41 protein-coding genes and 4 pseudogenes are annotated in these 46,497 nt (G+C 69.9%); 18 read left to right on the forward strand and 27 right to left on the reverse strand.

What is annotated here, in order from left to right:
• Window positions 1–425: 425 nt before the first annotated feature.
• Window positions 426–1,114, reverse strand: a pseudogene (locus GBN72_RS33095) (replication-relaxation family protein).
• A gap of 82 nt (window positions 1,115–1,196) precedes the next feature.
• Window positions 1,197–1,385, reverse strand: a complete 189-nt coding sequence (locus tag GBN72_RS34915) for a protein kinase family protein (protein WP_151775691.1) — start codon at window positions 1,383–1,385, stop codon at window positions 1,197–1,199.
• A gap of 213 nt (window positions 1,386–1,598) precedes the next feature.
• On the opposite strand from GBN72_RS34915, the gene GBN72_RS36140 reads away from it, so the two are divergent.
• From GBN72_RS36140 to cas7c, 5 genes are all read left to right on the forward strand, one after another.
• A complete protein-coding gene (locus tag GBN72_RS36140; protein ID WP_151775692.1) occupies window positions 1,599–1,763 on the forward strand; it encodes a DUF3376 domain-containing protein in 165 nt (54 codons plus the stop codon).
• A 583-nt stretch (window positions 1,764–2,346) separates the two neighbouring features.
• Window positions 2,347–4,659, forward strand: coding sequence for a CRISPR-associated endonuclease Cas3'' (locus tag GBN72_RS33110; protein ID WP_151775693.1), 2,313 nt, complete (start codon window positions 2,347–2,349; stop codon window positions 4,657–4,659).
• Window positions 4,660–4,878: 219 nt separating this feature from the next.
• Entirely contained in the window at window positions 4,879–5,577 is a 699-nt protein-coding gene (gene cas5c / locus GBN72_RS33115) for a type I-C CRISPR-associated protein Cas5c (protein WP_174887248.1), read from the forward strand.
• Between the two features lie 7 nt (window positions 5,578–5,584).
• The gene (cas8c, locus tag GBN72_RS33120) at window positions 5,585–7,417 is read left to right on the forward strand and encodes a type I-C CRISPR-associated protein Cas8c/Csd1 (RefSeq protein WP_151775694.1); all 1,833 of its coding nucleotides are present in this window, start codon (window positions 5,585–5,587) and stop codon (window positions 7,415–7,417) included.
• 140 nt (window positions 7,418–7,557) lie between these two features.
• Window positions 7,558–8,427 (forward strand): type I-C CRISPR-associated protein Cas7/Csd2, encoded by an 870-nt coding sequence (gene cas7c, locus GBN72_RS33125; RefSeq protein WP_174887249.1) that lies wholly within the window; start codon window positions 7,558–7,560, stop codon window positions 8,425–8,427.
• Between the two features lie 2,416 nt (window positions 8,428–10,843).
• Here cas7c and GBN72_RS33130 read toward each other — a convergent pair.
• Entirely contained in the window at window positions 10,844–11,104 is a 261-nt protein-coding gene (locus GBN72_RS33130) for a hypothetical protein (RefSeq protein WP_151775696.1), read from the reverse strand.
• Window positions 11,101–11,406, reverse strand: coding sequence for a DUF6247 family protein (locus tag GBN72_RS33135; protein ID WP_151775721.1), 306 nt, complete (start codon window positions 11,404–11,406; stop codon window positions 11,101–11,103). Before GBN72_RS33135 ends, GBN72_RS33130 begins: the two co-directional genes overlap by 4 nt.
• 470 nt (window positions 11,407–11,876) lie before the next feature.
• Between GBN72_RS33135 and GBN72_RS33140 the strand changes: the two genes are divergently transcribed.
• Window positions 11,877–13,037, forward strand: a complete 1,161-nt coding sequence (locus tag GBN72_RS33140; protein WP_151775697.1) for a UDP-N-acetylglucosamine--N-acetylmuramyl-(pentapeptide) pyrophosphoryl-undecaprenol N-acetylglucosamine transferase — start codon at window positions 11,877–11,879, stop codon at window positions 13,035–13,037.
• A gap of 47 nt (window positions 13,038–13,084) precedes the next feature.
• Here the strand turns inward: GBN72_RS33140 and GBN72_RS33145 are convergent, their stop codons facing one another.
• Genes GBN72_RS33145 through rfbB form a run of 4 tightly spaced genes read right to left on the reverse strand, consistent with a single transcriptional unit; the run spans window position 13,085 to window position 16,627 of the window.
• Entirely contained in the window at window positions 13,085–13,477 is a 393-nt protein-coding gene (locus tag GBN72_RS33145; RefSeq protein ID WP_151775698.1) for an arsenate reductase/protein-tyrosine-phosphatase family protein, read from the reverse strand.
• The gene (locus GBN72_RS33150; protein WP_151775699.1) at window positions 13,478–14,611 is read right to left on the reverse strand and encodes a DegT/DnrJ/EryC1/StrS family aminotransferase; all 1,134 of its coding nucleotides are present in this window, start codon (window positions 14,609–14,611) and stop codon (window positions 13,478–13,480) included. It abuts the gene before it with no gap.
• Window positions 14,608–15,618 (reverse strand): ATP-grasp domain-containing protein, encoded by a 1,011-nt coding sequence (locus tag GBN72_RS33155; RefSeq protein ID WP_151775700.1) that lies wholly within the window; start codon window positions 15,616–15,618, stop codon window positions 14,608–14,610. The genes GBN72_RS33150 and GBN72_RS33155 overlap by 4 nt, the downstream gene beginning before the upstream one ends.
• Window positions 15,608–16,627 (reverse strand): dTDP-glucose 4,6-dehydratase, encoded by a 1,020-nt coding sequence (rfbB, locus tag GBN72_RS33160; RefSeq protein ID WP_151775701.1) that lies wholly within the window; start codon window positions 16,625–16,627, stop codon window positions 15,608–15,610. Before rfbB ends, GBN72_RS33155 begins: the two co-directional genes overlap by 11 nt.
• A gap of 218 nt (window positions 16,628–16,845) precedes the next feature.
• On the opposite strand from rfbB, the gene GBN72_RS35755 reads away from it, so the two are divergent.
• Together GBN72_RS35755 and GBN72_RS33165 are read left to right on the forward strand one after the other, a co-directional pair.
• On the forward strand, window positions 16,846–16,989 hold the full coding sequence (locus tag GBN72_RS35755; protein WP_246213051.1) for a hypothetical protein: 144 nt from the start codon (window positions 16,846–16,848) through the stop codon (window positions 16,987–16,989).
• A 12-nt stretch (window positions 16,990–17,001) separates the two neighbouring features.
• Window positions 17,002–18,174, forward strand: a complete 1,173-nt coding sequence (locus tag GBN72_RS33165; RefSeq protein ID WP_246213052.1) for an NsdA family TPR-like regulatory protein — start codon at window positions 17,002–17,004, stop codon at window positions 18,172–18,174.
• 321 nt (window positions 18,175–18,495) lie between these two features.
• Here the strand turns inward: GBN72_RS33165 and GBN72_RS33175 are convergent, their stop codons facing one another.
• Window positions 18,496–18,804 carry a hypothetical protein gene (locus GBN72_RS33175; protein ID WP_369695913.1) on the reverse strand — a complete coding sequence of 103 codons (309 nt, stop codon included), beginning with the start codon at window positions 18,802–18,804 and terminating at the stop codon, window positions 18,496–18,498.
• A 99-nt stretch (window positions 18,805–18,903) separates the two neighbouring features.
• On the opposite strand from GBN72_RS33175, the gene GBN72_RS33180 reads away from it, so the two are divergent.
• Window positions 18,904–21,828 carry a transcriptional regulator gene (locus GBN72_RS33180; protein WP_218042111.1) on the forward strand — a complete coding sequence of 975 codons (2,925 nt, stop codon included), beginning with the start codon at window positions 18,904–18,906 and terminating at the stop codon, window positions 21,826–21,828.
• A gap of 252 nt (window positions 21,829–22,080) precedes the next feature.
• On the opposite strand, the gene GBN72_RS33185 is transcribed toward GBN72_RS33180, so the two are convergent.
• The 3 genes from GBN72_RS33185 to GBN72_RS33195 form a co-directional block, all read right to left on the reverse strand.
• Window positions 22,081–22,554, reverse strand: a complete 474-nt coding sequence (locus GBN72_RS33185) for a GNAT family N-acetyltransferase (protein ID WP_164541019.1) — start codon at window positions 22,552–22,554, stop codon at window positions 22,081–22,083.
• 319 nt (window positions 22,555–22,873) lie between these two features.
• Window positions 22,874–23,146, reverse strand: a complete 273-nt coding sequence (locus tag GBN72_RS33190) for a hypothetical protein (protein WP_151775704.1) — start codon at window positions 23,144–23,146, stop codon at window positions 22,874–22,876.
• Complete coding sequence (locus GBN72_RS33195) at window positions 23,143–23,430, reverse strand: hypothetical protein (RefSeq protein WP_246213053.1); 288 nt, start codon at window positions 23,428–23,430, stop codon at window positions 23,143–23,145. The genes GBN72_RS33190 and GBN72_RS33195 overlap by 4 nt, the downstream gene beginning before the upstream one ends.
• 280 nt (window positions 23,431–23,710) lie before the next feature.
• Here GBN72_RS33195 and GBN72_RS33200 point away from each other — a divergent pair, with 280 nt between their 5' ends.
• A complete protein-coding gene (locus tag GBN72_RS33200; protein ID WP_151775705.1) occupies window positions 23,711–23,908 on the forward strand; it encodes a hypothetical protein in 198 nt (65 codons plus the stop codon).
• A gap of 52 nt (window positions 23,909–23,960) precedes the next feature.
• Here the strand turns inward: GBN72_RS33200 and mobF are convergent.
• Window positions 23,961–25,367, reverse strand: a pseudogene (gene mobF / locus GBN72_RS33205) (MobF family relaxase); the annotation flags it as partial.
• 219 nt (window positions 25,368–25,586) lie between these two features.
• Between mobF and GBN72_RS33210 the strand changes: the two are divergent.
• Complete coding sequence (locus GBN72_RS33210) at window positions 25,587–25,784, forward strand: hypothetical protein (RefSeq protein ID WP_151775706.1); 198 nt, start codon at window positions 25,587–25,589, stop codon at window positions 25,782–25,784.
• Window positions 25,785–26,066: 282 nt separating this feature from the next.
• On the opposite strand, the gene GBN72_RS33215 is transcribed toward GBN72_RS33210, so the two are convergent.
• Window positions 26,067–26,774: a ParB/RepB/Spo0J family partition protein gene (locus tag GBN72_RS33215; RefSeq protein WP_151775707.1), complete on the reverse strand. Its 708-nt coding sequence runs from the start codon at window positions 26,772–26,774 to the stop codon at window positions 26,067–26,069.
• 159 nt (window positions 26,775–26,933) lie between these two features.
• Here GBN72_RS33215 and GBN72_RS33220 point away from each other — a divergent pair, with 159 nt between their 5' ends.
• Window positions 26,934–27,563, forward strand: coding sequence for an SMI1/KNR4 family protein (locus tag GBN72_RS33220; protein WP_176604111.1), 630 nt, complete (start codon window positions 26,934–26,936; stop codon window positions 27,561–27,563).
• A 568-nt stretch (window positions 27,564–28,131) separates the two neighbouring features.
• Here the strand turns inward: GBN72_RS33220 and GBN72_RS33225 are convergent.
• The 3 genes from GBN72_RS33225 to GBN72_RS34415 all read right to left on the reverse strand — a co-directional run bounded on the left by GBN72_RS33225 (window position 28,132) and on the right by GBN72_RS34415 (window position 30,301).
• Window positions 28,132–28,344: a cold-shock protein gene (locus tag GBN72_RS33225; RefSeq protein ID WP_151775725.1), complete on the reverse strand. Its 213-nt coding sequence runs from the start codon at window positions 28,342–28,344 to the stop codon at window positions 28,132–28,134.
• A gap of 312 nt (window positions 28,345–28,656) precedes the next feature.
• A complete protein-coding gene (locus GBN72_RS33230; RefSeq protein ID WP_151775708.1) occupies window positions 28,657–28,866 on the reverse strand; it encodes a hypothetical protein in 210 nt (69 codons plus the stop codon).
• Window positions 28,867–29,086: 220 nt separating this feature from the next.
• Window positions 29,087–30,301, reverse strand: a complete 1,215-nt coding sequence (locus GBN72_RS34415; protein ID WP_246213054.1) for a hypothetical protein — start codon at window positions 30,299–30,301, stop codon at window positions 29,087–29,089.
• Window positions 30,302–31,090: 789 nt separating this feature from the next.
• Here GBN72_RS34415 and GBN72_RS35765 point away from each other — a divergent pair.
• Window positions 31,091–31,243: a helicase associated domain-containing protein gene (locus GBN72_RS35765; protein ID WP_246213055.1), complete on the forward strand. Its 153-nt coding sequence runs from the start codon at window positions 31,091–31,093 to the stop codon at window positions 31,241–31,243.
• 318 nt (window positions 31,244–31,561) lie between these two features.
• Window positions 31,562–32,017 (forward strand): hypothetical protein, encoded by a 456-nt coding sequence (locus tag GBN72_RS33245; RefSeq protein ID WP_151775709.1) that lies wholly within the window; start codon window positions 31,562–31,564, stop codon window positions 32,015–32,017.
• On the opposite strand, the pseudogene GBN72_RS33250 reads toward GBN72_RS33245, so the two are convergent.
• A pseudogene (locus GBN72_RS33250) lies at window positions 31,986–32,818 on the reverse strand (IS5 family transposase). The gene GBN72_RS33245 and the pseudogene GBN72_RS33250 overlap by 32 nt on opposite strands.
• 174 nt (window positions 32,819–32,992) lie before the next feature.
• Between GBN72_RS33250 and GBN72_RS33255 the strand changes: the two are divergent.
• Window positions 32,993–33,598, forward strand: coding sequence for a hypothetical protein (locus GBN72_RS33255; RefSeq protein WP_151775710.1), 606 nt, complete (start codon window positions 32,993–32,995; stop codon window positions 33,596–33,598).
• A gap of 419 nt (window positions 33,599–34,017) precedes the next feature.
• Window positions 34,018–34,500 carry a hypothetical protein gene (locus GBN72_RS33260; protein WP_151775711.1) on the forward strand — a complete coding sequence of 161 codons (483 nt, stop codon included), beginning with the start codon at window positions 34,018–34,020 and terminating at the stop codon, window positions 34,498–34,500.
• Window positions 34,501–35,062: 562 nt separating this feature from the next.
• Here the strand turns inward: GBN72_RS33260 and GBN72_RS33265 are convergent.
• From GBN72_RS33265 to GBN72_RS33295, 6 genes are all read right to left on the reverse strand, one after another.
• Window positions 35,063–36,298, reverse strand: a complete 1,236-nt coding sequence (locus GBN72_RS33265) for a hypothetical protein (RefSeq protein ID WP_246213056.1) — start codon at window positions 36,296–36,298, stop codon at window positions 35,063–35,065.
• 455 nt (window positions 36,299–36,753) lie between these two features.
• Window positions 36,754–37,281, reverse strand: a complete 528-nt coding sequence (locus tag GBN72_RS33275; protein ID WP_151775713.1) for a hypothetical protein — start codon at window positions 37,279–37,281, stop codon at window positions 36,754–36,756.
• Between the two features lie 179 nt (window positions 37,282–37,460).
• Entirely contained in the window at window positions 37,461–37,637 is a 177-nt protein-coding gene (locus GBN72_RS34420; protein WP_164541022.1) for a hypothetical protein, read from the reverse strand.
• Window positions 37,638–37,758: 121 nt separating this feature from the next.
• Complete coding sequence (locus GBN72_RS33280) at window positions 37,759–38,187, reverse strand: DUF6228 family protein (RefSeq protein WP_151775714.1); 429 nt, start codon at window positions 38,185–38,187, stop codon at window positions 37,759–37,761.
• A gap of 403 nt (window positions 38,188–38,590) precedes the next feature.
• Window positions 38,591–38,992, reverse strand: a complete 402-nt coding sequence (locus GBN72_RS33290) for a type VI immunity family protein (RefSeq protein WP_151775716.1) — start codon at window positions 38,990–38,992, stop codon at window positions 38,591–38,593.
• A complete protein-coding gene (locus tag GBN72_RS33295; RefSeq protein WP_151775717.1) occupies window positions 38,989–39,423 on the reverse strand; it encodes a hypothetical protein in 435 nt (144 codons plus the stop codon). Before GBN72_RS33295 ends, GBN72_RS33290 begins: the two co-directional genes overlap by 4 nt.
• 1,495 nt (window positions 39,424–40,918) lie before the next feature.
• On the opposite strand from GBN72_RS33295, the gene GBN72_RS33300 reads away from it, so the two are divergent.
• Window positions 40,919–41,638, forward strand: a complete 720-nt coding sequence (locus GBN72_RS33300; RefSeq protein WP_218042112.1) for a DUF4328 domain-containing protein — start codon at window positions 40,919–40,921, stop codon at window positions 41,636–41,638.
• A 449-nt stretch (window positions 41,639–42,087) separates the two neighbouring features.
• Here the strand turns inward: GBN72_RS33300 and GBN72_RS34425 are convergent, their stop codons facing one another.
• The 3 genes from GBN72_RS34425 to GBN72_RS33315 form a co-directional block, all read right to left on the reverse strand.
• On the reverse strand, window positions 42,088–42,264 hold the full coding sequence (locus tag GBN72_RS34425) for a hypothetical protein (protein ID WP_164541026.1): 177 nt from the start codon (window positions 42,262–42,264) through the stop codon (window positions 42,088–42,090).
• 499 nt (window positions 42,265–42,763) lie between these two features.
• Window positions 42,764–43,240, reverse strand: a complete 477-nt coding sequence (locus GBN72_RS33310) for an NUDIX hydrolase (RefSeq protein ID WP_246213057.1) — start codon at window positions 43,238–43,240, stop codon at window positions 42,764–42,766.
• A 411-nt stretch (window positions 43,241–43,651) separates the two neighbouring features.
• On the reverse strand, window positions 43,652–43,951 hold the full coding sequence (locus tag GBN72_RS33315; RefSeq protein ID WP_246213058.1) for an ankyrin repeat domain-containing protein: 300 nt from the start codon (window positions 43,949–43,951) through the stop codon (window positions 43,652–43,654).
• Between the two features lie 1,568 nt (window positions 43,952–45,519).
• On the opposite strand from GBN72_RS33315, the pseudogene GBN72_RS33320 reads away from it, so the two are divergent.
• Window positions 45,520–46,497: pseudogene (locus tag GBN72_RS33320) on the forward strand (IS481 family transposase); the annotation flags it as partial.

Here is a 46,497-nt window from a genome sequence, read left to right on the forward strand (position 1 = left end):
TGACTACTTGGATATTTGGTTCCTCCCTCGGCACTTCGGATGCCGCCTGTGCGGGCTCACACTCACGCAGGGGGAACTGGACCTTGCTGGAATCAAAGCCCAAGTGCTCAACGCCGACGAAGAACCCGACCCCGACTGGGAACCCGACTTCGAGACGTACTGAGCGCTGAAGCGCGAGATCCACTGCTAACCGTGATGCTCCTGCAAGCCGTTAGCTCGCCGCACTGGCGAAGCAAGCCACCCTGGCCTGGCCACTCAGGGTGGTCCCCGAGGGCGCCATCTGGCGCATGGGGAAGCGTTGCCGTCTCTGGCAGATCTACCTCAGCGGCCAGGCGGTTCGGGGTAGCGCCGGCGGCGCCGGACCGGGTCGTCGACACCGATCTCGTACCAGGGCTCGCCGCGCTGGAGCCGGGCCGGGTGTTCACTCACACCGCGACGGTGATCCCTTGGACATCGTCGGCGAGCGCCTGGAGGCGGTTGTCGAGCAGGTGTTCCGCCTTGCCCGCCAGGACGGCGTGGAGCCGCGGGAAGGTCTTCGAGCGGGTGTAGCGGTGGCGCTGCCAGAACGGGAGCGTGGTGCCGATCGTGCCGCGAGAGCCTTCCCAGACGCGATGTCCGGCGTAACGCTCGTAGTCCCAGACCTCACGTGCGAGGCGGGCCTGGGACATGGTGCCGTTGTCGAGTTCGAAGAGGCGCACCTCGCTGGTCTTCGTCGGGAGGGCGAGGACGGCGTCGGTGTTGAAGCTGAGGCCGGTCTCCTTGATGGCGTGGTGGACTCCCACCTGCCAGTCGGTCAGGTGAGTGCGGCCGCCGTAGGCGAGGATCATGTGTCGGTGACCGCGATGCTGTGCGGGCCGAACCATGCCTGCACGGCTTTGACGCCGGTGCCGGCCTTCGGGCGGAGCGGCAGTTCGTTGCCGTCGGCCAAGGCCTTTTGGCCGGCCGGGGTCAGGTTCCAGATCGGGTGCCTGCCGCCCTTGCCGTTCGTCTCTACCAGCCCGAGCTCCGCCAGCTTGTTCATCGCTCTGCGCACGTAGGACCGGCCGTCGGCGTCCTCTCCCGTGATCACCTGGGCCATCTGCCGTACCGTCGCCATCCGCACGCAGCCCAGCATCCGCAGCGCATCGGCGCGCACCTTGGCCGCTGGATCGGACTTCTTCCCCTTCGTCGAGGTCTGAGGGGAAGGGAGAGAGGGCTCACCATGCGACGGTCAGCTCCTTCGGGGTGGGGCGGTCGGCGGGGTCTGGGGCCAGGCACGCGGTGATGGCGTCCTCGGAGGCGGGGAAGGGCCACGGCCGGACGCCGCGCAGCGCGGTGGTGGTGCCCCGGGCGATGACGGTCAGCTTTCCGGCCGGTCGAGGTCGTCGTCCTCTCAGTGCCCTCAAAGGTCGGCCGCGTGGTAGGTGCCGCCGCGCACTGCTTCATGTCAGCGGCCCGCGGGAGCAAACTCACACCTCTGGGGCACTGGGAGACGGCGGAAGACGTCGTTGCCGCCATGCTGGTGGTGGAAGTCCTCACGCAGAGCTTCGCCCCACCCGCGCGTGCCATGGAAAAGCTCACCCCCGAGGTCCGGTTCTTGCGGCTCGGGTCCGGATCACATGGGGCCGCTTTTCAATGAGGACTGGTCGGTGGATCTGGGCGCCAGGAAGTTGTACGGGCTGCGCTGTTACCACTTCGCGGCGTTCCTGAGTAAGGAATGGCGTCGTCATGACTTTGCGTGGGGGCGCCTCGACCGGTCCCGTTATGCAGATCACGAACGGTGATCTACGAGAGGACCCTGGCAGCCGCGGGCGCCGTCGTTGACGTTGAGCCGCAGCACCGGCAGGGTTGCGGCCCTCGGTCGCCCCGAAGGGCGACCGCCATGGTTCGGGCAGTGATGACGGATCCCTCGCGTCTAAGGTTGCGACCCTCAGCCGCCCCGGAGGGCGACCGCCACCATGGGCTACTCGACGACCGTCCGCGTGGGACCGGCGTTGCGACCCTCGGCCGCCCCGAAGGGCGACCGCCACAGGACGTAGGTGCTGTCCGGGGTGCCTGTGCCGATCTGGTTGCGACCCTCGGTCGCCCCGGAGGGCGACCGCCACGCTGCCTGAGCAGCGCGAAAGGCGTATCCCGCAGCCTAACGACAAGGCGTCACGGGTGACACATCGAGTGATTCCGAACATTCGACTTCGGTGCGACCCGCGTGTCGCGTGTGTGCTTGAGGTTCCGAAGTAACCCGGTGGCTCCGTGAGCCGAGGTGAGCTTAGCTGTCACACCTTGTCCAGGCAGGTGTCGGCCCCTCCCTCTACGGTCCGTACTGAGCGCGCGGTCCCGACCTGTGCCGTGCATTGGTGAGGGGGAACGATGGCAGACGATGCGCTGCTGTACGCACACAGTCTGAGCGATGTCACGAAGGTGCGGCACACCCTGGAGGACCATCTGCGTGGTTCAGCGGCGCTGGCGGGGCGCTTCGGGGAGGTGTTCGGGGCCGGGGAGCTGGCGGAGTACCTGGCCCTGGTGCACGACGTCGGCAAGGGACCGTGCGCCTGGCAGGAAAAGCTCAGGGCCGTCGAGGCCTCGGGCGGGAGGGTGGGGATTCCGCACAAGCACGCCGGCACGGTGCTGGCGGAACAACACACGTTTCTGGCCTGCGCGGCGGTGGTGTTCGGGCACCACGGCGGGCTTCCCGACATGGAGCGGCTGCGCAGGGAGCTGTTGAGGGCCCGGCCAGGCGGTCCCGAGGCCGCGCGGGTTGAGGAAGCGATCGGGGCCGTCGAGCGGGTCGTGCCGGAGATCCGCCGCTCGGCGCGCATTGCTCCGCCGGGCTGGCTCCGTGATCTGCCTAAGCGCGAGGGGCAGCTCGGGCTTGAGCTTCTGGTGCGCATGCTCTTCTCGTGCGTGGTGGACGCGGACTTCCTGGACACGTCCGCCCACTTCGCCGGTACGAAGGCACTGGTGCAGGAGCCGGTGGACATGGCCGGGCTGGTGGAGCGGTACGAGTCGCGCCGGCAGCTGCATCTTGCAGGGCGGGAGCCCTCGCCGCGGGTGGATTCCCTGCGTCAGTCGGTGTACGAGCAGGCGTGCGCTGCGGCGTCGGGTGAGCCGGGTGTCTACGTCCTGCATGTTCCGACCGGCGGGGCGAAGACGCTGGCCGCGGGTGGCTTCGCGTTGCGGCATGCGGCGGAGCACGGCAAGCGTCGGGTGGTGCTGGCAGTGCCGTTCATCTCGATCACAGAGCAGAATGCGGCTGTCTACCGGGATCTGCTGGATCCCGAGCCGGACAGCGGGGAGCCGGTGGTGGTTCTGGAGCATCACAGTGCCGTGGATCTGGGTCCCGAGGAGGCGGGGGTCGGGGTCGATGACGGCACGCTGACCGAGGAACAGCGGGATGAGCTGCGGGAGCGTGCGCGGACGGCGCGGCTGGCGGCGGAGAACTGGGATGCGCCGTTCGTCGTGACCACGACGGTCCGGTTGTTCGAGTCGCTGTTCTCTCACCGTCCGTCGCAGGTGCGCCGTCTGCACAATCTGGCCGGCTCCGTGCTCGTGCTCGACGAGGTGCAGGCTCTGCCGGACCGGCTCCTCGCGCCGATCCTGAGCGGGCTGCGGGGGCTGGTGGACCACTTCGGGGCGACGGTGCTTCTGGTCTCGGCGACTCAGCCGTCGTTCTGGCAGCTCTCACCCTGGAAGGGGCTGGAGCGCAAGGCGATCGTCGACGACCCGACGGCCCTGTTTGAAGCGCTGCGGCGCGTGGAATACGACTGGCGTACCGGGGACGACGTCATCCTGGAGAGCATCGCCCGCGAGGCCGCGGGGCATGCGCAGGTGTTGACGGTGGTCGGGACGACGCGGGATGCGGCCCGGTTCCACCGGCATCTGGAGGCGGCCTCCGCCGAGGGGCCGGTGCTCCATCTCTCGACGCGAATGACGGCGGCTCACCGCCGGGAGGTCATCGCCGAGATCCGCGAGTTGCTGCGGCAAGGCTCGCCGGTGCAGGTGGTGTCGACCAGCCTCATCGAGGCGGGCGTCGACGTCGACTTCCCCCGGGTCTACCGGTCGTGGGCGCCGCCGGAATCACTGCAGCAAGCCGCCGGCCGCTGCAACCGGGACGGACATCTGGAGGACGGCGGCACGGTGGTCGTCTTCGACCCCGTCGACGGTGGACGCCCGCGCAGCAAGGAGTACCAGGCCGCGCTGGACGCGGGAGAGATGTACTTCGGACCGCGGCTGGCCAAGCCGGACGACCTGGAGGCCCTGGATTCCTACTACCGGGAGCGTTACGCCTACCAGCAGGGGGGAGATCCCGAGTCCGGTCTGGGGGCCGAGATCCAGAAGCTGAGGCGTGCTCTCGACTTCCCCCAGGTCGACCGGGACTTTCAGATGATCGACAACGAGCACATCGTGCCCGTTGTGGTCATCCGCCGGGAGGACGACCGAGAGCACATCGAAGCGGCTGTCGCACAATTGACGGATCGTTTCCGGTCATGTGGGCCCGAGGTCTTGCGGAGCCTCCAGCCTCACACGGCGTCGTTGCCGAAGCGGGAGGCCGAGGAAGCTCTGCGCTCAGGGCTGGCTGAGCTGGTCACTGGTGACCTTCTGCTCTGGCACGGTGCCTACCACGAACGACGTGGCCTGGACCCGGACGAGCCGGAGAGTCCCGACGCCTACGGCATGGTCTGACCCGGTCAGGGCTGTGCCGGTGCCGCAGGACCGGCACAGCCCTGCAAAGGTCGGCAAGAACAAGCCGCTGGTCAGCGGTCGTTGTCAGTGGGGGTGCATATGGTGCGCAGTCATCACGACCTTCTCGAAGAGGCGAAGGCGTGGTGAGCAACTTGGGGGTTGCACATGGCCGTTGAAACGGTCCCTGTCTCGGTCGACCGCCGGGGCAATGGGGGATGGATGTTTCCGGATCTGGTGGTGGAGGTGTCCGGGCCGCTGGCCTGCTTCACCCGTCCGGAGTTGAAGGTGGAGCGGGTCTCGTATCCGGTGATGACCCCGTCGGCTGCGGTGGGGGTGCTGGAGGCGATCTTCTGGAAGCCGGAGATGGCGTACGTCATCACGGCGATCGAGGTGTTGAAGCCGATCGAGTGGACGCAGGTCCGCCGTAACGAGGTCAAGTCCGTGGTCAGTGCCACGGAGGTCGCCGCGCTGCGGAAGGACCCCACGCGCCGCTACGACGTGGAGAGGGACCGCGACCAGCGCAACAGCATGCTGCTGCGGGACGTGCACTACCGGATCCGTGCGCAGATCCTGCGGGCGCCGCACGCCATGGACGTGCCGGAGCAGAAGTACCGGGACCAGCTCCGTCGAAGGGTCGACAAGGGGGCCTGCTTCTCGGAGCCGTATCTCGGCTGCCGAGAGTTCAGCGCCGCCTTCGGTCCGCAGACGGACGCCCAGCCGATCGGGCGGGACGAGGACCTCGGTGTCATGCTGCACTCGATCTCCTATCCCGACTCCGGCGGGGAGCAGTACCGCTGGTTCCACGCCCGGCTGCTGCAGGGCGTGATGACGGTGCCGCTCGCTCCGCTCGGCGCTGACGCGGTCGCGATGCCCGCCTCGTCGGGATGGCGGGCCGACGGTCCGCGTGCGGGGCGGTGAGGCCGGCATGCTGCTGCACCGCCTGACCGAGTACGCCACGCGTGCCGAGGCGGACGACGAGTTGCCGCCTCCGTACTACCGGCCCAAGCGGATCCAGTGGATCCTGCGGATCTCGCAGGACGGAACCTCCGCGACGTTCGTGGACCGGCGTCCGGCGAAGGGCGAGAAGGCTCAGGAGACGACCGCTCCCTACGTCTACCGCTCCGGCACCATGCCGCCGCCGTACCTGATGGTGGACACGGCCCAGTACGTTCTGGCCCTGCCGAAGCAGACTCCGGGCACGCCCGTCACCGAACGGGCGGTCGAGGACGCGCGGCGCAGGCGTGAGGCGTACGCGGCTCTGCTGCTGGAGTGGGCGAACGCGGTGCCGGACGATCCCCACGCCGAGGCGGTGCGGACGTTCGTGACCACGGGTGTCCTGCAGTCGCTCACCGCGCCGGAGGAGATGACGGCGGCCGACAACATCGCGCTGATGATCGGCCCCACCTGGCTGCACCGGCTGCGCAGCGCGGAGGAGATGTGGGCCGGTGTCGTGCGCTCCCGCAAGTCCGGCAAGGCCGGCGAGGCGGTCACCGGTCTGTGCCTGGTCTGCGGCAAGGACGGGGAACTGCTCAGCACGATCCCGGAGAGCATCAAGTCGGGGGCGATCCCCTCCGGCGGCCGGGGCCGCGACGCCCAGCTCGTCAGCATCAACGCCGCCGCGCAGGGGCGGGGCGGGGCTATCCAACTGGTCAACACTCCCGTGTGCGAGCCGTGCGGCGGCCGGGCCATGGCCGCCCTCAACCTGCTCCTCGCCAGTGGCACGAACCGCCGGCCCGCCGCCGACTCGGTCACCGTGTGGTGGACACAGAAGAAGGTCGACGACCTCTTCGAGCTCCTGGACACCGCCACCGACGCCGCGGTGGCCGGCCTCCTGAACTCGCTCCACAAGCATCCCGACCCGGTCTCCGCCGAGCGGGTCGACCCCAGCGCCTACTACGCACTGACCCTCGGCCTCAACAATGCCCGGGCCGTCGTCCTGGACTGGCTGGACATCCCCGTCGGGCGGCTCCGCAACCACCTCGGCGCCTGGTTCGAGCACCACCGCGTCCACGACGGCTGGAACGAGCGGCACGTGTACCTGCCGCTGTGGCGGCTGGCCCTGGCCGCCGGCCGCTGGGACGCCAAGGCCAACAAATACGTCTCCGGCAGCGCGCCCAAAGGGCTGGAACAGGAACTTCTCCACGCCGCCCTGGCCCGCGGCCCCGTCCCCGCCCGGCTCCTGCCCCACCTGCTGCAGCGCATCCGCGCGGACCGCCGTATCGACCACCCGCGCACCGCCCTGCTGCGTCTCGCGCTCCACCCGAACCGGAAGGACCACCAGGTGACCTCCCCCGCCGACCGCCTCGACACCGCGCAGCGCGACCCCGGCTACCTGTGTGGCCGCGTCTTCGCCGTCCTGGAAGCCATCCAGTACGCGGCGCTCCCGGAGGTGAAGGCCACCATCGGCGACAAGTTCTTCGGCACCGCGATGACCGCCCCGGCGGCCGTCCTCAAGACGCTTCGCCTGGGTGCCAACGCCCACCTCAAGCGGCTGCGCCGCGACAGGCCGGGCGCCTATACGGCGCTCAGCAGACGGCTGTCGGAGACGTTCGCCGCCTTCGACGCCAACGAGGGCATCCCCCTCCTGCTCACCACGATGCAGCAGGCGCGGTTCGTCCTCGGCTACGAGCAGCAGCGGGCGGCGGACTTCGCCGCCCGGGCCGCACACAAGAAGGCCAAGGCCGACGCCGACAGCACCGGCGCCCGCGCCGAAACCGAGACGGACGAGGCTGCTTCCACGCCGGAAGCCGCCAGCTAGCCGACACCGGCCCGCACGGCATCCGGCGTCTCCAGCTCATCCGTCGCACCACTCTTCGACTCACTCCTCGCCCGGCCGCCCCGCACCCACGGAGCGGCGGCCAGGCAATCCCAGCGCTCTGACCGAAGGGGAAACAGATCATGACCAGCCCGCACCTCGACCCGAACCGCAAGATGGACTTCGTCTTCCTCCTGGAGGCCCGTGACAGCAACCCCAACGGCGACCCCGACGCCGGTGGCATGCCCCGCACGGACCCCGTCTCCGGCCAAGGACTGATCACCGACGTCGCCCTCAAGCGGAAGATCCGCAACACCGTCTCCCTGCTCAACGAGGAGGAGAAGAAGCCCGGCTACGACATCTACGTCGAGGCCGGCGTCTCCCTCAACAGCCAGCACGAGCGCGCCTACGCCGCCGACGCCGCAGGCTCCGACGCCGGCCAGCTCGACGCCCAGGCGTGGATGTGCAAGACCTTCTTCGACGTCCGCATGTTCGGCGCCGTGATGACCACCGGGCAGAAGAACCGCCAGGCCGGCCGCGTCCGCGGACCCGTCCAGCTCACCTTCTCCCGCTCCGTCGACCCGATCACCCCGCTCGAGTTCGGCATCACCCGCGTCACCCCCACCAAGAGCGAGGACCTCGTCAAGAAGGACACCGAGATGGGGTCCAAGCACATCGTCCCCTACGGCGTCTACCGCGGAGAGGGACACTTCAGCGCCCCGCTCGCAGGCCGCACCGGCGTCACCGAGGACGACCTCGCCATGTTCTGGCGCGCCTTCACCCTCATGTTCGACCACGACCGCGCCGCCGCCCGCGGCGAACTCAACCTCCGCGGGCTGTACGTCTTCACCCACGACGACAGGTTCGGCCGCGCCCCCGCCCGCCAGCTCCTGGACCGCGTGACCGTCAAGGGCCCCGGCGACGCCACCGCCCGCTCCTTCAGCGACTACCAGATCGAGGTCCACGACACCGACCTGCCCGAGGGCGTCGCCCTGACCACCCTGATCGGATGACCGTCGCACCACAAGGGGCGGAGAGGGAGAGCTCACCCAGGTCTCCCTCTCCGCCCTGGAGCACTACGTCTCCCCTGCTCAGTCAGGGTGACGGTCGCCCTCCAAGGCGGCCGAGGGTCGCAACGATGCAGAGTGGCTGACTCCGAAGGTCTACGGCCACAGTGGCGGTCGCCTTCCGGGGCGACCGAGGGTCGCAACCACGTAAGCGACGCGGCTAGCTTGTCGTCATACGGGGGCGTGGCGGTCGCCCTCCGGGGCGACCGAGGGTCGCAACGCCATCAGGGCCGTCCGTGCCGCCGTATCCTCCTTGTGGCGGCCGCCCTCCGGGGCGGGCCGAGGGTCGCAACATCAACCCGCCCGAGCAGTCCGGTGACCCAGACCTTGTGGCGGTCGCCCTCCGGGGCGACCGAGGATCGCAACGGCGGCGTCTACCTCCCGCCCACGGCGACGATGTGGCATGTGGCGGTCGCCCTCCGGGGCGGCCGAGGGTCGCAACTTGGACCACGCCGGCGACAAGGCTGCCCAGCTCGGCCATTGGCGGTCGCCCTCCGGGGCGGCCGAGGATCGCAACGTGCCCCTCGCCGAGCACCTCGGCACCACCACCGAGTGGCGGTCGCCCTCCGGGGCGGCCGAGGATCGCAACGCGTGGGTCCGATAGGGGACACGCTGACCCGTCCCGCATGTGGCGGTCGCCCTCCGGGGCGGCCGAGGGTCGCAACTGGACCAACCGGCCTACTCGCATGGTTCAGGCGGTGGAGGTGGCGGTCGCCCCTCTGGGGCGGCCAAGGGCCGCAACCTGCAGTCCGAGCCGCGGCGCCAGGACACGGCGGAGCGTGGCGGTCGTCCTCCGGGGCGGCCGAGGGTCGCAACTTGTACTTGCCGTCGGTCAATCCGTCGTCGAGGTGTGGCGGTCGTACTCCAAGGCGGCCGAGGGTCGTAACGACCAGTGGGCAGCCCACCACCCGCCCGAGGTGGCCAGTGGCGGTCGCCCTCCGGTGGGCCGAGGGTCACAACTAGCACAAGGACTACGCCCAGCGGAACCTGGTCGTGACGGTCGCCCTCCAGGACAAGGCAGGCGTCCTGGCGGCCGCCCTTCGTGGCGACCGCGGATCCCGACTACGTGGCGCCGATCGTCTACATCAGCCCGCGGCTGGGTGGCGGCCGCCCTCCAGGGCGGCCGAGAGTCGCAACCGGTACGGGTACGTCGCCACGATCTCCCGGTCGGTGGAGGTGGCGGCCGCCCTCCGGGGCGGCCGAGGATCGCAACACCGTGACGCCGCTCGCCGAGCGCTCCACCCCGGACGGGTGGCGGTCGTCCTCCGGGGCGGCCGAGGTTCGCAACGCCTGGACGTTGACCGTGGCCACCGTCCTCTTCAACGCGTGGCGGTCGCCCTCCGGGCGGCCGAGGATCGCAACGGCAGGTTGTACGTCGTATCCTGCCCGCTGAATGCAGGTGGCGGTCGCCCTCCGGGGCGACCAAGGGTCGCAACCGGACCCTGTGCCGCACGGTGGCGGGCATCATCGCGGGTGGCGGTCGCCCTCCGGGGCAGCCGAGGGTCGCAACGGCGGTTTCGGTCCATACGACGACACCCCCTGCACGGACGTGGCGGTCGCCCTCCGGGGCGACCGAGAGTCGCAACATGGTCATGCAGGGGACCGGTGGCAATGACGGCTCCTGTGGCGGTCGCCCTCCAGGGCGGCCGAGGGTCGCAACACCGCACTGCGGCCGACCGCCTGGAGTCCGCTCTGGTGGCGGCCGCCCTCCGGGGCGACCGAGGGTCGCAACCCGTAAACCTTCCGCAAGCCGGGGGAGCGGTGTGTCGTGGCGGTCGCCCTCTGGGGCGGCCGAGGGTCGCAACGACATCCTCACCCTGCGCACCCTGGACACCATCCAGGAGTGGCGGTCGCTCTCCGGGGCGGCCGAGGGTCGCAACGTCACCGGCACTCGCACGCTCAAGACCGAGACGTACACGTGGCGGTCGCCCTCCGGGGCGGCCGAGGGTCGCAACCTCGTCAATCACGCCGGGCTGACGCTCGCGCAGACGTGGCGGTCGTCCTCCGGGCGGCCGAGGGTCGCAACCACGCCGGCGAAGCCGCACGGGTCCAGCGGCCGCAATCTCAGGCTGCGGCCATCCGGTCCCTTCAGAACGGCAACATGCAGGACGACCGCCGCGGACGTGTACCACCAAGCGGTCAGGGCCACATGCCGCCCTTACTTACCCGCGCCGCTCGTGAGCATCTGGATGGCTTGCCCGCAGAACGGCAACGTCGTGTTCGCCTCGTACGTGTCGCCGCGTCACCGACGTTTCGGAGCCGGTCCCAGGCAGCGCCCGCCGATCGCAACTCGATCCGCGCGGTCAAGAATGGCCCGACCCTGCCGGCCGCAATTCCGGGGTCGGGCCGTCGTAGCAGGTGGCTATCCGAGCCAGATGATGTTCAGGACTGTCAGGCTGTGCAGGGGCCGGTTGATCCAGTAGGTGACGGAGAGCTGGCCGACGGCCGCGTAGCGGACGTCCTCGCCTTCGTCGTCGTCGGCGTCGAACTGCTGGAAGCCCCACGGGTCCGCGGCGGCCGCGGCGAGGATGTCCCACACGGTGTCCACCGCGTGCTCAGGCAGGGAGTCGAGGGCCTTGGCAGCCGGTGCGGAGACGCGGACCGCGTACGACGGCGGGTTCATCCGCGAAGGCGGCGGAGCTCCGCCAGGTCGACGGCGTCGCTGTCGTCGTAGCCGGAGGCGACGAACGCGTCGACGGCCGGGGCATGCGCAATGCGGCCCTGCCAGTTCTGGATCACCTCGTAGAGCCCGGCGAGGGAGAACGTGCGCCGCGATTCCTCGAGCGCAGTCGCCCACTCCCGCTCGAAGGCCGGCACCCAGGTGTCCGCGCGCCGGTCGGCGCGCAGCTGGGCGAGGAGTTCGGCCGGCGCCCCGGGTGCGGGGGCGTAGGCCGTGACGGGTGCGTGGTCGGGCTGCGCGCTCATCTTGTCCTCCCGGCGGGTCGTCACTTCACGGTACGCGGGCCGGGTGGCCGTGGATGCGGTCATGCACGGATCCCCGCACGGAATCCGTGGCAGGGGCGCTGCGGGCATCAACACCTCCAGGGAGACGCTGCAAATCCTCAGCAAGCAGGGAGATGCGCGGGGCGACTGCGGCAGCGCCACCTGGGGGGAGAGAAAGAGAAGGGCTTCCCAGTTCGGCTCGGGCAGCTGTTCCTTTACTCGGCAGGTGTGCCTGCCATACCCGCAGGAACGGTTCCGGGTCTTGGCCGCCAAGCCCTGGGGCTCGCATCCGTCCCGGCGCCCTCTGTCGGTCTGTCCGTGTCGAGGCACGTTCGCAGGCCGGTCGCCGCGCGGCTGAGGCCACCGGCCGGTGCCAATAGCCGCCGATCGGATTGGTGTGCCGCTACTGTGACGGCTCGTCTGGTCTCCGCCTGGGTTTGGAGCAGTCTTCGATGAACAGCGCCTCTTTCCGTCTGGTCGTCACGGGCGGCGGGACCGGTGGACACACGTACCCCGCTCTCACGGCGGTTCGCACTTTGCAGGCTCGGCTCGCGCGTGAGGGGCGTGGGCTGGAGACGCTGTGGATCGGGACGGAGTACGGCTTGGAGGCGTGTGTGGCGCCTGCCGAGGGCATCGCGTTCACCAGTGTGGTGACAGGCAAGATTCGCCGGTCCAGGAATCCGCTCAAGCTCGTCTCGCCGGCGAACGTCAGGGACATGGCGCGGGTGCCGCTCGGCGTGCTTCAGGCGCGCCGGGCCATCGAAGGGTTCCAGCCGGATGTGGTGCTGGCGACGGGTGGGTATGTCGCGGTGCCGGCCGGTCTGGCGGCGAGGATGTGCCGTCGCCCGCTGGTGCTGCACGAGCAGACGGTCCGGCTCGGGCTGGCGAACCGTAAGCTCGCGCCGGCGGCTGCGCGGATCTGCGTGTCGTCGGAGTCGACGCTACTCCTGCTGCCGGATGCGGCGCGGCGGGTCGCTGTGGTGACGGGTAATCCGGTGCGGCCGGAGGTTTTGTCCGGGGTTGCGGCGAAGGCGGTCGAGGCGTTGGGGCTGGAGGGCTTCGAGGGGCGGTTGCCGACGGTGTACGTGACGGGTGGTGCGCAGGGTTCGCAGCAGATTAACGATCTGGTGGCCGATGTGCTGCCGTGGCTGTTGTCCCGGGCGAACGTGGTGCATCAGTGCGGTCCTGCGAACGAGGAAGGGCTGCGGGTGCGGGCGGCGGGTCTTCCTGCCGAGCTGGCGGGCCGGTATTACCTGGCGGGGTTCGTCGGGGCGGAGTTGCCGGATGTGCTTGCGCTGGCCGATGTGGTGGTTGCGCGCAGTGGTGCGGGCACGTTGGCGGAGCTGACGGCGTTGGGCAAGCCGGCAGTGTTCGTGCCGCTGGCGTCGTCGGCGGGCGACGAGCAGGCGCACAACGCCCGCCATCTGCAGCAGGCCGGGGCCGCCGTCGCGCTGGAAGGTGACGTGCGGGCGGACCAGGTGCGGGACGCGCTCGGTCCGCTCCTGGCGGATGTGGGGCTGCGGGAGGTGATGGCGGAGCGGGCTCGGGCGCACGGGCGGCCGGACGCGGCGGACAGGCTCGTGGACGTGGTCCTGTCCGCCGCGTCTGGATGACCTTTGTCTACGGTTGGCCGGTGCCGAGGTGGAGGGCCGTGGCCGCCTCAGAGCACGGCGCACGCGTTGAAGGCGTCCTGGTCCTGGCCCATCGGGTCGGGGACGTCCTCGTCGGGCAGGTAGAGACGGGGCTTGTGCGCGTTCTTCTCGTCGCACAGCACGCGGAGCGTGCCGAGGACCGCGGTGTCCATGGCCAGGATCTCGTCGGCCCAGTCCAGCATGCCCAGCGTGATCTGCTGTCCGCGGTGCTGGGTGAGGTCGAACCCGAGGCGCCGGGCGGCCTTGACCATGGAGGGGTTGGTGGGCTGGTCCTGCCATTTGCCGATCAGTCCGGCGGATCGGACCGTCAGGTCCGCTCCGCCGCGGTGGGTGAGCGCGGCCTGGGCGAACGGGCTGCGGCAGAGGTTGCCGAGGCACACGGTCAGCAGCTTGCGAGGCATCTATGATCCTCCGGCGGACTTGAGGGCTTGTCCCAGCGCGGTCACCACGGTGTCGATGTCCTTCTCGGTGAGGTGCTGGTGGAAGGGAAGGCTGAGGACTTCCCTGCCGACCTGTTCGGTGGCCGGCAGGGGGCGGTGCCATGCGGCGAACGCGGGCTGCAGGTGGTTGGGCGGGTAGTGGACGCCTACTCCGATGCCCTGGGCCCGCAGTTCGGCGAACACCTGGTCCCGGTGGGGCGTGAGGATCTGACACAGGTGCGGCACGGCGTGATCCACGTCGACGTCGACCAGCACTACGCCGTCCAGAGGGGCCAAGGCGTCCCGGTAGACGTGCCAGAGGTGGCGGCGGGTGTCCGCGGTGGTCGCGAAGTGGTCGAGCTGGGCCAGGCCGATGGCGGCGTTGATGGCGGAGAGCTGGTAGCGCAGGCCGAAGCCGCCCACCCGGTAGGTGGTGATGTTCGCGCGTTCGCCCTGGGACTCCTGGACGCCCAAGAGGCGGAGCCGGCGGACGGTGTCGGCTTCCTCGGGGCTTCGGGGGATGACCATGCCGCCCTGGCCGCAGGTGAGGTTTTTGATCGGCCCGAAGGAGAAGCAGGTCAGCGCGCCGGTGGTGCCGACGAGGTGTTGGCCGCTGCGGGATCCGAAGGCGTGCGCCGCGTCCTCGATGACGGCGATACCTCGTTGATTCAGCTCCTGCCGGGCGCCGAGGAGGTCGACCGCTCGGCCGCCGAACAGTACGGGGATGACGGCTGCCGTGGTGTCGGTGACGGCGTCCATGACGAGCTGGTCGGTCACGCACAGGGTGGTGGGGTCGACGTCGATGAACCGCACGGTGGCGCCCACGGCGAGGATTGCCTGGATGGTCGCGCAGAACGTCATGGACGGCACGATCACTTCCATGCCGGGGCCTACGTCGGCCGCGAGGAGCGCGGTGTGGAGGGCCGCGGTGCCGGAGGTCACGGCCACCGCGTCGGGCACGCCGAGGAACTCAGCGATGCGGTGCTCGAACTCCTCCGTGACGTGGCTGTGCCCGTACTGGCCTCCCTGGAGCGCCTGGGCGACCGCAGCGGTCTCCTGGCCGTACAGGTAGGGGGAGGCGTTGCGGGTGTGGTCGGGCCTTGCCGTGGTCGTCATGTCAGGGCTCCGGTCGTGAGGTGGAGGACGGCGAGTTCGTCGGCGTGGCCGACGTGGAGGGTCTTGATGGCGTTGGCGAGGAACATGCCGGGCTGGTAGGTGAGGCGGTCGTGGTCGACGGGGAGGTCGAATAGGCCGCGCACCATCTGGCCGACGAGGTCGGCGCCAGCGGCCTCGCTGAGAGCGAATCCGCCTGCGGCCCGGACGTTCAGCTCGGTGATCGTGACGCGGGCGTCGTCGGCGATGAACCCTTGGACGCAGCACAGCCCGGTCGCGTGGACGGCCTTGAGTGTGTTCACGACTTCGGCGCGGACGGCGGCGTCGTCGAAGGTGGTGGAGACGACGGCGAGGCCGTTCTTCACCAGCTCCCGGCGGCGCAGGACGGCGGAGGGCCTTCCGTCCCGGTCGACCAGGCAGTCCGCGGTGAACTCGGTGCCGTGCAGGCGTTCCTGGACGATGGCTCGCGGCACGATGTCGCACAGCAGCGGCAGGTGCTCGCGCTTGTCGACGTGGTGGAAGTGCTGGGCGCCGTGGCCCGTGGCCGGCTTCACGATCAGCTCGGTGCCGTGGGGGATCCGGTCGATCTCTTCGGGCCGCCATGTGCGTGGTGTCGGGATGGCGTGCCGGGCCAGCACCTGGTGGAAGCGGACCTTGTCGACGCAGTTGTGCACCGAGCCGGCGTCGGGCAGCCACACGCGCACCCCGTCGGCGTGGAGGGCTGAGCGCAGGGCGAGCAGCGGCACCAGGTCGTTCTCGATGCCGGACACGATCGCGTCCACGCGCAGCTGCCGGCACAGGCCGCGCAGGATGCGGCCGTATGCGGGGTCGTCGGCGTGGGGGATGACCTGGGCGTTGACACCTGGCAGGAAGAAGCCGGGGGCGAACGGGTCGCAGTCGGCGGCGACCACCTGGTGGCCGAGCCGGAGGAGGCTGCGGGTCAGGCCGAGGCCGGGGGTGGCTCCGACACCGGTCACCAGGAACCGGTACCGGGCGAGGTCAGTGGACATGCCGGCCCTCCAGTTCCGGAGAGGCACCGCGAGGGGCAGGCACGGCGAGAAGGGGGCGTGACATGGGTGCCCATCGGTCGGGGTTGGCGCGGTACCAGGCGACGGTCTCCTCCAGCCCGGCCACGAAGTCACGGGCCGGCCGGTAGCCGAGGGCGGCGATCTTGCTCCAGTCCATGGCGTAGCGGATGTCGTTGGAGAGCCGGTCCGGAACGTAGGTGACCTGGTCCCAGCCGGCGCCGCAGAGTTTCAGCAGCTCGCCGGTGAGTTCCTTGCTGGTCATGTCGGTGCCGCCGCCGAGGTTGTAGACCTCGCCGGGCGCGCCGTCGCGGAGCACGAGCTCGATGCCGGCGCAGTTGTCGGCAACATGCAGCCAGTTCCGCACGTGCTGGCCGCGGTCGTGAAGGGTGACCTTTTGGCCGCGCAGCAGCCGGGTGACGAACAGGGGGATGATCTTCTCGGGATGCTGGCGGGGGCCGTAGTTGTTCGAGGACCGTGTGACACACACCGGTGAGCCATATGTCTGCCAGTAGCTGAGCGCGATCAGGTCACTGGCCGCCTTCGAGGCGGCGTAGGGGACGGTCGGGCGCAGCGGGAAGTCCTCGGTGGCCGCGCCGTCGGGCAGGGGCCCGTAGACCTCGTCGGTGGAGACGTGCACGAACCGCTCGATGCCGTGGCGCATGGCCGCGTCGGCGAGGGTCTGGGTGCCGATGACGTTCGTGCTCACGAACTGTCCGGCCCTGCTCAGCGACCGGTCGACGTGGGATTCGGCGGCGAAGTGGACGACGGCGGTGTGGCGGGCGACGAGCGCATCCACCGACTCGCGGTCGCAGATGTTGCCGTGGACGAACTCGAGCTTGGGGCTGAGGAACGCATCCCCGAGGTTCGCCCGGTCGCCCGCGTAGGTGAGGGCGTCCAGAACGGTGACGCGCTGGACGTCCGCGGCGGCAAGTATGCGTTTGACGAAGTGCGAGCCGATGAACCCAGCTCCGCCGGTGACCAGCAGCTTCATGGACGGGCTCCCTTCAGTCACGGATGTGCGGCAACGCCAGGACATCGGCGGCCGCCAGGGGTGAGGGTGTGCGCCGTCGTGACGCCTCGCGAGGCGGCGACGGGTGACCGAGTCTCGAACAACTGGCCTCGCGGGGACAGGAGTTGGCGGAAGTCCCGCGGGAGTCCCGTTCCGCAACTCCCCCACCCGCGCCCCAGTCGGGCTGGTTGGATCTGTGTGTGGACGAGCCCGCCCCTCACCCGCTGTACATCGCACGGACGGCTCTGGGCCTGACCCGCGTCGCGTTCGCGGAGAAGATCCAGGAGGCCGCCCGCCGGCGCAGCCTGCGCTCCGGCACGGACAAGCAGCGCGTACGGAAGTAGGAAGTCGACGGCGTGACGCCGGACACGGTTTCCCAGGTGTACATCGCCGAGGCGCTGAACATCCCTGTCGAGCTGGTTGATCCCCCAAGGTGGCCGCAGTGGCTGCCGGGCGTCAGCGGCCACGTGGTTCCGCTCGGTCCGCCCAGCCCGGTCACCGCCCTGCGAGAGGCACTGCGAACAACCATGAACCGCTCCCGCCGCACCTTCCTGACCGCTGTCTCGGGCAGCGCGCTGATCACGTTGGCCGACGCGTGGGCAGACGCCGACGCGTGGGCCGCGGTCGGCGAGCCGGAGAACAGCACCACAGCGGTCGGCGAGGAGCTGGTCGTGCTGCTGGAGCAGACCGGCGCCAGCCTGACCGCTCAGGCGACCGAGCAGCGTCAGCACACCGCCCCGCTGATCGACGCCCTGCTCACCACGGTCACCAACATGATCGAGGGCGGCCGGTACACCCAGCCCGTCAGGGTACGTCTGCACGCCCTGGCTGCCCGGCTGTCCCAGACGGTGGGCTGGCACCGCTTCGACCTGGGCCTGCACGCAGAGGCCAGCCAGTACTGGATCGCCGGGCTGCACAGCGCCCACACCAGCGACGACCGCGACATGGGCGCGGCCCTGCTCGGCGACCTCGCCTACCAGGCGTCCTGGCGGCACGACCCCCGCACCGCCGCCAGCATCCTCGAGCGGGCCCTCGCCGGAACCCGCCACCCCACCGCCCGCTCGCTGTTGAACCTGCGTCTCGCACGGGCCATGGCAGCACAGGGCGAACGCGGGGCGACACTGCGGGCCCTCTCAGCTGCCGAGCAGCTCCTCAACGCGCCGTCCGCCGACCCGGCACCCGCATGGTGCTCATGGATGTCACCCGCCGACCTGGCCGTCGACTCGGGCCAAGCCCTACTCGACCTCGGCGACACCCGCCACGCCCACCAGCTCATCCGCGAGGGCCAGCAGATGCTGCCAGCCAGCCGCGACAAAACGCGAGGAATCTTCCTCACCTACGAGGCACAGAGCTACCTCGACCTGAAAGAGCCCGAACGTGCGGCAGCGACAGCCCTGGAAGCACTCGCGGTCGCCCAGCGCATCGGCGCCCCGCGGTGCGCCACCCTGGTCCAGGAGCTGATGCCCGCCTTCGCTGCATACCCGCACGTCCGGGGAGTCGGGGAACTGCTCGACCGGGCAACCACATAACGGGCTGAGGTCAGGACCCGTTGCAGCGGACAGTGGTTCAGGCCCAACGACAACCGCACCATCGAGGGCCCAGCGGACTGGGCATTGACCATCTCGTCCCGCTGGCTGAGGCGTGGGACTCCGACGCCAGCACCCGGACGGCCGCAGAGCCCCATGCCTTCGCCAACGAGCTCGGAGACAACCGACACCCGATCGCCGTCTCCGCCTCCTCCAACCGCTCCAAGGGCGACCAGATCCCACCACCTGGCTACCGGCTACCGGCTAGCACTGCACCTACGTCACCGACTGGATCACCGTTAAAGCGCGGGACAGGGCAGGCGGTCACCAGCCAATGATCGCAATCGCTGCGGCGATGAGCGCTGCGGCCACCGTCAGCGTCGCCGCGAACGCGGCTGCGGCGCGGCTGATCGCGGCCGGATAGGTAGCGTCATCACGGCGGGCCAGATAGCCAGCCCCGGCTGCGGCCAGTACGGCGAAAGCCAGGACAACCACAGCAGCGAAAATCAGCACAGCAAACCGGTACGGCACGGTCGTTTCCCTTCTCAGCGACAGCGCATCTGCAGCACTGCTCTGCAACCGAATCTGCCGGTCCAGGTGTTCGCCATGGTTCGCGTGAACAATGATGGACATCGGTGAACAGCGCGATGGGGGATGCGAAGGTTGAGCGGGTACACAAGCGCAGAACGAAGCGAGGCGCGCGCCGAACTCCAGAAGAGATTAGCTGAGGCGTTGGCCAAGTCGGGGCTCAACCAGACCGAGCTCGCCCGCAAGGCACAACTGAGCCGGACTGTGGTCAACAGGGCCCTGAAGTCATCGGACGAGCCGCTGACCGCTCATACCGTCGCTGCCATGGCCAAGGCGTTGCGTATCGACAAAGACACACAGAGTGACCTCCTGAAACTGCAGAGGATCGCATCGGCTTCCCACCAAGCCAGCAGTGTCCTTGAGGCGAATGCCGTCGGGCAGGCAGTAGGGCGGCCGATCAGGGAGTGGGATCCATACGACCTGGAAGTGCACCCCGCCAGCACCCCCCTCGTCTTCAAAGCGGCCACCCACGCACCGGTCCGTAACGGGCAGCATCCCGTGCTGCCCGGGTACGTACCGCGTGGCCATGACCACATACTCACGGACGTGGTCAGGGCGGCCATGGACGGGCGAAGCGAGATGCTGGTCCTGGTCGGCTCGTCGTCCACCGGGAAGACGCGAGCCTGCTGGGAAGCCGTCCAGCAGCTTCCCTCGACCTGGAGGCTGTGGCACCCCTTCGATCCCACCAGGGCCGAGGCAGCGCTCGCCTACATCCAGCATGTGGGGCCACGCACGGTGGTCTGGCTGAACGAGGCCCAGCATTATCTCGGCGATACACGCCACGGCGAAGCCATCGCAGGTTCGCTCCATGCACTTCTGACCGACCCTTCCCGCGGGCCAGTTCTGGTCCTGGGCACCTTGTGGTCTGACTACGAGCGCAGTTACAAAGCCCTGCCGACCCCTGGCAGTCCCGACCCTCACGCACAGGTCCGCCAGCTGCTGGCAGGCCGAACACTGACTGTCCCTGAATCGTTCGACCAGTCGGCGCTGGACGCCGCCCGTGTCCTCGCCGACGGCGGGGACGGCGCGCTGTCCGCAGCCTTGGAACGCGCCACGGACGGGCGGATCACCCAGAACCTCGCGGGAGCCCCTGAGCTCCTTCGCCGGTACCGCACGGCCAGCCCGCCCGCACACGCGATCCTCGCCGCCGCGATGGACGGCCGCCGTCTCGGTGCCGGCCTCCACCTGCCTCTCGCCTTCCTCACTGCCGCGTCCGAGGACTACCTCAATGACCATGAGTACGACGCCCTCTCCCCTGACTGGGAGGAGCAGGCGCTCGCCGAACTCGTCGAACCCGTCCACGGCCAACTAGCTCCACTGCGGCGGGCACGGCCCCGCGCCGCCCGCCGCTCCCCCGGTATCCCGGTTGGCTCCCGATCGGGCACATCCGCCTCAGCCGATAGCGTCTACCGCCTCGCGGACTACCTCGAACAGCATGGCCGGCAGGAACGTCAGCGTTTCTGCCCGCCGAACTCCTTCTGGGATGCCGCCGCCGACTACCTAGCAGGGCCTGACGAGCTGATCGCACTCGCTCACGCGGCCGCGAACCGCCTCCGATACCGGGTGGCTGTCGGCCTGTTCGAATTGGCTGATCGCCGTGGAAGTCCCACCGCGTGGCACGGAGCAGCATCAATGTGGATGGAGGCGGGTCAGCACGCGCAGGCTAGGCGGGTGGCCGAAAAGGCCGCAGCGGGTGGCAACACCGACGCGCTTATATGGCTGGAACGTCATCATCGACTGGCTGGCGCCCACGAGCCAGCGGACGCTTTTAGGTTGAGAGCTGTCCAAGCTGGGCACCCCGAAGCCCTAGCCGATCTGGCCTGGGTTCGCTATCAAAGCGGGGACCATGCGTCCGCAGAGGAACTCGCCCGCCCAGCGGCCGAAGCCGGTCACTCCCAGGCCATGGTTTTGCTGGGACGTATCTGCATGAAAGCCAGGAACCGGCTGCAGGCGTTGGAATGGTACCGACGGGCAGCGCAAGACGACGACGCTGACGGTCTCGCCAACCTGGCGACCCTGCTGGAAGAGGATGGAGACAGCCAGGGTGCTGAACGCGCCGCGGCACAGGCTGACATCGTTATAGGGGACCGCGGCATCCTGGAGAACCTGATCGAGTGGCGGGAAGAGCGCGGGGACTACGACGGCGCGGAAGCAGCAGCGCAGCACGGAGCCGACGCAGGAGACCCTGGCTATCTGGAGCACCTCACCCGGCTGCGTGAAGGACGAGGCCAGACGGCAGAAGCGGTACGCCTTGCCAAACGCGCGGCCGATGCCGGCGCGGCGGGAGAGCTCCTACGGTCGTCTCTTCGCCTACGCCGAAGCGGAGACGTGAGCACTGCGGACCGGCTCTTCGAGTACGCCCGAAAAAGAGCATCAGGATTCGAGCTCCTCTCACTCGCGCATGAATGCGAGGGCACAGTCGGGGACCGGAGCGAAGCGGAGCGACTGTACCGAGCAGCCGCTGGTGCGGGCCAAATGGTGGCCTTCTTCCATCTGGCCAGAATGCATGAGGAGGACGGCAACCACGAACAGGCAGACCAGCACTATCGGCGCGCTACCGATGCGCACGTGCCGCTCGCCTTGGTGTGGCTGGCCAAGCGGCTGGAGGATGGTGGGAGCCCAGACGAGGCCGAGGAGGCCGCGCTCGCTGCGCTGGCCGATGATGACTACAGAGACGATGCTGCCGAAGGTCTTCTATGCCTTGTGCGTCGGCGGGAGGAGAGGGGGGACGGCGTCGGGGCTGAGCGGCTGGCATGCCGGGCCTTCGATGAGGATGAAGCCGGCGTGCTCGACTGGCTGGCTGGACAGCGTCACCAGGCCGGAGACCTCCAGGGCGCCACTAAGCTTTACCGCTATGCCGAACAGGCAGGCACCCTTCTGCCCGGCCTAGCCGATTGCCTTGCGAAGACAGACCGGAAAGCAGGACGTGCCGTAATCGTCCAGCTAGCCAACTCGGGCTACTGGCGTGCCGGGCATAAAATGGCAGACTTCCTAGGAGACGTAGAAGGCCAGCGGATGCGCCGGTACGGGTTGGAACCGGACGGCTCACTCGCCGACCCTTGGGACTGAAGTCTCTGACCCGGGCTCTGTTCACCGAGGTTCGCGAAGCCTCCCCGCAAGCGAGCGGTGGTCTGAGGCGCGGGAGAAGATCGGCGGCTTCGGACAGGCTGTCAGTCCTCTGGGGGGGCTTCGGCCCGGACACTCCGATCTGCTGTTCCAGGCGGTCAGCATAAGAAGCTGGACTCCCCCACACAGACGGCCCCGCGGGCGACTGGCCGTCCGGCGGCCCCCGTGAAGGCGAACGAGGATGCAATGGCCGTTTCAGGACCGCGAGACGAGCGCCGTGCGGATAGTGTCCAAACGGGCGCCGAGCAGGGAAGTACCGGTGACGGGACGCATTCCGCAATGGTGGAAGAACGCCCTTCGGGCATCGGCACGGTGGGGTTCGGGGTAAAGGACGAGGCTGCCCAGTCGGGCTGCCTCGGCATCGACGGCGAAGCGTCCCACGAGCGCGCTGCCGATGCCGGTGCGTCGTGAGTGCACGGCAACGACCAGTTGCACGATGCGTGCCCGGGGAGGGGGGAACGCGCCGGACGCGAAGATCTCATTATCCGTGAACGTGCCCTCAACAAACCCTACGACTGCAGAGCCCTGCAAGGCGACATAGAGACGCTCGTAGGGGCGGTAACGGTGATCGAGAAGGGCTTCGGCGTGAGAGCCCATGCCCTCCGCGACAAAAAGGGCGCGCAGGTTGCTCTCATGCTCCCCAGCCAGCTGGGTTATCTCCACAGTCATGGTCCTCACCATAGAAGAACGCGATTCGACAGGTTGGGACCCGGTAGGTCGTGAAGCAGGGATGCTGGTTGGAGACTGAGGTACAGAGTTCATCGCAGGTCAACCGGTAGTTGCAGGTGCGGAGGCGGTCATTCCACCTGATGACTCATCGGTTACGAGGTGGGCAGGCGTGCCGGAGTCACACGAATGTTCGCATTTAGTCACGGTAGAGCTATGCCGGCGGCGGGTGCGCGGAAGTACGCGGCCCCGTTCCGGGATCGCCTTGTGGCATGAAAAAGCCCCGCCGGTCGCCCGGCGGGGCTGGGTGGCTCGGGCCGGTTCAGGGACCGGCGATGAGCCAGAGGATGAGCACCGCGTCCAAGCCCGGGCTGTAGCGGTAGACCACGGAGATGCCGCGGCCGCCGGTCTGCTCGGGCAGCAGCTCGATCACGTACGACTCGGAGTCCGGGTCGGCGGCCGGGAGGCTGCGGGCGCGGTCGGTGTCAGGGTCGTCCTCGAGGAGCCGGCGGATCGACTCGACGGCGGCCTGCTCGCTCCGGACAAGTTCGGCGCGGATCTTCTCGGCGGCGTCGGAGTAGAAGGCGTGGCTCACCGGGCGCCCGCCTCGGCGAGCTTGCGGCGCAGCTCGTCGGTGACGTCGTCGGTGGTGCGGGCGAGGGCGGCCATGCCCTGCAGGTCGGTCCGGAGCAGTATCCGGTGCCGGTACGCCTGGGTGATCTCGCGGACTCGGGTCAGGTCGTCCAGGTCGATGGCCGCGAGCTCACGCTCGAAGTGCTCCAGGTCGCCGGGGAAGCCGTGGAACAGCAGGGCGGCCCTGAGTTCGGCGAGCGTGCGCATCGGCGGTACGGCGTCGTGGTGCTCGGGCTGTGCCGTCACAGCGCGCTCCTCTCTCGGTCGTGATGCCAGTGTCCTACGCCCTGCGGCCCGAGGTGCGCACTTCGTGCCGCAATGGCGGGCCGGACTTCCCGCGCGTCCGGCCCTGCGGCCTGGCGCTGCTGGTGACTGGTCCGGAAAACGGCGGACTGAAACGGCGAGGCCGTTCGCCCAAGGTTCACCATTAAGGGGCATTTCATCGGGATATAGCCACGGCCCGGTCCTGAGCACTCCTACGTTGAAGCACCTGCAGCAGCCGATCACGAAGGACGACGGAACAGCAATGAGCGCTTCTATCCAGCCCCCGCCCCTCACCGGCCCTCAGATGGTCGCGGCCACCACCGTCGTAGCCCTCACCGTCACGGCGTTCTCGGCAGCGCTGTGGGGGAACGCTGAGCAGAGCAAGCGCGGCTTCCGTCTGCTGGACTGGCTGGACAGCCACCGCAGGACGGAACTCCCGCCTGCAGAGGCGGACCTGTAAGGCCCGCATGCACGTCTGCGTGGCGTCATGCCAGCACCAGCGCGCGCAGGCTAGCTCCGGCGGCCAGGCGGGCCCGCTCGTACGGCGGGGCGGTGCGGTTGCGAGTCAGCGGGCGCAGCACCGCCTGGTCCTCGGTGTCGCCCGGGTACAGGGCGCGCAGGTCGGCGGTCATCCTCCGGCCGCCTCCAACGGAGCAGGTGTAGTCGTCGACGACCGTCTGCACGATCCGTTCGTCGAGGCCGGGCTCGTGGGGGCGGCCGCGCAGCGCGTAGGCGAGGTGGCGGCGGGCTTCGGCGAGCAGGTGGTGGAGGGAGAAGGCGCCGCGCATCACGTAGACCACGGAGGCGACGTCGACGGCGGCCAGGGCGACGTCGACCACCGGCCGCACCCGTGCCCACACCGCCGCGGCCGCCGCTCGCGCCCGCTCGGCGAGCCGGTAGACGGTGCAGGCGCCGAACGCGGCGATCGCGGAGGCGCGCCATCGCTTGCGCAGCTCGGTCAGCGACAGCAGCTCGGTGTGCTTGGGCGGGCGGGTCTGGTCGGCGGCCTGGCAGGCCAGCGCGTAGCCGGCCTTCTCCCCCGGCGCGTACCCCTGCCGTTCCTCGTACCTGGCCGTCAGGACGGGCAGCGCGTCCTCGATCTGCTGACGGCGGGTCGACTGCCAGCCGATCAGCCGCCGGTCGATACCCGCGATCTCCATGACGGGGCGACGGCCCGGAGTCACCTCGCGCGGCTCCCACGCCCACCGGAGCCGGGCGGACACCTCCTCCATGAACAGGAGGGTGTAGAGGGTGTCGGCGACGACAATGTTGGCGAGCATCGTGTCCGCGGAGAGGTTGCCCCAACTGCCGTCCGGCCGCCGGGCGCGGATCGAGACCACCGCGTGGTCGTGCAGCAGCGGCTTCAACTCGCCAGCGCGGGACTCGTAGTGACGGAACACAGCGACGATCAGCCCGTCCCGGACCGGCGCGCGGTGCTTGCCTCCGCTCGCCCACCGGATCTGCGCGACCGACTCCTCCAGCCACGCCAGCGTCTTGTCCCGGGCGATGTCCTGACACGACTCCAGCACCAGACGGGTCTCGTCATCTGCGAGCGCCCACGCGATGTGTGCCGTCGGTGGCGCCCGGAACACCAGGTCCATCGCCAGCCACGGCGTGCGCTCCTTCGCCTTCTCCGTCTCGGGCGACGCGTTGTGCTCGATGGGCCTGCCCAGCACGGTCGCCCGCCGGGCACGGGCCGGGCTCTTGCCCTGCTCCAGGAGCTCACGCACGATCCGGTCGGCATCCGGGTGCCGGCCCTCTCCCAGGAGCAGCTCCGCCTGCCGCTCGATCACCACGTCCCCGGCCGCCAGGCCGAGCGCGGCCAGGCCCCCGCCCTTCCACACGCCGGGCGGAACACCGGCCTCGTCCTGGGCGGCACGCAACGGCGTCCCCGCCCGGCGGTGGCCGTCGCCGACCATCACGCCCCGAGTGAGGTAGCGCCACCCGTTCCCCGGGCGGACCTCCGCTTTGCTGATCACCGGCCCATGGAACCCCGGTGCTGACCTGCACAAAAGCGTGATCCGGGGTTGGTCCCGCCGGGCGGGAGGGCATCACCGGATCTTCACCGGAGAGCCCGCCGGGCGGACCGCCGAGCCAGCCCGAGACAGTAAGCGGTCGGTGTGTGCATCATCCGCCGCATGAAAATCACCAGGTACGGAGACCCCTGTCCCCTCTGCGGCACGCCGCTGCTCCTGGACGTGCTCCAGGTGCGCTCCGCGCAGTACGACTTCCCCACGGCCGAACGCGTCACCCGGCGCCAGTGCCCCGGCGGCTGCCACGTGAACCAGCCCGAGCAGTGGAAGGAGGCGATACACAGCCGCTACGGCGACTGCTGACGGCAGCCGTGCGAATGCTGCGCACTCGAGGACAGTGGGTCCAGCGTGGCCTAGCAACGTGAAGTTGATCCGCCAAGAATCGCCGGACTTCCCCGATTGCGGAAGTCCGGCTCAACCGCAGGGGTCAGCTCTCGACAGCCGCGATGCCGTCATCCGCATCGGTGTCGTCCTGGGCGCCGCTCGACACACCAGTGGCCCATCACCTCCCCACGGGTGGGCCACTGGACGTTCCAGACTGCGCACGTCCTGGGGACGTGCGCAGCTCCTGTTCGTCACGGCTACCTAGTTGGCCAGCAGTCTCGCCAAGGCGTGGCGGTTGTCCTCCGTCATGTGTTCTCTCAGGATGCGGTCGAGAGCCTTCGGGTCGTGCCATGGGAGATGAGGTGCGCTGTTGCGCGTCGAGGCCGCCGCCTCCGGGGTGATAACTGAGTTATCACCGGGCGGTTCTGGGGCTTCCGGCAGCGGCTCGGGGGTGGAACTGATAACTGAGTTATCAGTTGCCGGAGAGGGAGCTGTCTGCCGGCTGGCCCTCTGCGCCTTCTTGGTGGCGTCAGCACGGGCCCGGCGGTCCGCTTCCTGTCGTTGTTCCTGCGGGGGGACCTTGGTCATGTTCCGGAGGTGGGAAACGTGGCGTCGGCCAGCCTCGAGGTCTGCCTGCAGTTCTGGGGTGAGTGCCAGCAGGGAGAGCTTCTGGCTGATCAAGGGCTGGCTCATGCCCAGCCGTTTTGCGGCCTTGTGTTGCGATCCGTAGAACGTCACAAGTCGCTGCAGGGCTTGCGCTTCCTCCAGCTCGCTGAGGTCCTTCCGCGTGGCGTTGGCGATGAAGGCGGCCTCCAGCAGGGTCTCGTCCGTGCTGGCGAACTCGTCCCCAAGCATGCTCTTTATGGTGGCCAGCCCGGCTTCGCGTGCGGCCTTCAGGCGCCGGTTGCCGTCGATGACGACGTACTTGGCTCCTTCCTCCAGGTCGCCTCGCCGGTCTGGCCTGTGAATCCCTCGTGGCCACCTTCGCCGCCAGCAAGTCCCTCGTCGACGAGAAAGCCGCCCAGTCCGCCGTCACCCAAGTCCTCGACTGACATTCCACACCCTCGAAACTCGATGTCGGTGGCGCCGGATACCTTGCATCAGACGATGCACACCGCTGGAGGGGACATGCCGTCTCACGGAACATTTCTCGCCGCACTCACGGTGGTAATGCCGCCACATGACGGGGCCGATGAGCAGGTGGACTGGGATGCGATCCGGCGGGCTTGGGGAGTCGGCTTCCCCTCCGACTACATCGCCTTCATGAGCACGTACGGAGCCGGCGGCATCGACGACGCGCTGAGCGTCGTGACCCCCGAAGCGAGCACGCAGCCGGCCGACAGCCCTGACCTCGGGGGCATGGCGGCCGAGACAGCCAACATGCGGCACATGTGGGAGTCCGAAGGAGGACCGGACGAGGTCGATGCCGGACCTGATTCTGTCGTCGCTTGGGGCGTCAGCTGCGGAGCCGACATCCTCGGCTGGCTCACCGTTGACCACGACCCCAACAAGTGGCCCGTTGTCGTGTGGGAACGGCACGGCTGGCCCCACTGGAAAATCTACGACTGCGGAATGGCGGAGTTCCTTCGGCGCCTGTTCACCAAGGGCTTCGACGAGTGCCCACTCAGCGACGCCTCCCTCTGGGGAGAGTCCTCTCCGCACTTCGTCCATTGGCGCGAGGAACGACGACGGTGGGAGTCCGGCGTCGACCCCTACACAGGCGAACCCGACCCATACTTCGGCATGAAGTTCGACTGATTGCGCCTCGGCACCTTGCCGACGACCGCGACACCTCGCCGACAAACGCCCCGCTGGGACCACCCCAGTGGGGCGATCTTGTTCTCGGTGATCGGCACCTTCAGTGCCGGACCCGTCGGCATTTTCAGCGTCGGCCAACACACTGCTGCACGAAGTGGCGGGCGGTCTCCTCCCCCTGCGGTGACGGATCTGGGTATCGCGGCTTCTTGGCCATGGGAGAAGGCTAGACGCCGCCGGCCGGCCGGTTCCGGGGCGGCGGCCGGGGCTGGCAGTCCTGCTGGTAGGAGCGGGCCGGCCGGGAGCTGTCACGTTGCCACGCCGGGCTGTTCACCTCGCCTCTCGGAGGTGTTTCCGCAGGTCAGGCAGGAGTTTGGGGAGCACGTGACAGGCGGCGTGACAGCGGGCGTGACAGGGGTTCGGGTCGCGGTGGCCGGGGACACCACGGCGGAGCGGAGGCGGGTGTTCTCGGCGGCTTGGCGGAGCCAAGCTCGCGGTCCGCAGGGGCAGGCTGGAGTGCGCAGTCGTGCCCGCCAGTAGATCCCAGGCACGACCACACGGTGCGAGGGCGCTACTCGGGCCGCACCTGAGCGGCCTGCATGCCCTTCTGCCCTCGCTCGGCGACGAAGGACACGGTCTGTCCCTCCTTAAGGCTCTTGAAGCCGTCGGACTCGATCGCCTTGAAGTGGACGAAGAGGTCATCACCTCCGCCTTCGGGGGTGATGAAGCCGAACCCCTTCTCATCGTTGAACCACTTCACGGTGCCTGACTGACGATTACTCAATGTATTGCCGCTCTCTCTGAGGGTAGTGATCGGCTCCATCAGACCACGTCGCTCCCGCGCAGTCGAAGCGATCAGGCACCTATGCCGAGACCTTGCCGCGGTCGCAGGCGATTGCCTCCGGGACGATCGCCGGTGGGGCTGTGGCTGGCAGGGGCGTAGCAGTCGTCCAACTTCCCTGGCAGCCGGTCCAGGTTCAATGTCAGGGGACAGCGGGGCGTGGCGGTGTGCGTCTGGCCCTTGGCGCCGCCCGGCTTGCGGGTGGTCATGGGCCTGGGGTGTGGGGCGGGTTCGGGTCTGCGGGCCGCGACCCGCTCAGGGGCACTGCGGGCAGTCGATGTCCTGTTCGTCGAGGTCGGCGCAGACCACGCAGTCCTGCTCGCCTTCCTGGGGTTCGCCGGCTTCGCTGATGTCGAGTCCGCACAGGGCCCGGTCGGGGTCGCAGCAGAACAGGTGTGTGAGCTCGCTGCCCGGGGTGCTGGCGGTGTTGCCGGCGGCCGGGGCAGTAGTGGGCGCGAGGGTCATATGGGGACCGTAGCGGCGCCGCGGTCGCGAAGGACGGCCCTTCGGCGGCCCAGGGGTGGGTGCCGGCTCGGGCGTGGCTTCGCCCCGTCGCGTCGTTCCGTCTGCCTCGGCCGGCGCCGTGCGACGGCCGGGCGCCCGACGGTGGCGAGCACCACCGTGTCGCCCTGGTTCCGCGTGCGGCGTGCGGCTGGGCAGCAACGACGTGGTGGTGGCCGGATCGTCAGAGGCGGAAGCCGCGGTCGGGGTCCCGGGGGCTGTCCGGGTCGAACGGTTCGAACCAGTCGTCGGTTTCGAGGTTCACCATGCCCAGGGCCTGGTGGGCGTCGTTGTCCGGGTCTTCCAGGCCGTCGAGGCGGGCGTTGAAGAGCATCAGCACGTCGTGGTCCTGGAAGAGCAGGGTGGAGCAGGCCTCCCAGTCGTAGTCGGCGCGGTGGGCGGGCAGGTCGGCGACGAGGGCGCGGACGGCGTTGGGGCGGTCGGTCGTGAGCGACCGGGCCCGGTCGATGATCAGGTGCAGGGCCATCTCCTCGCCGGTGCAGCGTGGCTCCACGCCGGCCTCTTCCGGCGTCTTCAGGTCGGCGGCCAGGTCGTCGAAGGTGCGGGCCATCTGCCGGCGCCACTGTGCGTCGCGGCGCAGTGTGAGGGGCGGGAGGCTGCCGAAGACGCCGCCGGCGCCGCGGGGCAGGGGGGTGTCGCCGAGCGCGGTCACCTCTTGCCAGGCCAGGGTGGCCAGTTCCTCGGCGGCCAGGCGCAGCACGGCGGCCGTGCGGGGGGTGAGGAGGCTCTCGTCGTCCTCGTCTTCCGGCCAGGCTTCGTCGTCCTCGTCGAGGTGCCAGGTGGGGCGCTGGGCACGGGAGAGGAAACGGTCGTGGGCGCGGACGGCCGCGGTCTCGGGGGCGGCCATGCAGGTGTCGATGATCTGGAGGTCGTCGTTGAAGGGTTCGGCGGCGAGGTCGGTGGCGGCCTGGGCGAGGAGGCAGGTGGCGGCGTCGGCGCCTTCGCCGGCGGTGGGCAGGACGACGGCGTAGTAGCTGTCCGTCAGGCGGGCGATGGTCTCGGCGATGACCGCGGTGACGACCGTCTGGTCGTCGAACGGGGCCTGCACGGTGAGGTGGTCGAGGACCAGGAAGTCGCCGGCCTGCTCGACGGCTTCCTCCAGCTCGGGCGTGAGGTCGCCGTCCGGGGTGAGCAGCTTGGGCGCGGCAGTGGCGCGCAGGCCGCCGTGGTCGGTGAGGCGGGCGAAGAGGTTGCCGGCGTCGTGGTGGCGGCAGCGGGCCGCGCGCAGGCTGCCGACCTCGCGCTCGCCGTCGAGGATGCGGATGTGCCAGTCCTGGAGGCCCTGCTCGGGGGCGGCCAGGCGGTGGCGGTGGACGAGCTCGATGCCGAGGGCGGTGAGGTCGGGTGCGGGCGGGGCGGTCGCCGCGGGGGCGGTCATCGGTGCTCTCCTGTCGGCCGGACGGGGTGGTGCGGCGCTCACCGTAGCCGCCCGGGCCCGGTCGCCGGCGGGCGTTTGGTCGGGGGCCACCCGCGGGGGCGGGGCGGGATCGGCGCGCGGCGGGGGCGAGTTGCCGTGGTGTCGCGGCGGGTCATAGCGTCGATGCGGGACCTGCTTCAGCGGGGTCGGGGGCCGGGAGCAGTGCCGGCCGTACGGGGTTCGGAGCGTCGTCTTGCGCCTCGGGTGCGCACTTGGGCCAAGTGCCGGTGTCTGTGCGCGGCCGCCGCTGGCCGCCCCTCTGCGCGCACCGGTATCGGAAGGGCACAGGGTGAGTACTGAGCAGCACGAGAGGGACGCGTACGGGCAGGAGCTGGCCCGGATCGGCCGGCACCAGGACGAGGCGGTGCAGGCGCGGCTCGTGGTCTTCCGGGCGCTGGCCGCCGTTGGGATCGGGCACGAGGAAGCCGACGCCGTGATGGCCCAGTTGGAGGCCGGGGCGGTGGCCGGGGCGCACACGTGGGTCTCGGAGAGCAGCCCGCCCGCCGGCGACGCTGTGCGCGCCGCGGCCCGCGACGATGCTGGACCGGCCGGTGGTGCAGTGGCTGTCCAACCTGCGCCGCCCGGCGCCCTGGAGGGCCACCCGGAGTGGCAGGCGGCCCTCCAGGGCGTGGACGCCGACTGGAACCCGTCGTGGCCGGTGGGCTGGCAGCGGCACTACGCCGCGCTGCGCGAGATGGTCGCCGACGAGCAGGCCCCATCGACGTCCTGCCCGGCGTCACGGTCCACGGTATGGACATCGGGAAGTGGCTCGCCCGGCAGCGGAAGCCCGAGGTGTGGGCGGCCCTGGTGGAGGGACAGCGCGAGCGCCTGGAGGCCGTCGGCGCCGTCCCCGTGGCCCCGGATTCTCAGGAGAGCCCGCGAGGCCGTCCACAGCGCCCGTGAGCGCCTCGAGCGGGGCGTGGCGGCCTGGGCGCGGTACAAGGCCCGCGAAGGCTCTGGTCCCCAGGGGCCATACAGAGGTGCTGCCGGACGGGACGGAGGTCAAGCTCGGGGTGTTCTTGAGCGACAGCAAGAGCCGCCGGGCCAAGCTCACCGCCGACAGGCTCCAGGCGCTGGCCGACCTCGGGCTGGAGTGGGCGGCGGCGTAGTAGTTGTCGGGGAACGCAAGGCGCCATGGCGAGGGCATGGCACCTAGGACCTGTCGTCAAAATGTGATCAGCCTTCGATTCCCCTCTGACGGGTCACGGTCATCATGGGCTGATGAGTAGATATGCAGAGGTCATCGTCCTGGCGCGAAGGGCTGAAGAGGTCATGGAACCGCTCACTCGCCCCGATGAGGGCCGGGACTGGCACCAATGCTTCACACGTGTGGACGACGGCATGTTCGACGGGTCGCGCATGCCTTCCGTGGAGTGTTACGCGTGGGTCATCCAATTCATCCGCCACAACTGGCGTGGGTTGCTGAGTCATCTGGAGTCTCTGGCGTGGCCGGATCCGCATTCCGTTCAAGTCCTGGTACGCGATGAGGACGACGACTGCTTCGGCCTCTGGATGATCTATGACGGCAAACTGGTCGAGGTATCACTGCCGCGCACCGAACGAGAGCCGTTCTCAGCGTCCGTTACCGGAGTCCTTTCCCGGACCGACCGTCGCGCCGGAGAGTTGCGCTCAGGGCCTTCAACCGTCACGCCCACATCAGAAGCGCGGCGAGAGTGACAGCCGCTTGGTAGGACTGGGCTGTCTTGTCATACCGGGTGGCGATCCCGCGCCATTGCTTCAAGCGGTTGAAGCACCGTTCGACGACGTTACGCCGCTTGTAAAGCTGCTTGTCGAAGATGGGTGGGCGCCCGCCCCGGCTGCCGCGTCGGAGCCGGTTGCGAATCTGGTCGGCCCGTTCCGGGATGGTGTGTCCGATGCCGTGCCGCCGGAGCCAGGCCCGGATGGCCTTGGAGCTGTAGCCCTTGTCGCCCAGGACATGATCGGGCCGGACACGCGGCCGTCCGGGCCCGAGTCGAGGTACCCGTATCTTCTCCATCACGGCGGTGAACTGGGTGCAGTCGTTGGTGTTGCCGCCCGTCAGGACGAAGGCGAGCGGGCGGCCGACCGCGTCGCAAGCAAGGTGAATCTTGCTGGTCAGGCCGCCCCGGGACCGGCCGAGCGCCGGGCTATGGAGCCCCCTTTTCGGGCCCCGGCGGCGTGCTGGTGGGCTCGAACGATGGTGGAGTCGACCGACACGAGCCAGTTGATGTCTCCTGCCGCGTCCGCTCTCGCCTGCGCTGCACGAAGCATCCGGTCGAACGTGCCGTTTGCCGCCCATCGGCGGAAACGGGTGTGGAGCGTGGTCCATGGGCCGTACCGCTCGGGCACGTCCCGCCAGGCGACCCCCGCCCGGAACTTCCACACGATCCCGTTGAGGACCCTACGGTCGTCCAGTCGTGGCCGTCCCAGCGCCGGCCGGGGTAGCAATGGGCGTATCAGGTCCCACTCAGCATCGGACAGTTCGTGGCGGCGTAGCACCCCACCGTGATCCACAATCCAAGATCACATTGACGACAGGCCCTAGGTCGTTTCGTTCGCATCAGCCTGCTGATGCGAACGAAACGACCTAGGCTCGGCAACGTCTTTGACTAGCCCTCACACAGAGAGATACCGGGGGAAATGCCTAAAAAGCGCTTGGCCATAACCGTAGCCATGCTCACTGTCGCCGGATTCGCTGTCCCTGCTCTGACAGCAACCCCGGCCTACGCTGCCTCGTGCAACACCAACCAGGCCATCGCCGCCGCAACCGTCGCGGGCAACTTCTCAACAGTGGACACGGCCTACGACGGAACCCAGGACGGTCTGATCAGCAGGACCGATCTTGACATCGTCGTGCAGGGCTTTCGCTACTCGAACAACTTGCGTTTCTCCGCCGCCTTGATCCTGGGTGACGACAACTTCTTCCGTCAGATCGACACCGCCCGCCAAGGGGGCCAGCCTGACGGCCTCCTGAGCCTGGACGACCTCAACGCAGCCTGCACTGTGGCCCCGTGCAACACCAGCCAGGCCATCGCCGCCGAAACCATCGCGGGCAACTTCTCAACAGTGGACATGGCCTACGACGGAACCCAGGACGGTCTGATCAGCAGGACCGATCTTGACATCGTCGCAGGAGGCTCTGACTACCCGAACTACTTGCGTGACTCCTCCAGAGTCCTGTTGGACGGGGATTTCTTCCGCGAGATCGACACCGCCGGCCAAGGTGGCCAGCCTGACGGCCTCCTGAGCGTGGGGGACCTCAACGCAGCTTGCGGCTGACGCCACCTGCCCCGCGGCCGGCGGCGGCCCAGGGCGCAGCCTCCCGGCCGGGGCGGGCCGGTTCAGCAGCAATGGCCGAGGCGGCCCCGCACGCTCCGGCCGGGGCTGGCAGCCCTGCCGGTAGGGGCGGGCCGGCCGGAGGGCTGTCACGTTGTCATGCCCGGCCGCTCACCTCGCCTATCGGGGGTGTTTGCGCAGGTCATGACATGATTCGGCGAGGGCGTGACAGGGGTTCGGCCGCGGCGGGGCGGGGACAGCACGGTGTTCGGGGGCGTTGTGGTGGGCGAGTTGGTCCGGTGTCTGGCCCTCGCTGTACCGTCCGGATCGGGGGCCCCGGCCCTCGGGCCCTCCCCTGTGCTGTCACCGCAGTCCGGGCGCCGGCCGGGCGCCGCACCTGTTCATCGACACGGAGGCACCGCGTGAGCGACGAGCAGCACAAGGTCGACGCGTACGGGCGGGAGCTGGCCCGTATCGGCCGTCGTCAGAGCGAGGCGGTCCAGGCCCGCGCGGTGGTCTTCCGGGCCCTGGCCGCGGTCGGGATCGGGCCCGAGCAGGCCGACGCCGTCGTGGCGCAGGTGGAGGCGGGAGCGGTGGCCGGGGCGCACACCTGGATCTGTGAGAGCAGCCCTCAGGCCGGGTTCGAGGACGGGTGGTTCGCCGGCGTGCGCGACGCCGCCAGCCGGCTGCTGCGCGTCGCGGACACCACCGCGGCACAGACCGGGCGAGCCGCCTCCCACGCCATGCTCTGTGCCCACCTCCACCAGCAGGCCGGCCCGGCGGCCGGAGGCGAGGGCGCGGTGCCGGCGACGGCGGTGAGCGCGGTGTCGGCGGGCGCGGCGGGCGGGGCGTCGACGGTGCTGGAGGTGCGGGACGTCCTCGAGGCGGCGCAGCGCTGCACCTGAGCCCTGGCCGGGCCGGACACCCACCCCGAGGTGTCCGAAGAGGTCCTGGGCGTGGTGCTCGGTGCGGTGGCCGAGGTCGAGCGGGCCGGGTACGTGGCACGGTTGGAGGAGTTCGCCGGGCGGCACCGGGCGCGCCTTGAGGAGATGGTGCGGGCGTACGGGCCGGGCAGCCGGCCCGCCGAGCACGGCCGCTACATGCTGGTCGGCCGGCCCGAGAGTCTGGTGGTGTGCGAGCGGATGCAACGCCGTGCCGTTCCGGCTGCGCAGCCGGTGGGACGAGGCGCTCGAGCCAGTTCTACTGGACGACCTCGAGTTCGCGTGGGGACCACGGACCCGCCTGGGCCAGTGAACGACCCGGCCGGCCCGGAGGCTTGCCGCGTCGGGCCGACTGGCCGAGCCCTGCGGGGCGGCCGTCAGGGTCGGCCGCGTCGGTGCGCCGGGCCGCGTTGGCGTCCTCTGGGGGGTCCTCGCTGCGGCGCTGGGACGGGCGGAGGCTCGCCCCTTGGGCGGGGGCGCCGCCCGGGGTCCGCTGTGCGTGCTCGGGCCGGTCGCGGTGACGGGCTCAAAGGCGGTATCCGCGGTCGAGGTCTCGGGCGTACTGCGGGTCGAACGGCTCGAACCACGCGTCGGCTGCGAGGTTCACCAGGCCCAAGGCCTGGCGGATGTCGCTGTCCGGGTCTTCCAGGCCGTCGAGGCGGGCGTCGAAGAGCATCAGCACGTCGTGGTCCTTGAAGAGCCCACCCGAGCAGTTTGCCCAGTCGTAGTCGGCGTGGTGTGGGGGCAGGTCGGCGACGAGCGCGTGGACGGCGTTGGGGCGGCTGGTCGTGATCGACCGGGCCCGGTCGATGATCAGGTGCAGAGCCATCTCCTCGCCGATGCAGCGCGGCTGCGGCCAGGCCGTGCCCGGCGTCTGCAGGTCGGCGGCCAGGTCGTCGAAGGTGCGGGCCATCTGCCGGCGCCACTGCCCGTTGCGGCGCAACGTGAGGGGCGGAAGTCGGCCGAACACCCCGCTGGCGCCTCGGGGCAAGGGAGTGTCGCCGAGGGCGGTCACCTCCTGCCAGGCCAGGGTGGACAGTTCCTCGGCAGCCAGGCGCAGCACGGCGGTCGTGCGGGCGCTCAGGACGCAGTCGGCTTGCTCGTCGGACCATGCCGCCTCGTCCTCGTGTGGCCATGGCCGCTCGTCGTTCTCGTCGAGGTGCCAGGTGGGGTGCTGGGCGTGGGAGAGGAACCGGTCGTGGGCGTGGGCGGCGGCGTCCTCGGGGGCGGCGAGGCAGGTGTCAATGATCTGGAGGTCGTGTGTGAAGGGGTCGGCGGCGAGGTCGGTGGCGGCCTGGGCGAGGAGGCGGGTGGTGTGGTCGGCGTCCAGGTGGGCGGTCGGCAGGACGACGGCGTAGTAGGTGTCGGCCAGGCGGGCGATGGTTTCGGCGATCACCGCGGTGACGACGGTCTGGTCGTCGAAGGGGGCGGAGACGTTCAGCTGGTCGAGGACCAGAAAGTTCCCGGCCTGTTCGACGGCGTCCTCCAGTTCGGGCGTGAGGTCGCCGTCTGGGGTGAAGAGTGCGGCCGCGGCGATCGCGCAGAGCCCGCCGTGGTCGGTCATCCGCTCGGCCAGGTTGCCGGCGCCGTAGTGCTGGCAGCGGGCCGCGCGCAGGGTGCCGACCTCGTGTTCCCCGTCCAGGATGCGGATGTGCCACTCCTGCAGGCCCTGTTCGGGGGCGGTCAGGCGGTGCCGGTGGACGAGCTCGATCCCGAGCTGCGTGAGGTCGGGACCGGTCGGCGCCGTCTCGGGGGCGGTCATCGTCGTTCTCCTGTCGGCGGGGCATGGCTCGTCGGTCACCGTAGTGGCCCGCAGGCGGCGGCTGTGGCCGTTGATGGCAGAGCGGACGTCTCGAGCGGTGGCCGAGGCTGGGCAGTCCGGCCAAGGCGGCCCGCACGCTCCGCCCGCGGCGGGCGGCGCGGCCGTCCTTCAGGATCTGGCGGGCCCGGGCGCGCCACTGCCGGGCCTGCTCGGTGCGGCCGGCTTCCCGGTGAGCGGCGGCCATGCGGAGCGCGGCGACGCGGGTCCGGGAGAAGAGGAGCTCGGCGACGAGGGTCAGGGAGCCTTCGATCCGTACGGCGCGTGCGCGAAGCGCCGCCGGGGCCCGCTGCGCGAGCTCTGGGTGGTGAGGCACGGAGGGCTGGGCCCGTGATGTCATGGCCAGACAGGCAGGCGCGAGGGCCCTTCGGGTGGGACGGCTGTTCTTCCCGTGCTGGTTACCCGCGGGACAGGGCCGCGCGTACGGCCTTGGTGCCCGTGGACTCCTCGAGGTAGACGTTCTGATCGACAAGCCACACGCCCTGTTCGTCTTGCACCAGCCGGAGCGCCATGTGATGAGGCGCGAGGCCGGCGTCCGTGGTCACCCGCACTCCGATGCCCGCGGGGTGTCGGCCATGGGCTTCCACCTCGACGGCATCAGCGGTGCTCACCCGCGCATCGGGATTGATGCGATGCCGGTAGGGCACCGCAATGAACTCGGCGCACTCGGCAACGTCTTTCCTCCCGACGTGCTGTCTCATACCTTCGGTCACGGCGCGGCAGACTGCCTCGTAGTCTCGGTCCACATTCGCCTGCTGATAGGCCCGCGCGGCCTGGGCCGCGGCCTTCAACTGCGTCTGGCCGTCGCCGTGAGCGCCAGCAGTGGTGGGGGTGCTGCAACCCGTCAGCACCAGGGTCAGTACGGCCAGGCATGTCCAGGCCGGCGGTGCGGTTCTGACAGCCGTGCGCAGCGCGCCACGTTCCATGGACTCTCTCCTTGTCGTCGGTCGGACAGTGTGCACGGCCTGACCGCGTACACCGCGGCCGGGGGTGTCCGGTGCCGGCCCAGGCGGATCACTTGCCGCAGTCCTTGTCGCCTCTGCAGGGTTGTCGCTGCCGCCTCGAGCGACCGCGGGCGTGTTGGGGACACCCGGGCTCCCTCGGGTCAGAGCGCGCCCGAGCAGGTCGCGTCCCGGATCGCCGCCGACCCGGTCGACCAGAGCGTCGTCGGGCCCTGGTTCGCCGGCGTGAGCGACGTCGTCGACCAACGCTGCGTATCGCGGACACCACCGCCACCGCGGGACGCGGGCGCGCCGCGTCCCACGCCCTGCTGCTCGCCCACCTCCAGCAGTCGGCTCCTGCGGCGGTCGTCTCCTCCCCCGCCGCGCCGGCGCAGAACAGCAAGCCGTCAGCTAAGTCACCCGAGAAACGGCTCGGGACGGGACGGGACGACTGTCGATGACCTACTCTTCGCGCAGGAATTCCCGCAGGTCCGCGGCTACGGCCGTCATTCCTTCGCCGGCCTCGATCACGGTCGTCACGGTGCAGTTCCAGTCGCCGGGGAAGAATCCGGATCGCAGGGTCCAGCCCAGATACACATGACCACCCGAGCCGAACGTCGCGGTCACGACCAGGTGGTTGTTGCCCCAGACCCGCTCGCCCTCCCAACCACGGAAGTCGCGCGCGAGGCCATCGAAGAACTCGCTCATGTTGTCCCAGACGGTCACGGTCTCGAGCCGTGCGCACACACCGTCATCGATGGCCTCCACAGCGAAGGCGAACTCGTACTCATCCGCACGCGACCAATCGAACAGCCGAACAGAAGGCGCCTGCGCCCCCGACCCCCGAACGACAACCTCGACCTGCCCTGGAACCACCTCGATCAGACTCACCCACCGAAGGATACGGACGCCGCCAAATCAACGTCACCACCGTTCCCGGGCGCCGGAGCCGCTGCTACTTCTCATCAACATTCGGGGCACCGTCAGCCACCTGGTGCTGCCAGCTCTCACCAACAAGCGCTCTTCGTTTTCACCTACGCAGCCAGGCAGGCGATGCTCGAGGCGATCAGGAGCCAGGAACGGCGCGGCAGCCGGCTCAGGCGGTCGACGGCCTCGGCCAGGGCGCCCGCGCCATGGCGGCCTGGACGTAGGAGGCGGAATCCGAACCGAGCCAGCTGGCCCGCACCCGGGCGTAGCGGGGCGGTTGTGACCGGGTGGTTCGGGGTGCTGGGGCTCTGGGGCCTTGCCGCTGGGGCCAGGAGCATGTGGGCGGGGTTCCTGGGTGTGGTCGAGGTTATGGGCTGGTCCGCGGTGCGGCGTCCTGCGGGACGTATCGGACCTTGGGCCGTGCCGGCTTGAACTGCGGCAACCCCGGGGGAAGCACGGGAGTCAGGACGTCGAACACCCTGCGCATGACACGGTCGGTGTATCCGTCAGGGGTCGGGGACGCCTGCAGGACGACACCTCCGGCGGTGAGCCGGAACACCTTGTGGAAGGCGCCCGAGTCTTCCAGATACGAGGCCCCACCCAGCTTGTCGACCAGTTCCCCGGGGCACACGGTGACCCAGGAGTACCCGCGGAGCTGCCGGCGGGCTTCGGCCACCGACGTTCGTGCCCTCCGCATAAGCACCACGTCCAGGTTCGGCTCCTCCGCGATCGGCTCGTCGACGACGACGGCCCCGAAGGCGGGATTCAAGGCGTCCAGCGTCGCCGCCAGGAAAGCGACCACGGACGAGGAGAACGCCACCTTCTCGTAGGGGCCTCTTCACCGCCGAGCCACAGCTGCAAGTTCATGTTCGGCCGACGGGAGGTGATGCTGGAACCCCGGACATGGGCGGACGGCCTGTCCTGGTCGTAGCGGAAGAACAGCACGCTCGACCACTCCGGAGCGGCCAGCAGCTCCTGACGTATGAGATGCCAGCCGTCGGACCCGTCGAGCGCGAACGTTTTCTTCTTCTCGTCCTCCGTCCTCTGACTCGCCGCGGACAGCCACGCGGTCCCGGTCTGCACCATGTCCAAGCAGCCGGTCAGCGGCCCGGAAAGAGCCGCATCTAACCACGACGCCAGTCCGCTCCCCACACCTCCCTCGGTAGCAGCATCAAGGGTCACGTTCACCAGCAGACTCACCGCCCGCCTCCTCTCCCCCACAGCGGCCAAGCCGCCCCTCACACACGTTGCTGCCAGTCTCCACCCGCACAAAGCCACCCCGGAACCACACGGACTGACCGGACCTCGGCATATACGCAGGTCGGGGATCTGCGGCGTTGGCCGCAGGGCGACCGGAAGCGACATACGGGAGATCGCGGATGACCGGCTCGCGCCCGCAGCCCGACCTCGTGACGCGACGGACGAGCGCGGTCGGACAGCGCGGTCGGACAGCGCGCTGTCGTAGCACGCCAGTCGTGCCGGACCAGCTGCTGCGGAGCACGGTCTGGACGCGGATGCACGCGGTACGGCGCGGTCTTGCACCGCGGGCACAGGCCCGCTCGACGCGAGCGGCCGCACCGCGCAGCGGGACGACGGCAAGGCCAGGGGCAGGACCTCGAGGCCCCGCCGACACCGGCCGACGCGGGCGGCGCAGGCGAGGAAGAACTCCAGCGGCCGCGCGACGCCGCCGGGCAGGACCTCGAGCTTCACACCGGTTCGGCAAGGCGCAGCACCACCTGGTGCGGGCCGGGTGTGCTGGCGCAGCGCTGTGCCCGGGGAACATCCGGTCGCGTCCGATGCCGTCCAGTTGCCTCCAGGAGCAGCCCACCACGGGCGGCAGGGCGCAGCGTGGGCGGCGGCAGAGGTCCGGGGCGGGCGACGTCCCGCGCACACGGCCGGCCCGAGGGCCGCGAGGCCCTGGCGGCGGAAAGGTGGGAGGTGTGGCCGGCCGGGTGCGGGGACATCATGACCTCGCGCGCGAACAGCCCGCGCGGGTGTGCCCTGTCGGGCCCGGGACCGCAGTGCTCCGGCAGGCTGGCCAGGCGCAGCGGCCCATTGCCGAAGACCACCGGTGCTCCCGTCCTGCACTGCGCGGGAAAGCGGCCGGCACGCGCGGCGACGGGCCGGGGAGGCACGGCTGGATCCGTCACTGCCGGCGCGCGTGGCCGCCCTGTTCGCCCACGACGGCCGTGGCGCACTTCGTGGCGTCCGCGAGGCGGCCGACCGTGCGACGGACCCCGCCACCGGGGATCTCCGGACCAAGCGCGGACCGCAACAGCCACCGAGCGGCGAGGATGGCGTGCCCGGCGGCGTCTACCCGGGCCGGGCCGTTCGGGGCCGTCCCCGTTGTCCGCGAACTGTGAGCCTCTTCAGCAGTCACCCCTTACGGGGAACCACCCCGCGAAGATTGACCGCCCTCTGAGCTGCCGCAGGGCTTGGCGCCTGATAACACGGGCGTCACCCGATCGGTGGCCACTCTGAAACGCTCTGTGAAAGGTCCTGGCTCACCTGAGCGAGTGGCGTGGCCTTGCGCGCACGCCCTTGCGTAGGGCAGGAGGCCTCGCTCTCTGCGGCAACGACCACCGCCAGAGATCTCCCTGGACGCCGTGTTCCCTGCGACGTAGCGTTCCTCCGCCGTCCGGGATCTGTCCGCACGCGGTTCCGCCATGTCGCCAGGGGAGTCAGCACCTTGTCCTTGTCCGCGTCCGACACGCTCCACCCGCCCGCGCAGCGCGGCCCGTATCTCGCGGACCGCGGTCCCCTCCTTGCGCTGATAGCGGCGCTCGCGGCGTACGCACTCGTCGCCCTGGTCGACGTGTACGTCGGCGTTCGGCTGCACGTGCTGGCCGGCGAGGAACAGCGCGCCCCCGTCACCTCCCCGGAGGCGCTGCAATCCTGGTACGCGTTGTACGACGCGGTCGGCCGCCTGCAGACGGCGGTGTACGCGCTGTGCGTGGTGGCCTTCGTCGTCTGGTTCTTCCTGATACGCCGCAGCGTGGAGCGACTGGTTCCCGACCGGGTCGTCATGGGTCCCGGCTGGGCGATCGTGGCCTGGTTCATCCCGCTGGTGAACTTCGTGCTGCCCTACCGGATCGCTGTCGGCATGTGGGCGGCCTGCAGCCCGACACCGCCTTCCGACGGGCGGTCCCGGGCCCCGATGTGGCCGGTGCGCCTGTGGTGGGGCCTCTTCCTCGCCGCCAATCTGCTCAGTCGGCACGCTGCCCTGATGTTCGACATCGCGCAGACGTTCGCGGACCTGCAGACGGCCGTGGAGTTGTACATCGTGGTCGACCTTCTGTTCGTCACCGCCGCCGGTGCTGCCATCCACTTCGCGGTGCGGCTCACGGCCATGCAGCGGGCGGAGGCGGCCGGGGCCGACGGCCCGGGGCACGTGGTGGCTCACGCATCTTCCTGACGCCGGCGGCGCTGCTGCTCGAAGGCGTCCATCATGGCCGCGGTGAGGCTTCCGGGCGCCGGTGCCGTCGATCCGGCGTCGGGGTAGTCCTGCAGTCCTTCGGACGTGACCACCGGGCATCACTGGTCGTCGACGCGCTCACCATGGCCGCCGGCCGGGGCGACCTCCAGCCTGGCTGCATCGCCCACGCCGACCGCGGCAGCGACTACACCTCTGAAGAACTGCGCTGCAATATAAGGGAATTGGGAATGCGGCAGAGCATGGGCCGGACCGGATCCTGTTACGACTCCGCGTCGCTCATGTCCGACGGGTACTTCGGCAGCCTGTGCGGATGGTTCGCAGCGTTCCCGAACCGATGAGCGAGACACTCACACGTCAGAGACGTGGAGTTGGACGGCATCGATGCCGGCACGGAAGACTGCAGCACCAAGGGCCTCCTGTACCGCGGCCTAGTCGGCGCCGGCCGCCTCCAGGGCGCGGACGTAAGAGATGCGGGCAGCGGTCTCCTGCGCGTACGCGGCCGCCGACCGGCGGTAGGCCTCTGGCGAGTTGTCCTGCCGGGCCGTCCCGCTCAGCGTGCCGGCGGCCGCCGCCAGACGATCGCGCTCGGCCCTCCCTTCCTCCACGGACCTGCCGCGCGGCCTGTCCTGACCGCCCGGGCCGACGGCGCCGCTCCCCTCGAGCGGCACACTGCCGCTGGACGACGGGCAGCGGCGCCCTCCCTGAGACCTCGACCTGCCCACCTGTTGCTCACCTCTCCGGTCGACCGCTGCATGCCGGAAGACTGGGGCGCTCCGGCTGTGGACAGCCTGCGGGCCGGGCGCAGGGCGGTGTGCGGCCCGCGGTCCCACCGGGGCGGTGAAGGCGTTCACCCGTGCGGAGGACATCGGGCCCGGCGTGCCTGGAAGAGGCGGCTGGGCGCAGCGAGTGGCTGTTCCCGTCGCGTGGTGGCCGGTCGGCCCGGTGCGCGAGACAGACGGGCGACACGACACCCGGAGGAAGCCTGACCCGGCTGACGGACGTGGAAGCCGCCGCGGCCCCGGTGCGGCTGTCTGGTGCCACTGAACCTTGACCGTTTGCCACTGAAGTTTGACCGGCCGGAGCGCGGGGGCGTCGGCTGCTGGGCTACCGGGTGAGCGCGGCGAGGTAGGCGTCCAGGGGCTGCACATTCCCTGGGAGGCGTTCGAGGAGGTCCCACCAGCGGATGGCCGAGATCTCCTCGGTGGGCTCGAAGGCGCGGGTCTTGGCGCAGGATCCTGCGTAGAGGGCCAGATATTCGGCTCGCCGGTCAGACGCCAGCACGAAGCGCGCGTAGCCGACGAATTGCAACCGTTCGTCAGGCTGCTGCCCGCTCTCCTCCAGCAGCTCGCGCGCGGCCGCCTGGCGAGGGGATTCCCCCTCTTCGATGCTCCCCCCTGGAAGTTCCCAGGACTGGCGGTACCGATCGAAGACCATGAGGACCCGACCGGCTCGCCACAAGGCCACCAGCGCCGCCGGCAGCGGGGCGTCCTGCGGCGGCGTTGCCTCGCCGCCCCGCTCGAACGAGATCAAGGAGTTGCCACAGCCGTCGGCTGCAAGCGGTTCATCTGCGCGGTAGGCCACGGTCGAATGCTTCCCCGTGTGACTCCACAAGAAGCCCTCCACCCCCGTGCTCCGGCCGGTCAAACTTCAGTGGCAAACGGTCAAGGTTCAGTGGCACCGGACAGCGGCCGGCACGGCACCGCCCTCGGCCCGGCGGGCGCCGGTGCGGCTGTCACGCTGTCACGCTGTCACGCTGTTCGGACGGATCCCCGCCAACCGGATATCAGTGCAGGTCAAAGCCCTGCTTGCGGAAGAGGTGACATGTCGGGGGCTTTCCCAGGTCAGGGCACGGTTCGGCGAGGGCGTGACAGCGGGCATGACAGGGGTTCGGCCATGGGCAGCGTCACCTACGGGCCGGCGTAACCGTCGGCCAGCTGGCGAGGCGAAGCACTTGGCCCCGCTGCGCGGGCAGCCTGCGGCTGGAGTGGCCTCCTACTCGCCTCGCTGGAGCAGCCATCTCTCGAACAACGCGCAGGCCAGCCAGTGCCCGCCGACGAACGCCATGTGGTGAGCGGACACGCCCGTGCCTCCACCGGACTTGCGTGAAGGATCCGCCCCGTGGGCGAGCAGCAGCGCCGTGGTGTCCACATGGAGCGGCTTGCCCGTCTGGGTGGCCGCATCCAGTTCACCGTCGACCGCCGCGTGCAGGAGAGTGATCCCGTGGTGCTCTTCATGCACGTCTCCACCGGCGAGAAGCAGGCGATGCAGCTCAGGCAGATCGTCCAGCTCCACAGCTTCATGCAACGGGGACAAATTGGGCACTGCACACCCCCATAGTCGGGCCCGGTGTCAGAGCATCGCAGGAAGGCACGGGGATTCTCCACACCCGCCTCCGTTCCGACCGGTGGCGGCGGCCGGGTGCTGCAGCCGTGCAGCGCCCGGTGGTGCAACGCGGGCCGGCGCCGTGCGGCAGCAGTCGCGCGATCGTGCTGCTGCAGCCGCCGGTGACGGGCAGCGTGCTGGGCCGCTGCACCGGCGCAGCAGCGGGCGGTACCCGAACGTCTGCAGCATCCGTCCGCAGCCGCAGGCGGCGCCGAGGTGTGAGGCGATCCCGGGGCGGGCCGGGTGCGGACCGCCCCGATCGGCCGCGGAAGCCGAAGACGGCCGGCGCGGAGGGCTGGGCCCGGAGCGGCGCGCCGCTGTTCCCGCGGGGTGATGGCCAGTCGGCCCGGTGCCTGAAGGGGACGCGGGCGATGCGGCGCCAACGGCGGGAGCTAGGCCCGCCAACGGCCGTGAAGGCCTCCGGGCGCCTGGGCCACCGGGGCGGCGGCGTCCTCGGCCCGGCGAGCACCGGCGCGGTTGTCGCGTTGTCACGGTGTTCGGGCCGATCCGCGGCAGGTGGACGTCAGCGCAGGTCAGCGCCCTGTCTGTAGGAGGCGTGACACGTGGCGTGACAGCGGGCGTGACACCCCGTCGGAGGGGACACCACACGTCCTGCGGTCCCGGTGCGGGCCGGTCCGCCGCGGCGTTCCGTGGTCAGGCCGACGACAGACGCCTCCGGCAGAGGCCCGTCCGGTGCGTGAGGCGCGGAGCGGGCGGCGGCGAGGTCGCGCTCCGGGCCGGGTCGGCGCTCACTGTTCCGTCCGAGCGTCGACTCGGGTTCGAGCTCGGGCACGCGACCGCACTCCACGAAGCAGCGGCAGCGGCAGCGGCAGCGGCAGCGGCAGCGGGGAACGCCGCTGCGGCACCTTCTGCAGCTGGGCGCCCGGGTTCCAGGGACCGGCGCGCCCGGTCCGCCCGGTCCGCGCGCTCCGCAGCGGTGCGAAACTCGCTGACTGCAGCACGAGACCGGCGGGCGGGCGGGCGCGGCGCTGCACGGAGCAGCGGCCGACGACGGCTCCGCCGGCCGGGCGGGCTATATCCGGGAGACCGGGGACCGCGCGTTGTCCGGGCCGGGTGGGTGATTACGGCTGCGGGCCGACCGAGGTCAGGGCGCGGCTGACGGTCCGGCCGAGCCTCCAGCGCGGTGCGGCTGCCTCGCGCGGTCTGTGACTTCGGCCGACCGCTGCGGTGGCAAGTTTGGTGCGGAATCAACTCACCGGCCGGTGCGGGGGTTGAGCAGCGGTCAGGTCGGCGAGATGGTCGGCCAGGGCGCGCAAACGGGCGGCGGGCCTCGTCGGGGCAGCGAAGCGGACCAGGCGCAGGTGGGTGAGGGCGGCGGCCGGCTCGCCGACGTCGATCAGGGCGCGGGAGGTTAGGTGTATTGATCACGAGCGTTGTTAACGGTGCCGGGTCTTGATCATGACGAAGACCTCCGGTGTGGTGGAGGTGTCTAGGCTCACCGCACAACGGAGGTCTTCGTGCCCCACCGTAACGCCCGGCTGACCGTTCACGGCAGGCGGATCCTGGTCGACCGTGTCCTGGCGGGCCGGCCGATCGCGCACGTGGCCGCCGAGACGGGCATATCCAGGCCCACGGCCCACAAATGGGTCCGCCACTGGCAGGCCGAGGGCGACGCGGGTCTGCACGACCGTTCCAGTCGGCCCCGCACGACCCCGCACCGCACACCACCGGAAGTCGAGGCCCAGGTCCGCCGGCTGCGGACCGACAGCAAGCTCGGCCCGGCACGCATCGCCCCGATCCTGGGCCTGCCCGCCTCGACCGTGCACCGCATCCTGGTCCGACACGGCCTGAACCGCCTGGCCTGGCTCGACCGGCCCACCGGCGAGCCGATCCGCCGCTACGAACGCGACCGACCGGGCGAGCTGGTCCACGTCGACATCAAGAAACTCGGCAACATCCCCGACGGCGGCGGCTGGCGGATCGTCGGCAGGCAGGCCGGTGAGGGCAACCGCCAGGCCACCACCACCGAGCGCAAGAGCTGCAAGCCGGTGATCGGCTACAGCTACATCCACTCAGCCGTCGACGACCACTCCCGCCTGGCCTACAGCGAAGTCCTCACCGACGAACGCCAGGAAACCGCGGCCGGCTTCTGGCAACGGGCGAACTCCTTCTTCGCCGCCCACGGCATCACCGTCGAACGGGTCCTCACCGACAACGGCTCCTGCTACAAATCCAGGCTGTTCACCCAGACGCTGACCACGGCCAGCATCGCCCACAAGAAGATCCGGCCTACCGGCCGCAGACCAACGGCAAGGTCGAACGCTTCAACCGCACCCTGCTCGACGAATGGGCCTACCTGAAGCCCTACACCTCGAACAGGGAACGGACCGACGCGCTGGCAGACTTCCTCCACACCTACAACCACCACCGCTGCCACACCGCACTCGGCGGACACCCGCCCATCAGCCGTGTCAACAACGCTGTGGGTCAATACA

It is taken from the genome of Streptomyces abyssomicinicus (assembly GCF_008974245.1).
Classification (GTDB): Bacteria; Actinomycetota; Actinomycetes; order Streptomycetales; family Streptomycetaceae; genus Streptomyces; species Streptomyces abyssomicinicus.

Coding starts and splice junctions, on each gene's coding strand:
- GBN72_RS36140 (WP_151775692.1), top strand. CDS start 1,599: ATGGGGCCGCTTTTCAATGAGGACTGGTCGGTGGATCTGGGCGCCAGG.
- GBN72_RS33110 (WP_151775693.1), top strand. CDS start 2,347: ATGGCAGACGATGCGCTGCTGTACGCACACAGTCTGAGCGATGTCACG.
- cas5c (WP_174887248.1), top strand. CDS start 4,879: ATGTTTCCGGATCTGGTGGTGGAGGTGTCCGGGCCGCTGGCCTGCTTC.
- cas8c (WP_151775694.1), top strand. CDS start 5,585: ATGCTGCTGCACCGCCTGACCGAGTACGCCACGCGTGCCGAGGCGGAC.
- cas7c (WP_174887249.1), top strand. CDS start 7,558: ATGACCAGCCCGCACCTCGACCCGAACCGCAAGATGGACTTCGTCTTC.
- GBN72_RS33130 (WP_151775696.1), bottom strand. CDS start 11,104: ATGAACCCGCCGTCGTACGCGGTCCGCGTCTCCGCACCGGCTGCCAAG.
- GBN72_RS33135 (WP_151775721.1), bottom strand. CDS start 11,406: ATGAGCGCGCAGCCCGACCACGCACCCGTCACGGCCTACGCCCCCGCA.
- GBN72_RS33140 (WP_151775697.1), top strand. CDS start 11,877: ATGAACAGCGCCTCTTTCCGTCTGGTCGTCACGGGCGGCGGGACCGGT.
- GBN72_RS33145 (WP_151775698.1), bottom strand. CDS start 13,477: ATGCCTCGCAAGCTGCTGACCGTGTGCCTCGGCAACCTCTGCCGCAGC.
- GBN72_RS33150 (WP_151775699.1), bottom strand. CDS start 14,611: ATGACGACCACGGCAAGGCCCGACCACACCCGCAACGCCTCCCCCTAC.
- GBN72_RS33155 (WP_151775700.1), bottom strand. CDS start 15,618: ATGTCCACTGACCTCGCCCGGTACCGGTTCCTGGTGACCGGTGTCGGA.
- rfbB (WP_151775701.1), bottom strand. CDS start 16,627: ATGAAGCTGCTGGTCACCGGCGGAGCTGGGTTCATCGGCTCGCACTTC.
- GBN72_RS33175 (WP_369695913.1), bottom strand. CDS start 18,804: ATGTCCATCATTGTTCACGCGAACCATGGCGAACACCTGGACCGGCAG.
- GBN72_RS33185 (WP_164541019.1), bottom strand. CDS start 22,554: ATGACTGTGGAGATAACCCAGCTGGCTGGGGAGCATGAGAGCAACCTG.
- GBN72_RS33200 (WP_151775705.1), top strand. CDS start 23,711: ATGAGCGCTTCTATCCAGCCCCCGCCCCTCACCGGCCCTCAGATGGTC.
- GBN72_RS33210 (WP_151775706.1), top strand. CDS start 25,587: ATGAAAATCACCAGGTACGGAGACCCCTGTCCCCTCTGCGGCACGCCG.
- GBN72_RS33220 (WP_176604111.1), top strand. CDS start 26,934: ATGCCGTCTCACGGAACATTTCTCGCCGCACTCACGGTGGTAATGCCG.
- GBN72_RS33230 (WP_151775708.1), bottom strand. CDS start 28,866: ATGACCCTCGCGCCCACTACTGCCCCGGCCGCCGGCAACACCGCCAGC.
- GBN72_RS34415 (WP_246213054.1), bottom strand. CDS start 30,301: ATGACCGCCCCCGCGGCGACCGCCCCGCCCGCACCCGACCTCACCGCC.
- GBN72_RS35765 (WP_246213055.1), top strand. CDS start 31,091: ATGGACATCGGGAAGTGGCTCGCCCGGCAGCGGAAGCCCGAGGTGTGG.
- GBN72_RS33245 (WP_151775709.1), top strand. CDS start 31,562: ATGAGTAGATATGCAGAGGTCATCGTCCTGGCGCGAAGGGCTGAAGAG.
- GBN72_RS33255 (WP_151775710.1), top strand. CDS start 32,993: ATGCTCACTGTCGCCGGATTCGCTGTCCCTGCTCTGACAGCAACCCCG.
- GBN72_RS33265 (WP_246213056.1), bottom strand. CDS start 36,298: ATGACCGCCCCCGAGACGGCGCCGACCGGTCCCGACCTCACGCAGCTC.
- GBN72_RS33275 (WP_151775713.1), bottom strand. CDS start 37,281: ATGGAACGTGGCGCGCTGCGCACGGCTGTCAGAACCGCACCGCCGGCC.